Here is a 55,171-nt window from a genome sequence, read left to right as displayed (position 1 = left end):
TCATAAACGTTACGGTTGTACAAGTTAACCGGCGCAGCCTCGATGCCGAATGTCTCGACAATTTCTTTCGCCGCCAGAATACGTGACGCCTGGGAAGGCAGTGACGGACACTGGTTCACTACCGCGCGGATCTTCACAGTCTCGTTCACGTTGCGAACGTTGTCGATAATCGGGTCGATATCGCGCAGGGATTTCAAATCACGACGTTTAGGGCGCAGAGGGATAATGATGAAGTCTGCCAACAGCATCGCTTGTCGCTGAATTTCTGAGTCAAAACCACCCGCATCAATGACGACGTAATCGTAGCGTCCCTTCAGCGATTTGATGTGCTTGACGATGTCATCCTGAACGTAAGCGAATGGAATCAGCTCAAGATCTTCGTTCTGGCGACGGTCTTCGCACCAACTCGTAGTAGTGCGCTGAATATCAATGTCGGTGACTTGAATCTTCTTTTTCTTTTTAACTTTGAGGCATACCGCAATTTGCTGGGCAACAGTAGATTTGCCTGGGCCGCCTTTCGTGCCGCCAACCACAATGATCTTGGTCATTGGAGAGTTCCCTTTGCGTGAATTATTGTCGTATGAAACAACTTGTTTTCTTATATGCGATATAGCCTAAATGCCTACGGCAGCGGTGTAAAGATGAAATGTCAGGCACTTATAGGTAGTTAACAAATTAGCCGAATGTAAATTTGACTCGAAAAAATTCCCTGGATAGTATGACTACAGGTGGTGATGGTCACCTGGCGCCTGTCTCGCAAAGCAATAGCCCATCGTTAAACAACGTTTTATCTAAACTTGGCTCGCCAAAGTAGTTTTGACGCGTCCGGTTAGCAGGCTATCGGTAGCATTAATAAACTAACTTTTGGAGCTGACGCCATGTCTGACTACTCTTGCCTAAGCATTCTCAAGACCAAAGCTAAAAAGCTGGTTCGAATTCAAAAAATTAAGCAATCCGAGGCGCTAGAGATCGTTGCTAAAGAAGCGCAATTTTCTAGCTATCACGAGCTTAAAGAGGTCGCAAAGCGAGACCCTTTTGAGCCTCGACTGGTTCTGGCAGCAATGGGTGAATCTTCTCTGGAAGATGCTCTTTATACTGAAGAAGTCTTCTCCGCTATCGAGACTGAGGTTATGGAGCTGTTATCTGGTGAAACAGCCGATACGAATGCTTATGATTTCAACGTAGAAGACCTTGAAGCAACGAAGGTCAAGTACGACGAGAAGCGAGGCATTTTGACTGTGCTGGCGTCCTTTACGTATCAGGGAGAGCAAGACCCAGACCGTGCCTACTCAGGAACCTCATTTGAGGTTGTTGCAGAAATGCAACTAATTCTCCGTGAAAATGCCTGGAGTCTCGTTGAAGATAGTCTGGAATTGGCCTCGGTTGTATCGGATACCGATCGTGACTGGTATGACGATGTAGATGGTTAATACGAAGGCGCTCCATCTTATCGGTGGAGCGCCTTCGTACGGGCTTGTAATCAGGCATTTGGTAAATGACCGTATTGCCAGTTACACAATCGCTCTCCCATCGTGTTATGGAAGAGGATCTCGCGTTCCGTCTCTTCGGTCATAAAGTCGTCGTTACTGACATAAATAGGGTTTGCTGCATCGCAGAACAGCACGCCGGAAGTCTGTGTCTTAATCACGCAGCCATTTATCATGCAGCTCGCGATGAACAGCAGAAGCATCTTTCCGCCGCACCTCATTAAGTGTCTCATTTTTGACGTCCACTGTGCTTTGAAGCCTTTTCCTGTCCTCCTGTCTGGCCTTCTCTTCGATTGCTTGCCGGGCCGCACGACCTCCCATCGTATAAGCACCGACAAGCACGAAAAGAACGGCAGCCAGAGTCATCAGAGCAAACTTCAGCTTTGAAAATAGGCTGCCGGTCATATCAGACCATCCCGTTCTGGTGTTTTCGCACCTGTGACCAGGCGATAAAGCCGGCCACCACAATGGTCGCGATACCGAAGATGATCCGAACCGTATCACCACTGGTGATGTGTCCCTGCGCCTTGTCCATTGCCGCAGAGACCTGCGGCATGACGTCGGCCAGCTGTGCCAGACCAATTCCCGCCGTGACGGTCGCACCGGCAGTCTCTTTGGTTACAGGAACAGCCTTCACGGTTTTCACCGGCTTAACGACACCAGCGCGACGCAGACCTTCCTCAATAACTTCTGCCGCATACCAGGTGTTCGGCGTTTTGAGCGGGCCACGGCCATTTTCATGACGGATAATCGCCTCCACCAGCGGACGCAGGGTGTCGTAGTCGTGCAGATCGATGATCATGTCCGGGGTGACGCCCACGGCTTTAGATGCCTCGTTCACGTAAGCCACGGTGTTGTTTTCATGCGGAGGCGCCCAACGTTCGATGACTTCACGGATCGTATCGATGCTGGAGCCATCCTTCGCGCGGCGCTTGTCGTGGTAGGTAATGAGCGTCACTGCCAGCGCTCGAATACCCCATACAGGATCTTTGAACGTGCAGAAACGCGGTTCAGCAGGGTTGTCGATTAACCCCTGCCACGGCGAACCCTTATCGAGGTTGCCGGGGTTGTTATTACGAATGCCTCTCGGAGTTTTCATCCTTGATCTCCTGTTATTGCAGTCCATTCTTCACGCCATAAGCGGCCAGACCCAGCAGCAGCGCGGTAATCAGGAACGACGTTATCTTTGAGATAATGCCGCCAAAGAACCCACTGGAGATGGCGTCTAACCGATTAAGAAGTTTGTCCAGGTTGGAGTGCTGAATGCTGTGTTGCGCTGGTGTCATATCACCAAAGTAGGTTCTGAGCTGATCATTGACCTCCTGGCCAATTTCCTCACGTAGCTCCTTACCTAATTTGCCGACAACTTCGCGAGCAACAATAGCGGCGATACGCTCAACCTGCTGCGGCGTAACTCCAGCCATTTCATTCGACATTTTTTCCTCCATGAAAAGTAAAATCGAATGAGGAATTTATAGCATAAATGGTTAACATTTTATAGGTAATCACTTACCTATTAATTGGCGCGAAAACATCCGCGCCAATAACCCTATTCCCCTTTCAAAATGGCAGGAGACTTCACTAAAGACGCTACCAGAACCTTGAGATCCGTTAGTTCTGATTTGAGAGCTGTCACCTCGTCCTCAAGCGCCTCAATACGCTTACTCCGAACGTCTTCATCATCAATCATTTCATTGATTGCGTTAACCAGAAGCGCAGTAACACCACCATAGTTTACACCCAAGTAGTCCGTATTAGAGATTTTGTAAACGGCTTCGGGTAAAACCGTCTGCACGTCTTGAGCGATTACACCAGCTTCTTCAGAGTAGAAAGAATGTTCATCTTCTTCCAGGTTGTTCCGCTTAAAGTAAGTGTAGCCTCTTATGACCTTAACTTTATCTTTAGCGCTCGCGATCTCTTTTAGTCGTGTTTTAAGACGAATATCAGAAGTGCTAACCCATGAGGTACCAACTGCATTACCATTGCTACCAAAATTATAAGCAGCTCCGCCAACATAAAGATGTACTTCAGATCCACCTGCTGACCATTGGATCGTATCCATCCCTGAAGCCCAATTAACGCCCCATTTCACTGCCTTAAATATGTTTGCAGCACCATCAACACCAGGTAGATCTATAATCATCCCAGCCGCGCGGTCTCTCCATGAATCAAAACTACCAACCTGCATTGGGCCATAAACAAATGCCGCAGTGTTACCCACTTTTGTTGTTGATGATTGAACGGTTGGCTCTGAATCTGGCGCATTTGAGTATATTTTTTTATTTAAAGTTAATGATTGCTGTTCAATTCTTGCTATGACCTGATAATCAGACCAAAACTCATATTTACCATCGCTAACCCACTTAATGCCAGTGTCGCTATCACCTAAAGTTATTGAGTAATTGCCAAGACCGTTACCTAAAGCCGGATCCAATAGTCTAATAGAATAGTCAGAATTCGCTATTCTGTACCAATTCCCCCAATGACCATCATTACAGATAATACCCCATTTATTACCAGCCACTGAAGTCGCAACAACATTACCGTATTGAAGCGCTCCATATTGATTCCTTCCGTGAACGTGCAAATTAAACATCCACCATCCAGCCGATTCAGGTGGTAAATTCAACGCGTTTTCGCCAGATGAGTAATAACCGCTTTCCGCATTTTCAGCCATAAATCGAAGAACGCTATCACCATTTGGAACACCGATCGCCCTACCACCTACAGGAGTATTAAGGTTCTTCCTTGCCCCAACGTCTGTTACCGCACCAGTGCCTCCAAAATTAACTTTCAATGGGTGTACTTGTGCGCTGGCGCTCTCAATAAAACCCCAATCACCGCTATCGTAGATAAACAAGGAATAAAAGCCGCTCTTTGATTGCAAAAACGTACCGTTATCCTGCTGTTTTAGCCTGTCAACGTTTAGGTTTATTCTTGCTGAGTCAAGAGTTGTAGCCCCTGTGCCACCTTGCGCCATGCCAAGCGGAATCCACCCGCTAACGCCTGATTGTGTAACTCCCCATGTGCCGTCGCTTGTCAGGTTAAGACCGAATGTCCCGAACCTCATTACTGTTGAATTTGATGTTTGTACGAACCTTTCAAGTTCAAAGTTTTTTTTGGCGCGTGATACGTCTGTTGCCCCAGTACCGCCCGCACCAATGGATAGAGCCGATGTACTGTTATTGTCATTACGTGCAACGCGCCATTCGCCATTGTTTGCAATCCTCAACTCATAAGTGGATTGAGGGTTCGTAAATGAGTTGTAATCACCCTGAGTGCCGTTAATTTCCGGATCGCGACTAATAACCGCCTGAACCTGCAATGTCTTTCTTGCCGCACTCTTATCTGGCAGGTCAGCAAGGTTCTGATCTTTATGCAGCACGTTGTTTACATCTAACAGATCGGCAAATTGCTTCGCCTTTTCTGCTTCACTCTTCGCGGTATCTGCATGGGCGGCTGCATTGGTTTCACTTGCCGCCGCCGCCGCTTGGCTCGCCGCCGCCGCATCCTTGCTTGCTACGGCAGTATTTTTACTCTCAAGAGCAGAAGCCTGGCTTTCAGCAGCCGCATCTTGGCTGGCTTTCGCATTGTTGGAATAAGTGAGTGAGTCATTCGCATAGCGAGCGGCTTCCGCTTCGCTTGCCTTAGCAGCCTGCTCGCTATTAGCGGCAGCGGTTTGGCTCACGGAGGCTGCTTCTTTGCTCGCTAATGCGGAAGCCTCTGAATTAGCGGCGCTCTCTTCACTTTGGTGCGCTGCATTCTGCGAAGCGGCTGCAGCCTGCTCACTTTGTAATGCAGCTGTTTGTGATGCTGCGGCAGCCTCTTTGCTTGCCCGGGCGTTACTTTCACTGGTAGCCGCTGCCTGCTGAGAGGCAGCTGCAGCGTTTTCACTTGCCTTAGCATTAGCTTCGCTGCCCGCAGCTGCTTGTTTAGAATTTAACGCCTCTGCAGCCGCTGCTTCCGATCTGGCGGCTGCAGCCAGAGCCTTTGAGGACTCCGACTCAATGGTATCGACGTGATCTCGATACCACTGTTGGTTTTCGTTGTGCTCATTAACAATCTGTAAGAGCGACTTTACCTTTATCTCAGTGCCATCAGCAGCTTCTAGGGTGACTTCATCGAGAGCCGTCAACCAACTGCGCATCGCTTTTGAGTCAGCAGACATGCGAGTCATAAGCGCAGTAAAGCGAGCACTGAACTGTGTCAGATCGCCCTCATATGTTGTAATGATTACGCAAGGTACATCTGCCTGCGTCTCACCAGCATATGGTTCCGCCAGAACCATGCTGGTGTCACTATCGACGCGCTTAATCTCGTGTAGCTTATTGTCAGGCCCAATTACGATCATGCCTGGCAATACACCATTAGCCGTCACATTCCAGGCTGTACCTACGCCTGTTACTATGTTACTCCCCTGAGTGAATGAGATAGTACCTTCCCTGTACCACATGTTAACTCCTTAAAACGGACAAATCAGCTTCCTGCTGAACTCATATAATACACATACAAAATAGGTAATTACATACCTACTTATTTAGGCTTTAAATAATAAAACTGTTAATGTGCCAACGGCATTTGCATGATCTAATTGTCCACCATAAGACAGTGTGGTCGAGACATTTCGAGGCAGAAATAGATAGGCGCTACCGCCGCCATGCATTGCCGTCGAAGAGACGGATGCGATTCGACCACCGTAAGACGAATCAACCCACACAGTACCACCACCTTGTCCATACCCTCCGGAATATGTCCACCCATGCACACCGATATAAGGGATTACCAAATGTCTGTCATAGCTCGCCGCAGGTATGCCGATAGATGAGTTGAAACCTAACACGACCGCTTTGGCAACATCGCCCTCAATCTTTTCAGCATAAACAGTTCCGTTGAAGTAGCCTTCTTGTGCTTCAATTCTGCCTCTAAATACTCCCTGATTTGCATAGACAGTACCCCTTACCGTCACTTGGTTGAACTCAGCGTTACCGTTTTTGTTGATCGACCATCCTGCTGACGAACCAGCATAATTATCAGACTGAATTACTTGCCCAATCTTTGCGTTATCAATAGTCCCGTTTTTAATCCATGCCCCATTCATATAGGCAACGCCATTCTCAATTACAAATGGTGTTGTAATATGCCCATTAACAGAGTTAACCAATCCAAAGCGATCCGCCTGAACAAGAAATTGCGAAAGCCCTGTGCTATCGATACCAAGTGCAATACCGGCAACATACTTCTGGCCACCAGAGGTTGAGGTTTCCATCTTCAGAGTCCATGCGGTAGACACCTTCTCGTTCGTATCCGCAATCGCTTTTGCCTGCTCCTGAATGATCGCAGAGTTGCCATCAACCTCAGCCTTAATCGTATCTACTCTCTTACCAAGTGCGCCATCTGCATCTGCCCTAGCAGTAGCCTCGGATGTAATAGCTGCTTTAATGTCTTCCGATGTTTGAGCTGCCAGAGAGTTAATTTGAGAAGACAGGGCACTATCTGCATCCGTTCTGGCACTGCTCTCAGCGCCAATCGCTGCCTTAATGTCCTCCCCCGTTTGTGCCTTTAGTGTGGTTATCTGGCGAGCCAGGGACTCATCGGCGGTAGCTCTTGTCTCCTGTTCCGTCGCAATCGCAGCCTTAATATCGTCATCAAGCTGAGACTGAAGCGCAGTGATTCGCTTCGAGATAGCCTTATCCGCTTCCACACGAGCCGTCGTTTCCTCGGTAATTGACGCTTTAATTTCATCACCAATTTCAGCACGAATCTCTTCGACCTTAGTTGCCATTGCCGACATATCATCAGCGAAAGCCTTCTGCGTAGTGGCAATCTTCGCGTTGTTGATCATCTGCTTGTGCTGGTCTTCATCCTGACGGAGAGCAAGATCGATATTTGTCTTGGCAATAGCGTCGATATTTGTTGTGACCTCGGAGCTTGCGCGATCAATTTCGGCAACAGTCTTCTTCATTTCTTCAATTGCCGCAGCGCTATCATCAACGGATGACTTCATTGCCTCAATTTGCTTGGCATTAGCCTTATCGCCTTCGACACGGGCTTCACGCTCTTCAGCAATCAGCGCGGAGGCATTGTCGAGCGCAGCGTGTGCCGCTTCAACAGCGCCAGCGACGGCTTTACCCTGCTCAGAAACGGTCTCCTGCAACTCAACCAGAGCCGCATTAGAGTCCTCAACCTGTTGCAGCGCGTCGTTGACCTTGTCCAGCGTGCCTGAAACCTCATTCTTGAGATCGGTTTGAGACTGCTGGAGAGTTTCATCGGCTGCGGCCAGTTCCTTAAGGCTCTCTTCCATCTGCTTATGAAGATTGTCGACTGCATCCTGAGACGCCTTCGTATCGATTTCCTCAAGCAACTCCTGACCCAACTCGGACGAAGTAATTTTACCTGTCAGGAATGAAAGAACGTCTCTTGTCGTCGCTTCCGTACCCAAATTTGAGTTCGGCGGGCTTAACATGCCACGCTTGTTCGCCGCACGAACCCAATAGTACCAGGTCTCACTATCTCCCAAACCGGCATGGGTAAACGTTGTGCTGGCGGCCTCTGCAATCAACTTTGCTGTTTCCAAATCGTTGGTCTGGGAGGCGTACACGTTGATGTGATCGAGGTCGATTGAGTCCGGGTTGACCCAATTCAGAATCACGTTGCGGTAGTCGCCAACAGCCGTCAGAGAGGTAGGAGAGCCTGGCGGCGTCATCGTACCTTTTACTTGATAAACGGTGCTGATGATGTCCGTCTTCTTGCCGCTGAACGAAACCGCATAGAGCTGAATGTCGTATTGACCATTCTCGGCAATATTGAGGATCTCGAACTGCTCTTCGGTAACGCGTGCGGACTGCCAGTTAGAGACGTTGTTCTCATCGGAACGGCGCCAACTGATCCAATATTCCGCAGACTTACCCTCCCAGGTGGCAACGAGTTTGATTGAGAGGTTGCCCGGACTGGAGATATACGTCCCTTCCGTCACCTGCAGGTTAGTCGGCTTCGAATAAGTCGGATCGAGAACGGTGTTGTTCTCGGGGATCAGCGTCGCGCCGTTGTCGATGGCTTCGTACTTCGATGCGTTATTCTGGACAACCGTAACGTCAAACGTCCCCTGGGCATCCCCCTGAGCAACGTTGATAACGCGCACACGCATTGGCTCCAGATCTGGCTCTGTAATCGTCCAGACGCCATTCATTACCGGCATATCGCCGGAATTGAGCGCTTTGGAGAAGGTCACGTTGGTAATGTCTTCCCCGGTCTCAAGAATATCGCGCTCAACGATTTCACCTTCCTGATTCAAGATCCGGATGTAGCTACCGGCCTTATTCAGCGTAACCGGTGCGTCGAGAGTGATGCTGTTCTTTGTGAACGCCACAATGCGCCCAGAGTTGCGTTTACCAGCACGGTATTTGTTCTGAATCAGCACCGTTTCGCCCGGCATCAGGAAGGAAGCATCCAGCCCTGCCGTAAAGCTGATAACGTCCGATTCCATGCGTGCGGTATACAGCAACCACAGACCGACACGATGCGCCTGGCCACGGCTGGTACAGCCGAACGCAACCACTTCGGTTTTGCGCTCGCCATAACGACGCATCGCCTCCTGGTCTTCTACGTACTCGATGTTCTGTTTGTAGCCGTCTTCCTTGTTGTTGTAGGTCACAAGAGCCACAGACGGACGGTCTTTACGCGCAGATCCCTTGTAGCTGAACATGCCGTCTTTGACGTTCGCGTTGGTGAACATCATGACCGGATCTGACGGGCTATCCTGCATGACGTTCACCATGCCGCCAGCCCAGAAGACCATACCGCGGAAGGCTCCAGCGATATCCTGAATCAGTCGATACGCGTCCTGACGGCTGGTGATCTGGGTGTTGATAGCAAAGCGCTTCTCTTTGCCCCCGAATCCATTGTCAACTTCTTCGTCGCAGTAGCGCCCAATCTGGTAGATCTGCCCGAGGTCAATCATGGACTCAGAAACGAACTGCCCAAGGCCATAACGAGCGTTGGTAAGCACGTCGAAAAGAATCCAGGCTGGGTTTGAAGACGAAAGCAGCTTAAAGGTGCCATCCCATACGCCGATATAGGTATTTGTATTCTCATTGTAGTTGGACGGGACGCGGATCTTCAGGCCACGAACCAGATACGAACGAGACGGCATTGAGCTGCCGAACTGCTCTGAGTTAACCTTCAGGCCAACCAACGCTGAGTTCGGGTAGTTCATTGGTGTATCGACGATCTCACCGATAGAGTCCACCCACGTATCGTTAAAAATGTACTGAGTGTTGCTGTCTTCGGTAATACGAATCACGCGAATTTTGTAGGCACGACCTGGCTTGGGCAGTTTCAGTTCATAGCTGCGGTAGTAGACGCCTGTCTTTTTTGCCGTCAGCGTAACTTCGGAAGTGCTCTCCCCTTCTGCGATGGCGTCCTTGAAGGCATTGTCGCCATTGGCAATCTGGAATTTGTACTTCACGGTCGTACCGTTGGTATCACCGGTCTTTTTGTCGACGCTACGCAGTGACGGGAACTTCAGAATGACGCGGACACGGTCTGCCTCATCGTTATCAATGGCAATCGTGACGTCGTGAGTTCTTTTCAACTGGATGTTGACCGACTTCGGCGTTTCAACGAAATCGAACCCGGCCATCGGCGTCTGGTCTTGTGAACCATCACGGAAATCCCAGGTGATACCACTAAAGTTTGGTGACCCGTCTTCGTTGAGGATTGGCAGATCATCAATGAAGATCGATTTTGCGCCATCCACCAGCCCGCCAATGACACCTTCCCCGAGCAGGTCGAGGATTGACGCCATAGCACGCGAGTTTACGGTATCGTCAGCTTCAACCGGCGTGCGGCTGGAGCCACTGCTTTTCTTACCGCCAGCACCTGCAATCAGGAGAGGCAGTCTCTTCTTCTTGAACTGTTCCATGTTCAAAAATTCCCTTCTTACTAAAGCTGGTCGATGGTGATCGAAGAACTCACTACCTGTGAGCCGACCAGAATTTCCTCACCATAAATGAGCTGAACCGGGTTGCCCTGGTTAGTGGTGTTTTGTGGCCCGTCGAAATAAAACGAGTTCGAGTTATCTGCCTGCCTTACGCTGTCATTGGTCGCCTGGGGCGAAATTAGCTGAGAAATACCGCCCATCATCAGTGATAAGCCGAGCGGGGCCAGCGCAGGGAACCAGAATGAAGTAACCATGACGAGTGCCCCTACAACTGTCTGGAACCACCCAAAAGCCTTGCCGCCGCTACCGCGAGGAACCGGCGTGATGCGGATCTTCGCGATGTTGTCGGACTGCCCCATCATTTGAAACTCGCTCTCATCAACCGACCACTTATGCCCCTGCTTATTGGTGATCTGGATGTGATACTTGTCGTAGGTCTTCATGTTGCGCTTCATCCAGGCTTTTAAGCCCGGACGGTTGGCTTCGACCAAATCCAACGCCTGTTTGGTGTTGCGCACTTTTAAATGCCAGTGGCGGCCGAAATGTCTGGCCATCGGGCCACCAAGTTGCACATGAACTAACTCAGACACGTCTCATCTCCCTTGAGTAAGTCTCTGTGACGCAGGTGGTGCGTCGTGTGTTTCTGGTACATGCCACCGTAATAAGCGCGGCAGCTCAGGCGGTCGATCTGGTGGTGCAGGATCATTCCGTCTCCGATGTACACCGCGCAGTGGTCAGGCATCTTTCCGTACTGAATGAAGAAAACGTCACCACGCTGGGGTTCCGTCCCCGGCGCCAGACGAACAAGCCCTTCATTGCGGTAGTTCTGATCGAGAATGTCGGTATCGCCCGTGTACCACGATGGAATATGCAGGTGCGGGTTCGGATTCAGCTCGACGTTAAACTCACGCTTCAGATAGTCGCGGCACAGCATCCAGCAGTCGAAGACACCAAACACATAGGGTCGTCCCAGATAAGGCATCTCAAAGCCGTCTGGAGTGATCACATTCATCTCACTGAAGTGAAATGGTGCATCGCCATCGACATTCTTCCGAACCGCCAGAATCAGCCACGGAACTTCCGTTGCCTCGCATCCGGCACGGTCGGCGTCTGACGCATCAGCTGATTCGTCAGTGTGGGAGTGCCAGATGGCAACCACGTCTCCCGCATCTTCCGCTGCGATAATGTCGTCAGCGTGCATAACAAACGTGTTTTCCGGGTTTTCCGACACGTTCCGGGCTTCCATGAAGCGATATTTCTCGCCAGTTGTACGCACCAGAAAGCCACACGCTTCGTTCGGGTAGCGTTTGATGGCTATCAGATAGATTTGCTGCATAATGTCCGATCCAAGCTCAGGGAAAGCTCTATTACCCATAACGCGTTGCTCCAATGAACCCGCCAAAGTGGATTACGCCATTGGCAAAGTAGTTACGGCGTGCGTTGCATGAGTCGTAGCGTTTCGTGCAGTAATCCGCGCCTGACATGGTGGTTTGCTGGTTGTTTTTGTCGAAATATGGGCCTGTGTAGCCGCACTCTGGGCCGCGGTATTTCCACGGGCAGGTGTTTTTGATGATCTGGCGGTACGGCAGCTGCACGCCCATCAGATCGAACACACTCGACAGCTCAAACTCGACAACCTCATGGGTTTCAAGAGTCTTCTGCTCGACGAACCACATCTCATCCGGAAAATGCTGATTTGGATCTGCGGTTGGATTCCCGTCTTTGAAGTTGGCCGCATCGAGAAAACGCGCCAGCGTCATCTTGCGGATGATGCGACAACCAACCAGATCGTCGTTTGCCTGGACTTCAGCGGAGACAGTACCGGCAAAGTTGGAGACCTGGATTTTTGGACGCGGCAAAGTACCCTGACCAGTCTTATCAAAGCCTGACGCTTTGATTGGCCACGGTTCGTAGGACACACCTTGCCAAACGACTGGCTCCATCAGTTCGTTTGTACCGGCGTGGAAAAACAGCTTGCCCCCAGAGGTGGTGTTCGACATATCAAGTTCGAACAGCTCAATGTGCGCCGAAGGCGACAAGCTCTGAATATCAGCTTTAATACCCATCGTTTCTTCCTTGAAATAAAGAGGCGCCAACATCCTGTCAGCGCCTACAAATAATAATAAATAAGTGATTACTTATCTAGTGGGTTAAATTATCCTTCATAAATTTGTCGGAAGGTCGCAGTGAGAACGAGATAGCCCTGGTACCGCTTCACAGTATGGCTGTCGCAGACCACAACCATCTTTTTGCCACGAGGGTTCGTCCAGTAGAACGACTCAACGGCCGCGCGTGCCGTCAGAAAGTCATCGACGGCATTAATAACGTCGTAAGAGCGCGTAAATGTCAGGCTCCACTCTTCTTTAATACGATTAAGCCCTTTGGCCTGACGCTGTTCGTAATCGTCACCGAAGTTCAGAACCGTCACGTTAGGCTTCACGGTCTTTTCCGACTCGTAGTCGGGATACCAGTTAAAAGTCAGTCTTTCCATCTCACATCCTTGTGAGACTGCCCCTTACGGGGCAGCCGTGGTTAGTTACGTTGAGAGTTAGGGTTGAGCGAACCGCCTGGCCGCTTCTCCTGAGCGATGGTTTCAAGCGCGATCGCCTTCATGCGCTGAGCTGCCTGACTCCATGCGCCTTCGGAATTGCTGTTCTCCGAGACACTGCCGTCGCTGTTGACGTTGATCTCAATGCTGACAGGTGAGAAAACGCCGCCACCGCCGCCTTTAACACCCTCTGTGTTGAGCGTGACCGGGATGGAACGCCCATCCGGAAGCGGAACGTAGGCTTCGTTCATATCCCCTTCACCAAACAGCGCCAGCTGTGGAGAGTCAGCGATGCCACCTTTCTGGTACGCACGCAGCGGAACCACGCCGTCTTTCCCGAAAATGCCGCCTTTGGCGAACTTCGGAATTGCCGGGATGCCGCCAGTACCATCAGATGCCGATCCGGTGAGATTGTTGAACCCGGAGTTAGAGCCGGAGGAACCAGATCCGATGTTGTCGAAGCCACCACCAGCCCAGGCAGACACCAGCCCGGAGGCAATGGTTGCGCCGAAGCTCAACCACTTATTGCCAGAGCCGGACATGTTTGCGCCCAGCATGGCAAACGCCGCAGAAAGCGCACCAGTGACAGAGCTAAGGTTCTGCATGGAGAAGATGGATGTCTTCACCGCTTTGGTTTCCGCGTCTTTGGCTTCAGTACTGGTAAACAGTCCATTTACCCAGTTGCCGATCGCATTGGTTGCAGATCCAATCGCGCTGGTCGTCTGCTGAGTGGTCTGCCCCAGACCGGAGACTGAGCTGGAGGTCTCTTTCGTCGCCTCGCCCACGCTCTTATCGCCATTGTTCGCATTCATCCGGACGCCCTGGTTGGCAACCGCTGACGCGACACCAGAAAGCAGATTACCGCTCTGAGAGCTGCCCGCTGCCGTCGTTCCCATCCCCAGCATGTTCATGAGTGGCAGGGTGATCTGCGTCTTCACAACCATGTTGGTGATATCGCGGAGAATGGATTCTGCCAGGCTGGAGAAGTCCAATTTACCTTTCATGACGAAGTCGGTCAGCGTATCCGTCATGTTGCTGAACAGGTTGCTCCAGCTGTTTTCCAACTGATCGGCCAGATTCTCGTACTCAAGCGCCAGCTTCTGTGTCGCCGTACCCGTCTCTTTGATGAGAGCTGTGTTGCCTGCAGCCACCAGTTGGTTAATCTGCTTGGTGTAGAGCGCCACGATTTTCGGATCAGAAGCCTGGTCACGCAGATCCATCAACGCTTTCAGGTTACGGTTGTAGGTGTCGTTGAAATCAGCCACCTTCTCTTCACGAGACGGCTTGTAACCCGCGCTGATGATGGAATCGGATTCCGGCGCCCAGGTGGAGATCATCTGCTCGACGTTGCGGCGATTGAACATCTCGCGATAGTCGTCGCTCGCGTTCGCCAGGTCAGCCAGGCGTGACTTGGCTTTGTCGATCATCTCCTGAGTGATGAACTCATTCGGTACGGCGTTGGCCAGTTCGGTCAGCGATTTGGTGGTATCGCGAAGAGACTGATCAAACGACACGGTCGCTTTTGAGCTTTCACCCATCTGCCCCATAAGCTGATCGGCTTTATCCAGAGCTTTCTGGTAGCCGGCCGCCAGTTTACGCTGCGCGTTTTCTTCCTTCCTCGCTGCACGTTGAGAGGCATTGGCGGTGCGCTTCCCGGCTTTTTCCGCTGCTGCGGCATCCTGCTCACGCGCTTTGGTCAGCGCGGCGATCGCGGCAGCACGCTCCTCGTCGCTCATTTTCTCCAGAGAGCTGGCGCTGGAGGCTTTCTGCAGGTTCAATTGGGTTTTGAGCTGTTTCGGCCCGATGATCGGCTTGCCTTCGAAGTCCATCATAGGCGTACCGTCTGGCAGTGTGCGCTGGTAGGTCGCGGAGTCCATCTGGTTCCGCATATACTGTGCCAGTGCTTTTTGAGCTGCCTTATCGGTCGTCCCTAACCCCAGAACGGTTCCCTGGTTGGACATTACGCCCTTACCGGTTTTCGCCGCGCTATCACGCTCGAACTCCGCCTGAGTCAGCTCCTGAGCAACAGCTTCAAGATGCTCCTGATACCCGCGAATGCTGCCTTGCAGCTTATGAACCTGCTCTGTGTTCCCCTCTTTCTTCGCTTTCTCCAGCAGGTCGCTGAAATGGGCAATTTGCTTCTCGGTGGCGTTTTTACGAGAAGACAGGTCGTCGACCAGCTTCTGTGCAGGTTCCAGATAAGACTTGTTCACCTTCTCGCGAAGCGGCGCGAGCAACTTGTTCTTCTCGTCGTCCGAAAGTGATTTGTCGTCGTTGATTTTCTGGATCTTGTCCAGAGCCTCCTGACGGGCTTTCACAAACGTCGCAGAGAAGACCTGGTTATCTGCCCGGATTTTCTCAATCTGGGATTCAGCAGCCTCTTTTGCCAGGCGCTTGGCTACCGCGCCATCACCCAACGCCATCGTGCCGGTTGTTCTTTCGTACTCTTCCTGATTTTTCTTCAGGCGAGCCTCAACAACCTCTTTGGACTCCTTCACGGCGACAGGGCCAGCCACTGTGGAGTAGTAGTTCACGCTTTCGCCAGTTTTAAGCGCCTGCTGGTCTCGCTGGATCTGCTTTTCAAGCTCGGCTGCACGCGCTGCCATCTGCGCACGCTTGGCCGCCGTCATCGCCTCCGGGATTTTGCGGATCTCGTCCACGACTTTGGACGTTTCGCTGCGGAGCATGGTCATATACGTGATGAGACCGGCTACAGCCACGGTAGCTACGGTGAACGCTGCACCAATGGGGTTTGCTGCAATGAATGCAGTTAGCCCAGCAAATGCGCCCTGAAGCCCCGTAATCGCGCCACGGATAGCGAAGATCAGCGATGGGATTGGAGCCAGCCCCATACGAGCCGCACGATTAAAGCGGGTGACAGCTGTCGCGCCCAGATTGAACGGAGCCTGGAGAACGGTCGACATCTTGGTAAATGTGTTAACCATTTGCCCGGCAGTGCCAATCACGCCAGCAATCCCGGCGCGCATCAGCTTGAACGCCACCATTGCAGCAACGACTTTGCCCAAGCTGATAACCAGTTCCTGGTTTTTAGCCAGCCACTGCGCCAGCTCGCGTAAGCCGTCGATCGCCGTGGAGAGTCCGGAACCCAGCGAGTTAGCGAACGAAATGCCCTCTGCGCTGTTCATGATGGAGGCCAGCTCTTTCATCCCCTTTGAGAGAGAATCCAGATAGCCCGCCTGACCGACACGATCGGCAAATAGCGTAAAGGAGGTTTGCAGTTGCGCCAGCGCACCAGTGTAGGTTTGCATCATGTCTTTGGCGGCGTTTTCGTTCTCCGCACGCAGACCAACGAACATCAGCGATAGCGCCTGTTTCGCTTCCACAGTACCGGTGGAGACTGCTTTGGTCAGTTCCCCCATAGTGATACCGGCAGCGTCTGCCATCGCTTTCATCGCGTTAGGAACGGCTTCACCTAATTGCTGACGCAGTTCTTCCATCGACACGACGCCCTTACCGGACATCTGCTGGACAGCCACGGCAGCACGTTTAAGCAGCTCGCTATCGCCGCCGAAGCGTGCAACGGAGTCCACCAGTGCTTTCAGCGATCCGTCAGTAGGATCGAGACCTGCCGAGCGGAATTTAACGAAGGAATCGGTCAGCGCCTGCATCGCAAACGGGGCGTTTTGCGCCATATCCACGATGTACTGCATATCCTCTGCGGCTGCTTTGCCAGGGTTGGCCTTATCCTTGTTTAGCCCGCGCAACATGACGCGCATACGCTCCATTTCGGAGGCGGCTTCGACGATTGGCTTCTGCCAGCCGAACAGGATGTCGGTTACCGTTCTTGCCGCATCACCAATCTCGCCCAGCAGGAAAATATTGCCGCGCAGACCAGAGAACACGCCATTTTCAGCACCGCGCCCGCCGTGGCCATATGAACCGCTGTGTCGACCGCCACCGCCATTACCACCGCCCTCACCGTAGCCGCTGGTGCGCACACGTACCGGCTTGCTGATCAGTTGCTGGCGACCAATCACGGCATCCATCTGATCGCGGACTTTCTTCAGCCCCTCGGCAGCCTGGCTCGTTGTGACGCCCCAATTACTGAGACGCTTCGTCGTGGTGTTAAGGCGCGTATTCATGCCACTCACGGAGGAAGAGGCTTCTTTTACCTCCGTACCGAAGCGGCTGGCGCTCTTGCCAGCGAACGTTGCCCAATCGGAAAACTCATTGAGTTCAGACTGAACCTTGCGCAGCGATGTGGTGAGTTTATTAACGGATGAGGTGGTTGTGTCGACGCGCTCAATCAGGGTTTTGAGACCTGAGTTGAGGCTGGTAATGTTGCCTCGCGTCTTGCGCGAAACATCAGACACAAGCTCGAAGCCGGCAGCTACATCCTGTAGTTTGTCTGCCGTGGCATCGAGCTTGGACTCCAGAACGCCGATGATGCGGGAGACCGAACCCAACGAGCGTTCCAGATTGTTAATTTTCTGAGCGGGCTTTGTGGCCTGCTCCCCGAATCTGGTAAGTAGCTTACCCGCCCGGTCGATTGACGCTGTAAACTGCTTGTCTTCCAGCGACAGGATAAACTCTACGTTTTGTGACATTCCCTTGTCATCCTCTGCCAAAAATTTGCATCAGTTGCTCTTTGGCGTCAGGGTCTGCCTTATCCTTGCGTGGATCGTAGACTTTATCGGTTACGACTGGTCTTCCAATCCTGAGTTGCAAACCCTCCATGAACGCCTTCACGCCCTCGCCATCTGCCTGGGCAGCGCGAGCGACTTGCAGGTTGCGGACATCCTCTTCCGCGCGCAGACGGTCGATGTTGCGACTGAGCATCCAGAACATCGTTAGAGGGACGCCCAGCAGCTCTAATGGCGACACGGCGTAGTGAGCAACTACACGACTGAAATAGAATCCGAGATCTATCGATACGGTCTTTACCCCGGATTCATCGCGGGAAATTACTTTGCCCCTTCACCAGCCGCTTTTTCGTTCTCTTCATCAATCACTTCCATAGCGAAGGTGAAGATCTGCTGGAGCTGCGGAACAGTCAGTTTTTCCAGTACAGCGTCCGGCACGGATGGGATGACCTTGCGAACCAGGTCGGCGTAAGCAGTTACCTGCTCAACAGGCGACATGTTCTGGAGGTCTTTGCCTTCCATCTGCTTGATGGAGACGAACAGGCCAACAGTCATTTCAACGATTGGGTATTCCTGACCGCCGAACTTGATGCTTTTCTTCGGAGGCAGAATGGAGTCGAGATCGAGTAATTTGGTCATTGGTTAAAGTCCTTTTAAAAGAGAGGCTCTTCCTGAGCCTCTGCTTAGTTACGTCGCGATTATTCGGCAGAATTAACCGTTACTGCTTTGGTCGCTTTCTTGCCGCCGCTATTGCTGGTAAAGGAGATATTTGCCGAACCTTCAGCTACTCCGCGAACCAGACCAGTCTGGTCAACGGTGGCTTTCTCCTGATTGTCGGATTCCCACACACCGGTTTTGTCGCCGGCATCTGCAGGGGTGATCTGGGCAGTCAGCTGCACGGTCTCACCGGCTTTAACTTCCGGAGATTCCGGAGAGATAGAGACGGTTTTAACCGGCTTTGGGCCGCTCATTTTCCCCAGCACGCCGTCGTCATCCGGGTAAGCGGTGAACTGAACGGAGAACACGCGAACATCATCAGACTGGTAGGTCATGGTGAAGTTACCTGCGGTCGCAGCTTTCGGGATGGTCAGAACGTAGTCGGTGGTATCCTGCGGGGTCAGAACCAGCTCTTTGGCTACGTCGATCAGGTTGACGCCCTGTGCGGAAGTGATGGTCACAGCGTTATCTTCTTCGCTCAGGGTAGAACCCGGCATCAGATCGACCATATTCTGCAACACAGACTCGGCCAGCGGCGCAGTGATAGTGATGTTACGACCCTGCACCAGCTCGGAGATGGTGGTCTGCCCCAGCTGGTCTACGGTGACTTTCAGAGTTTCGGTCGCAACTTCAACCTGAACACCGCCTTTGGTGTAACCCAGATCAACGCCACCAAACGACACTTTGCAGGCGCCAAGTTTGATGTTTTTTACATGGGTATTGGACATTGTTGGAAAACTCCTTTTTCCGTTAAATCAGCACCTTCATGGCGCCAACAGTAAGTATATACCTACTTATTTTATTAATTCAACAAATAGCCCGCAAATTCAATCGGGATACCCGCTTCAATCAACGAACCTTCGTTTTTGGGATAAGTAATCGGCATCGACATTGGCCGAACCAACCGGAAGTAAACGCCCTCCGATACGGTTTCTTCGACCGGGAACATGTCCATGATCTTATTGGCTTTCGCCACCGCCTTTGTGATCGTCGCATTACGCACGATGACGGTGAAAGAGTCGTGATAGAAGCCTTTTAACTCATGGTCAATGGTGATCCCCGTATTGGGAGTAACCAACAGAACACCGGACTTCACATTGGCTGGCATGTAGTGACAGAAAATGTCAGTGCCGACTGTACCGATCTTCGCCTTCTGCATCAGGCTCGCAAATGCTTCAATAAACACATCAACCTCTCGTAAAACCTGCTTTCCTTGCCGCTTCTGCTATCGTCTGAGTGAACTGCTTCTCACTGATCTGCACGGCTCTCTCAAGGAACAAAGGCCCAACTCGTGGCTTCACACCAGCAACTGGCGGGTTGGTGACGCTTTTCATGCGGGAGAGATAGCCGAGACGATACTTGCCCAACTCCATGTACTCCGCATAATCGCCAACCTCAACACCCGGATGCTCTTCGCGTGGTTTGGCTCCAGATACCGATAACTCAATACGCAGCCCGGTATAGCCTTCTTTGACCACTCTCGCGAAGATCGCGCTTTCGAGTGAGCCAGTCTCCAGCGGGGCCATTGCCCGCGCCAGGCGCTCAACCAGACGCGCCAGCTTCTCCATGTCACGGATGAGATAACGCTTAAAGGCTTTCTGGCTGTTATTGAGCCTGTCGCCAGCACGCTTAAACTGATGCGCGTCGTACTTCAGACCCATATGTTTGCCCCTACTTCCAGATGCCCAGGGCGCCCACGCAGTCCCCAGCGACGATGCACGCTGGATACCTTCAGCTTTTGCCCCTCCAGAATGAGAACGTCATCAAGCTGCACTGCGGCCTCAAGTGGGATCACCAGAACAGCATCGAACAATTCCAGATTCGCTTTGCCTCGACTGCCGGAACTGTCCGCACGTACCGATGACTTCTCGTTACTTTGCTCAAACTTAACGACGCCGACGTTCGTCTTCCTGACGAACTGCAATTGCGCTTCACCGTAGACGTTCTTCGAACCCAGACGGTAAATCGCTATCTCTGCTTGCCATGAAATGTTCATGCACTCTCCCTGTGGTTGGCAGCCGCACTCATTACCAGGCGAAGGCGCGATTGCTCGTCTTGAGCCTTTCGACCAGAAGTAAATAATGCGACTGGCGTTACGCACGGCGAACAATCATGCGGTTATTGATGTAACTGACCAGCAGTCGCCAGGTACTGCGAGCCACATGCACATTTGCCGCTTTGCCGGTGCGGTACATATTGGTCGTTTCACCAATGGACTCAGACAGAATGCCGTCCTCGCGGGCTGCCGCTACGTCATTACCGTTAGCGATTTCGCAGGCTTCATTAACCACGGCCAGCATTAATGCCTGTTTGAAGTAGTCCGGGAACTCGTAGAATTTCTCAGGCGTCATCTGCTCCCAATCGATCAGATCGTGACGATATGCCCCGTCAGCGCCCCACGGAATGTCATAGACGTTCAGCATGTTTTGCGGGCGATCGTACCGGTCGAAGTCGATACGCAGGACTTTGCGGATTGAGAACGGCAGCGTTTTGACGCGTCTGGTGGCCTCAATGAGACGTTTGCGCATCAGCCCTTCGCCATCAGCTAACAGGGTGTCGCCGTTCAGCATATCGATAGCTTGCATCTGGGCGTCTGCGACCGTTGCGAATGACTGGCCTGGAATTGACAACTCGAAGCTATTCAGCAGAACGTACATCTTGCGCTCTTCATGCGCCAGCCCGGATGCCACCGCTTTGACAATGACGTGTCGCAGATCGCGCTCTTTATCTGAAAGCAGGTTGTGTTCGGCCGACACGACAACCGGAATGGACATCTGCCCCTCAGTAATATCGAGAGGTTCGTTATCGACGATGATCGCACCAGCGCCATCTCTGACGGTATACGTGGCCGACTCAATATCCAGAACGTTAAATGCAAACGACAGGGAAACTGCTTCCCCGCTACGGTACGTGTCGATCTGCGCCATTACTCACCGCCCTGTGCTTTCAGGATGCCTTCGATCATTTCAACGATACCTTTGGCTTTCACGCCAATCTGGTTGCCGATCTGACGCAGACCCGCAATACCTTCACAGTCCGCAATCGACTCCAGCTCTTCACGAGTAAAGCGCTGTACCGGTTTGGCTTCCACTTCAGCCGTACCACGTTTCATTGGCACAATATCCGGGGCCGCCGTCTCGACAATGTCGTCCGCAGTCAAATCATTGCGGCTGCTGTATGCGGCAGAAGGAGATACATTTTTGCCTTCAACGGTAGTGGCACGCATGGAGGCACAAATCCGCTGCTGATCGATGAATGGCAGTTCGGCAACCGAGATGCCGTCGACAAACTGGATACCGCAGAGAATGCCCGTGTACCCCAAAAATTGAGGCTCCAATAAACGAATTTTTGCTGGTTTCATTCTTCTTCTCACTTAATGGGCGGCATAGCCGCCCATGTGTTGGTTACGCAGCCGGTGCTGCGGTCACTTCAACGGTCGCAGTGGCTTTGTGGCTACCGTCTTCCGTGGTGACTTCGATAGTGGCAGTACCTGCGGCCACACCGGTCACAAGTCCAGTTGCGCTATCAACCGTCGCGAACTCGGCATTTTTTGACGCCCAGGTTACGCGCTTATTGGTTGCGCCAGCCGGTTCGATGTTCGCGGTCAGTTGTACCGTTTTGTTGGCTTCAACGCTGGTGGTGCTCGGATCGACAGAGACGCCAGTAACAGCAACGACAGGCTCAGTGACTTCCACCGTGGCAGTAGCTTTATGGCTGCCATCCTGCGAAACCACTTCAATGGTTGCCGTACCAACGGCTACGCCAGCTACGTTACCGTTCTGGTCAACGGTCGCTTTGTCGCTATTTTTGGAAGTCCAGGTGACTCTTTTATTGGTTGCGTTTGACGGTTGTACATCAACGCGCAACTTGACCGATTTCCCCTTCTCAACAGAGGTAGAGTCTGGCGTTACCGTAACGGACTCCACGCTGACAGGCTTAACGGTCACTTCGACTGACGCAGAAAGCTGAGTCTGCTTATCGGTGGCGGTGATCTTCACTTTGCCCGGAGTCACACCAGTAACCAGACCCGTACCGCTGACTGTGGCGACCTGGTCATTGGCCGACGTCCAGGTGAATGAATCTGCGCTTTTGCTCATGGTGATACCTGCACTAAGTTGAACGGTTTTGCCCACCAATACGGACGGCGCAGCCGGTGTAATGGTGAAAGACTGAGTGAACGGAATTGCCCGGAAGCAAGCCGCAAGATGGTTCTGCTGGCGCTCGCTCAAAGGCTCGTTGGAGATGGAATTGGTGAATCCGGCACGGCACATATGCCCCGTGAAATCCGCAAACGCCTCTTCCGTGATCTTCATCTTTTGTTCTGGCATTTCTCGCTCCTACAAAAAGGGTGGGCGTATAGCCCACCCTTAAACGGTAGATAATTACTTACCTACCATACTGATCAAATTTTTACGTTGGTCAGCGCGGCGATAGCCTTGTCGTGCTTGTTCGCCAGAGAGCAGTACCACTTAACGCGGGTACGGGTTGCGTCTTTGTTCTGAACAGTACCGATGTTCTCAACAACGATACCGGCGTTTTCACCGCCATACAGACCAGTCACACCGTTCTCTTCGGACAGGTGCAGGCAGTAGATGCTTGCTTTGCCCGCGTCAGTCGGGATGAAGTCGTTCACGATGAACGGTACACCGTTGTGGCACAGCATCGGACGGCCGAAGTTTTCCATCATGATTTCGGACGGGCCGAGGCTAACGGTACGCAGCAGAGCGCGATAAGCACGCAGGTGCTCGGAACGCATCATGATGCAGTCTGCGCCCAGATCTTTCACCGCGTCGACCAGCTCGTCGAACATGGAGAAGGTCATGGAAGCGCCTTCGATGTCGATCTTCTGATCGTCGTGCATCAGCTTCGGAATACCGTCGAACGCTTTGTTGTTGGTGCTGGAGTCGCCCAGAATCAGATTGCGACGGAATGCACGAGCCAGACCTTTCACCTTCTGACGAACCTGGATTGCCAGCTGGTTGTTGGTGTCGGACATAGTGGTCGCCAGGAATTTGTCGACGTCTACGTCGCCTGCCAGGATACGCAGCTTCGCAACATGTTCGGTGAAGGTTGCAGCGCCTTCGGTGATGGTGTCGTTCACATCAATGAAGGTTGCTTCGCTCAGGGTAGCTTCGCGGTTGTAGAGGTATGCCTTAGAGTTAATCTTCATGAAAGGCAGAACAGCGAACAGGTCATCGCGATCGATGATGGTCTCGATCACACCCTGCTCAAGTTCGTTGTTAGATAGCTTTTCAGCTTCATCACGCAGTAATGGCATCTTTCATTTCCCTATGATTTAAGATGTTACTTGAGTCCGATTTTCCCCAGACCGGAGGTCAACTTATCCATAGTCGACTTGCTCTTCGGCTGGTTTACTTTGTGGGTCGGTTTGCTATTGGAACCAGCACCCTGCTTGGCTTCGCTGCGCAACAGTGCGTCAGCTTCCGGATCTGCACGCAGAATGCGTTCAATCGCGGATTCGAACGGTAACGGTTTGCCTTCACCGTCAACCAGAACTGCACGCTCTTTCTGACCGGCTGGCTTATCAAAGCCCACAACACTACCGTCTTCACCCACTTCGAAATGAGAGCCGTAGATAACGCGAGCCTTAGCCGGAGTCATCAGAACTTTGTCACGCAGGAAGGCAGAGCCGCTGAAGGAAGCGCCAACAGTCATTTCGACCAGTTGAGTCTTCAGTGCGGCGTTCTCGCTCTCCAGAGCGGAGTAGCGTTCGTCGCGCTGTGCCAGTTCAGCCTGGTGCGCTTCGATCATCTGCTTTTTCACAGCATCGAACTCACCACGGCGTTCCAGTTCAGCCTGCTCCGCCTCCCGGCGTGCGGTTTCTGCGGCTTGTTCAGCTTCGAGAAGCTGGCGAGCACGCGCCGGGTCAATATCTCCGTACTGAGCCAGCTGATCGGCCAATGTGCGCTCTTTCTCTTTGCGCTTCATGTTCTCTTTCAGCAAGTCAGCACCGGCTTTCTTGGACTTACGCAGTTCTGCCAGCAACTCTTCCTGAGTCATACCGGCATACTCGTCGTCGTCACCCTTCGGTTGCTCTTTTTGCTCGCCCTGTTTGCCTGGGTCTTGATTGCCCTGCTCGTTGTCTCCAGCAGGAGCACCGCCACCAGCGCCTCCGCGCTCATGCGCTTCAGCTGCATCCATCAGGCCACGACGGGCCATAAGCATTTGCCACAGATTCATAGAAATTCCTTTTCGTTACTTATCACTCGGTCTCTTGAGTAGATGAGTCCCCATTCCCTCGGGGTTGATCTTGCCCGCTTTCTTGGGCTGTATCCCGATCATAAGTAAGTGCTGACTTATTTTCAAGGGTATTAAGATCATTTTTTGGAGGAAATTTCAAGAGATCTTTTTGAAATTCCTTTTGCATCGCCTCGGAAATGTTCGGGAAGACCTTCTCGATGAGCATTTCCATCTGATGACGACGAACAGAATCAGGCGCCTGGAGCAGAGACAGTTTCTCAGCAACGGCAAATTCGTCAGTCAGACCGCGAATGTCGAAACTTTCCGGGTACGCGATCAGAGAGTGGTCTTCATCCAGTTCGACACCCATCCATTTCGCTGCCAGCTGCATCATCTGGCGTTCTGCCCTTTCGAGGCGCTCTGCTTTTGTCACCAGCAGACTGTTAACGCGCTGGAAGTCGTACATCTTCGCTGCGCCCGAAGAGTTATCGATGCCCTGTGCGTTATCCTGCTTGGTTCGCTCACCTGCCACACCAACGGAATGGTAGATCTCGTTAATCACCGTCTTAATCGTGGTGATGATCATCTGAGCCTGTTTCGGGTCTGGAGACAGGTAGAATGGCTGATTACCGCTCTCAGAGTCGAAGGTGAAGACGCGTTTAGTCCCCATTTCGAGCACTTTGGTGTGGTTTTCATCGCCCGGCAGCAATGACTGAACCGGGATCGCCAGCTGGCTGAATGTCTGATCCTGAATAATCGCGTCAAGGTTCGACAGGTAGTTGGCCACGGCACGGTCAAGATAGGCGATATCGTCAATCAACGACGGGCTGAAATACGGAGACTCGCTTTCGCCAATGCAGTCCACCGGAAACACCGGCACCACGCCCAGATTGTGCTTGCCGCTATCCTCCAGAACGACTTTGGCCTGACGACGACCGCTATTTCCGGAACCTTTCTTCACTTCTTCACGGAACAGATACCACTCGTTTTGCGTCCACAGACGGTAACGCTGGTATTCCTGCCCGGTTGACGTGAACGGATCTTCGTCGTCGCGCGCGATTTCAACAATCAGCGCCCACAACATATTGCCGTCTTCATCCCAGGCAACATCAAGCAGCTGCTGCGGCGAAATCCAGTAAGCGTAGGCACGCGCATCATTTTTCTTCTCGTCTGCAACAGACTCAACATTGACATTCATGGTGCTGTCCACAACAACCCAGATACGGCCATAAATGGATGATTGCAGATCGATAGCCGCCATAAACGCGTCGATGGAGGCGTTCTGGCGCGTGGCTCGCTTCCAGAAATTGCGGATCTGCTCCGGTGCTTCATCAGTGTTGCGGTGAATGACCTCTTTGAAGAGGTATTTGTTGATGAGGTTTACCACTTCACGAGTGTGATTGAAGCGATAAGCGCGTTCAAGGCGCTCTTTGAACTCCTGATCGCCCTCTTTGAAGTAACGGAAGATATTGTCGTTGAACCAGGCACGCCCGCCAGCGTAGGTGCTGGCGAGGAAGTCCCAATGTTCTTTTTTCTTCTCATATTCAGGGTGGCGTCGTGCCACAAGGTCTTTGATTTGCTTGTCAGTCAATTCCATTTGCTTTTCCTTTCCGTTTAGGTAAGTGCTTACCTATCTAGAGCCACCAAGAATAACACGATTTTTCACCGGATACCTACGATGAACCGGATAACCCAACGCATCCGCACTGTGTTCGATGCCGCCAGTCTTATCCATATCGCGTGAGCCTGGCTTGTAGATCACCTTCTCCAGCGAGTCGATGAGGTGTTTGCACTTCGGATCGATGTACAACCGGGTTTCGCCCGAGGCACTCATCAACATGCGGTTCACTGCGTTAACACGGTCTGCGATCGGCGGGTGCTTCTTCGGATAATCGACTCGAAGGAAACCTTTTTCCTTGAAGATATCGACGTCCGATTCACCGCGAGCGTGCTGGCGATACGCACCTGCCGGGTCAGGGAAGATAGTGACCTGAGACTTCCAGCGCCAGAAACGACGCTCCAGCTCATCACACACTTCAGCCGTGTTGGAAGAGAACAACACCACCTCGTCCACAGCCCACAACTCACCATTTGGCTGCGGCTGCAGGATGACCGATGACATAGGGTCGATGTTGAAGTCCTGACCAACCCAGATCGGAAGTTTCGGATTGAACTGGAGTGGCTTCACATGCACATTGCGGTCGAACGGGTAGTAAACGCGTCCGGACATGTTTTCGAAGCTGGCCAGGTATTCCTGTGCGAACGATTTAGGGTCCATATCGTTCTTCGCCGCTTCGATTTCCGCACTCGGTACGAAAGGAGAATCAGCCGTAACGAACTGCCAGCTCTTCCACTGCCCTTTGCGTTGCAAATCTTTGTTCTGACCGATAGTCCACAGCTTGTGGAACTCGGAGAAGCCTTTTGGCGTACCGATGATCAGCGCACCACCACGGGTAGAGGACAGTGTCGGACGCAGTACCTTGTACCAGGTGTCCGGCTTCATATCCTGAAATTCATCGAGCACCACAAAGTGCAGTGCCACACCACGAAGCGTATCGGGCTTATCCGCACCTTTCAGCGCGATTTCAGAGCCGTTCTTCAGCACGATGGTCATCGTGGTGTCGTTTTTCTTACGAACCCATTTACGCGGCAGAACTTCCTGCAGGTCATCCCACAAGATCTGGCGAGCCATCTGGTACGTCGGCGCGACGTACCAGACACGTTGCTTCTTCTCTTTGGCTGCCGCGCGAATGATGGTGGAAATCGACAACCGGGATTTACCCCAGCGTCGACCCGCACACACCACTTTGAAACGATGTGGCGACTGGAAGACTTGCATCTGCCCAGAATGCAGCTGTACGAGACTCAGAGACGACGGGATGGCCATAGTTAGACGCTCCCATCACTTTCATCACCAGACGCGTCAGAATCGCTCTCAGCTTCGCTCAGTGCTTCCTCTTCGAGTGACTCAAGCAGATCGTCATCAATCAGATCCGGCTCATCATCTTCCTTACGCAGCTGCGCCACCTGGGAAGGCGTAAGTTCGCCAAATACCAGGTTCGGAATTTCGTCGTCTTCGTTCTCTGCGCGATCCATACCGAGCGCTTTCGAGGATATTTCGAAGCACTTAGCGAGTGTGCCGCTGGCACGCTGGAGACTCTTCAGGTCATCTTCAATGGTTGCGAGTGGCTTGCCGTCCTTCTTGGCTGTGGCCACCTCATGCATCACCATACGACCGAGTGCGAACGCCCAATCGTCGTAACGAGTCCGGCGCTCTTCGATTTTCTCTGCACGCGCCTTCGCACGCAGCTCTGCGTCGGATTTGAGCGACTCGCGCACCATCTTCCCAACGGAGTCCGCGCCTTTCTCTAATCCACGCTTTTTGAAATGTCTGGAGAGCGTTTCACGACGAATGCCGTACTCTTCCTCCAGCTTGGAGAGTGTGTATTCGCCGGAAGTCCACTTCGCTTCGGCTTCTGCCCACTCAGCTGGCGTCAGGCGAGTTTTGCTCTCGTCTTTTTCTACAGTCATAGATCCCTCTAAAACACTCAGAGCGCATCCTTGCGCTCCTAAACAACTTGTTTAATTCTGTGCCTAACCAATTTGTTTTCTGGGTGTTTAAAACCGGGCTGGGGAGTATTAAGAACCTGCTACCGTATATATTTAATAAGTCACTTAGTATTTATATATACGGAAGCAGGCTCTCAAACTGGCTCCCAGACCGACTTACATCACCAGTAATTTGGCTCTGGCACGACCTAACGTGGTCAGTCCCAGCGTGCGACGGTGGTAGCCGGAATCACCGCGCTGGCGGCACATTCCTTTCTCCACCAGCCCCTTTTTCACCAGTGCTCGGATAGAGAACTGCATACTCTGTTTGGTCGTTTTGTACGGCAGCACTTCAAGCAGCTCGTCCAGATCGAGCAGATGCCCACGCTCATGGCCTAAATTGATGGTTTTGATGATGTCTTTTTGTTTGTCGGTCAACGTCATGGCAAATCCTTATGCCGGTAATGCAATTTCAAGAGGTTTATTCAAAGGCTGTTTGTCGAATGCCAGCAGTGGCAGCGTGTCAGGCAGCTGACGGCCAAAGTCCGGGTTTCGGTACACGCCATACAGCGGAGACGTAAAGCTCAGGTTGTGAATGTCCTTGAGCAGCTTCACGATGCTGGCCTCGTCCACCAGACTGTCGGCAATGTCCTGAATCGTCGTGCCACGATTACGCCCGGCTTTGGCCAGGGAACTGTTCTTGTGGTAGTCAGCGACCAGATCACGCAGCGCACGACGACGGCGAGACTCACTCATGGCGAACAGCTCTTTGACGATCGCTTCGTTGTCGCCAGGGTCTGAACGGAAATGACGCTGGAAGACGCGCAACGCACTCTCATAGCTCTTCGGACGCTCCGGACGGATGAACTGGAACCCTGCTTTCATGGCGAACGGGTTGTATTTGCTCATCGACGACTGGATCTCGATGATTGGCCGGTCGTGCATCCTGCTAACCAGGTTAATCATTCGATAGGAGACGCCGACGCCGCGGTACTGAGTGTCCACAACGGAACGGCTGATCACCGCAAAGTTGTTGTTCACGTACCGACCCCAATACTGGTTGGCCACGGTGGTATTGGTGGTTGGCTTCAGCTTAGGAAACATGCGATGGCGAGGCGCCAGCAGCAGTTTCGGGTAAGCCATAACCACGACGCCCACCAGCCGGTCGTCCAGTTCGCAGCGATAATACGTTGGCGCGAACGGCTTACCATCCGTCTTGTAGTGCAGCGACTTCAGCGCGTGCCAGTCTTCAACCGTGCCTTTGGTAACGGTCATACGCTCCAGAAAGTCCAGATGACGCGGGAACTCTTCCGGGCGGTAGCGTTTGATGATGATGTCTGTCATGTCGATCACCTGCGCTCAATATTGGCATTGATGAAGTCCAGGCGAAGCGATTCCATCGCCCCAACCATGACGTATGGACGCCCACCGTTATGCCAGCAATCCAGAACACTACCGTCGTTGTTGATCATCAGCAGCGCCAGGCTCTGGCTTTTGCCTTCTCTGGCGTACTGGAGTGCTTCTTCCAGCAGGCGGATGACTTCAACGTTGTTGTTGTCAGCCTCTTTCGATGGCTTCAGCTCTACGATCTTCAAATCAGGCATATTCCACCTTCACGCGTTCTTTGTAGTGCTTGGTGATCTGCATATCCGGGCGCAGCGCGTTCTTCAGGTCTTCGTGGGTCGTCGCCACCATTACCGTCGCACCAACCTTTCGTGCGGCACGCTGGAGGTTCGACGCCACAACCTGAGCGGTTACACGGTCGAGAACAGCGCCAAATTCGTCGGCTGCCCAAACTTTGGCGCCTGACTCGATCAGCTTGGCGATCTTGAGACGGTATTTCTGACCGTCAGACATCTCGGATGGCTTACGCACAAAGAGATAGGCGTCATTCAATCCGGCCATAGACAGCAGCCCCAGCGCTTCGCTGGTGGTTTTGCCCAACTGGTCGATGACGTTAACTTCATTGTCGAAGGTAAAATCATCGATGGAGGCTACAGAAAGCCCTTCATCCTTCATCTGGCGTTGCAGCTCGCGCAGAACAACGGATTTACCGGAACCGGATTGGCCGGTGATGTACACCACATCGCCCTGCTTCACTTCCAGCTCCAGATTGTCGTAAAGCGTCCACTCTTTTTCGTCCAGGCCAAGACCGAACGATTCGGCAATCTCCAGCGTGCGCGTGGTTTTGTTCACGCGGGTCTGAAACGATACGTTGATGGTGTATTTGCTCATGCAGCCAGCTCCCCAGAAGAAACTTTCTCCGCATACGCCACGAAAGCGTCTACCCCGCTTTCTCCCGTGATTTCTTCCATGTGGGCAAGCAAATCCCCAACCACAATGGCAGAGCCAGCAGGGAGCGTTTTAAAGCCCAATACGTCGATGACGCGGACTTCTTCAGAGGCCACTTCACGACTGATCTCGGTGTGCTCTTCTTTCTGGCGTTCCGTCTCTTCGCCCAGATCGAGCACCAGAGAGCCGGTTTCCATCTCATCGGTCATGCTGCCGACAAGCACGTTCAGCTCGCGCTCTTCAAAACCGAAGACCTCGACCTCGCCCAGCACCAGGGATTCCAGTTCCTGCTGCAATTTGATGGCGTCGTAGTCGATGCTGGCCAGGCGGTTGTCTTCCAGACGCTTCGCCTTCACCTCTTCTTCGCTCAGATCGTCGCGGACGATGACCGGCACACGCTCCAGACCAGCCAGAAGAGCCGCCTCGCGACGACCGTGGCCAGTAATAATGACGTCATGCTTGTCGACCGTGATCGGCTGGTCAAAACCGCGCTTTTTGATGGCGGCCGCCAGGTCGCGGATCTGCTGTTCGTCATGTTTTTTGGCGTTCATCTCATACGGGATGAGTTCTGCCGGGTTTCGATAGACGATTTCAAAGTTTTTGGTCATTACATACGCTCCTTGTAGTAGTCGACCAGCCACACCAGGGCTTCCCCGGCGTTCTCCATTTCGTTACCGGTATTGATTCCCTGCTCTTTAATGATGGTTTTGATGGTGTCGGCGACGCGATCTGACGCATCAAACGTCACCTTGAAGCGCATCGTCTGGTGTTCAGCGCCGACTCGCTCGGTTTTCTCGCGTTTGTCCTCATCGACCGGCTCGTCATCGCCACGGGAGAGCGCTTCCAGCGCTTCAAGATCGATAACGGACGCTTTGGCGAGTGTTGCTGCCATTTCGTCGTCATACGGGGCGATATCGGACAACCGGTAGTCGATTTCAGACTGGATTTCTTCGATTAAGCGCTGCAAAGCGACCTGATCGTCTTCGCCGTAGCGTTCGTTATCGACGAGAGACATCTGTTTGGCCACCAGGTCGTTAATTTTGCCCACGGAGATGACGGGAACCGTTGAAATGCCCTGCTCCATCGCGGCACGCCAGCGGTGTTCGCCACCGAGGATCTCAAAAATGCCCCCGTCCAGCTCCCGCGCCAGAATTGGCTTAAAAAAGCCCAATTTTTCGATAGAGCCTTTCAGTTTTTCGAAGTTTTGCGCCCCAACGGAGTTGGTATTCCAGGGATTCGGACGCAGGTTCGCGACTTCCACCTGCAGAATCGTAATTTTCACATCCATAATTCTGATACAATCCATTGTATAAGTACTTACTTACTATAATAGCCAATTACCATACAAAAGGCACGAAGGAAAGAGGTTTATGACAGTTCGGATTGTATCGAATGCAGTCAATGCGCTGATTTCTGGCGCTGATGACAACGTGAAGCGACTCGTTCAGGAGATGTTGAGCTATGAAGTGGAGGCTGGGGACTGGAAAGGAACCAGCACGATGTTCAACTGGAGCAAAAACGCGTTCCCGGCTGGGTTTGCGAAGCCAGTTTCAGCCAACCTTCTGAAAGCTGGCATCAAATGCGTGCATGTGCGCAAGGAAAAAGCCCCCGCGCTGGGCAAGCCGAACCCGGTAGTTAACCCATTCCCGTATAACCCGGACTATGCGTATCAGGATCAGACAGTGGAAACACTGGTGCGCGAAGGGATGATGATTGCCCAGATTGCGACGGGTGGCGGTAAATCGAACGTAGCGTGTAAGGCAGCTGCTCGCATTGGTCGTATGACGCTGTTTTTAACCACGCGCTCGGTTCTGATGTTCCAGATGGCAGAGAACTTCCAGAAATCCATCGACTACCGCGCTGAGAATGGCGAGCCGTGGCTGAAAGGTCAGAAAGTTGGGGTGATTGGATCTGGCGAGTTTCAGGTCTCGCGCCATATCAACGTTGCCACGGTGCAGACCCTAGCCAGTTTTCTCGAAGAGCCGCCGCGCGACGCATCACCGGAGAAAAAACAGTACCACCTGAAGCGCCGGAAACTGGTTAAGCGCTTTCTGTCCAGCGTTTCTCTGCTGATTCTGGAAGAGGCACACGAATCATCAGGTTCAAACTTCTACGATATCGCCCGATTGTGCATCAATGCCGATTACCGTCTAGCGCTGACGGCTACGCCGTTCATGAAGGACTCGACCGAAGCAAATATGCGTCTCATGGCCGTGGCAGGTCGCATTGAAATAAAGGTCACAGAGAAATATTTGATCGACCGAGGTATTTTAGCGAAACCCTACTTTCTATATCATAAAATCGCGTACACTCCAGACGAGGTGCGGATTAGGGCCGAACTTGCTTCGAAACACCTGAACTTTCGGGTTGGAATGAGTACGGCTTACCAGAAAGCCTATCAGTTAGGCATCGTTTACAATCTGGGCCGCAACGAGGCTATTGTGCGCGAAGCGTTAATGTACAAAAGTCACGGTCTGAACTGTATGACGCTGGTTCGTTTGAAGCGTCATGGTCAGATCTTGATGGAAATGATGAAAGAAAGCGGCCTCAAGGTCGATTTCATCTACGGAGAATCAAACCAGACTACCCGACAAGCAAAGCTCAACAGTCTGGCGGCAGGCAAGATAGATGTTCTGATTGGTTCAACCATTCTGGATGTTGGCGTCGACGTTCCAAGCGTAGGTGCGGTGATTCTGGGTGGTGGCGGCAAAGCCGAAGTTGAGATGCGCCAACGTGTTGGCCGCGGTCTTCGAGCCAAAAAGAATCAGGCTAACGTGTGCTTTATTACCGACTTCATCGACGTGAGCAACAAATACCTCATGTCGCATTCATATGAGCGGAAGCACATTATCGACACTACGCCTGGGTTTGCCGAGGGAGTATTGCCGGTGGGTAGCACATTCGATTTCACTGTTTTGAATAGAGAGTAAGCATGAGCGAGAAACGCGCTATACACTGCCAGGTTCAGTTAACCGAAAAAGCAAACGACAAGCTGGAAACCTTTCAGAATCGACTGCGTGAACGCAACATTAAGCTGTCAAAGGCAGACATCATCAATCTGGTGCTGTCCAACATGACGATGGCTGATTTTGATAAAGCAGCTACGTCATTAGAGGCTTCTGCAAAGGCTCGTGAAAAGGTCATGAAGATTTACGAATCCTCTGGCATGACCAAAGAAGATCTGGCCGATATTCTCAAACGTCTCGATTAAGCATTAAGGGCGTCGCAAGACGCCTTGTTCGTTGAAGTGATAAGGATTTAGTTCAAACCATGAAACACGTTCTACTTCCACTGATTACCATCCCCGTTTTACTCCTGAGTGCATGTTCATCCCGCCCTGTGTCTGTAACTGATGCAAAACCGGCTCCGCAGGCCAGAGTTTTCAAATACCAGACGTCTGCGCCAACCACGCTGGTGGTTATGAGGGACAAAGGTATGATAGGTGCGGGCTGCGACGCGTCCATCTTCATCAACGGTGAGACGGTTGCGAAACTTGAGACCGGTGAGAAAGCGACGTTCCATCTTGATGCCGGGCAATGGATTGTTGGCGCTTCTCTGGAGGGCGCCGGGCTGTGCGCACTGAACCCTGCTCGTCAGGAACGCGAGACCATCACCAAAGCTGGCGAGACGAAAGTCTTCCGGGTGTTCACCAGCAACGCAGGTGACATCGATATCCTACCAACGACACTGTGACGATATGACGAATATTACTGACATCACCTACGGGATTCCTGCAGAAGTCTGGCCGCGCGATTACACCAACGTGGAGAAGGCGCTGATGTTCTGGCGTAAGTCTCTCATTCCTGTAAGGGTCACGATGGAAGATGGTCAGGTGTTCTGCATGTACGTTCAGGGTCTCATGTCGTCGCGCAACAAAGTCGACCTTTGCCCTGCCCCGTTCGACAAAGAAAATCGTATAAGGCTCCCACTTGAGAGAATCAGCACGATTGAATCAGGTGTGACAGAAGACATTGCGCACGACTTCACGGGTCGGACAACGGTACACCCAGACTATGTGGACAATCGGCCATCTCGCCGTGATTTCTTCAAAATTTGTCGCCAGGCTCATGAGATGCAGAAGTCCATAAGAGTCTACATGGCGGATGGCCGTGAACTTGAAGGTGTGTCTTCAGGCGTTGACGCTTGTCAGGTCACACTCAGCGTTGGCGATGGTCGGAAGATGGTCGTCATGTTCGATTGGGTTGAACGAATTTTACCGTTTTAAGTTATGAAAGCGATTTTACTATCCTCAATTCTTCTCGCATCGTCCACGGCAGCCTCAGCTATGGACTATAAACCAGTTATTCAGTCACTCATGAACGACGTCTGTTCGTCATCGGACAATGTGTCGGTTTGCATGTACCAGTTCGCAGCCGCTGTCAAAGCGGGAAAGACAATTGGAGAGAGTGTCCAAAACTGTAAGGGGCGTTCGGCTGACCAAAGGGAGATGTTGGGGTGTGATGTCAGCGAGTCATCGGCACACTTCGTCGATGCACTCTTTGACACTAACCGAAAAATTGTCGAGTCTGCTCAATAAATCTATAAGGGTAATAACCGGCTAAGTCCGGTTATTATTTTACGTGTCACTTCCTGTTATATTTATTTCACCCACCACGATTCCAGTTTAAATATATAAGGGTGATTGACCGAATAGGGAATTTATTTAGGCAACACCTTCGAGAAAACGCGCTTTATTTCTAAGACTTTGATTTTTATTGAAGAAAATTTTTTTCGTTCCCGCGTAAAAAACTCTTGATTTTAATTTCTGTATATCGATAATTACTCACATCGAAAGCAAACACGCTAACGATAAACAAATAACAAATTAAGTTATCAATATTACATAAGGATTAATATCATGTCTAACGTTGCTATCTCTAAAAAATCCATCATCGACGCTGCTGTAGTTATCGCTAATGAATTGCAAGTTGCAGCCAACAATGCCACTCAGACTTATAACAATCATTATCAGAATGGTACGCACACGAAAGCAGATAAAGCTAACATGCTTGCAGCGTCTACCAAACTAGCATACTTCACCAACAACGTTTTAAACGCTGTTAATGATGAGAAATTAGCTGGTGTCTTTTACTACGCGATTAAAGCAAGCAAACAAGCGCCAGAAGTGTTTTTCCGCGAAGCTATGACCAATAGCTATTCACTCGAAAAATTGGTTTATCTGGTTAAGTCTATCAAGTCTGGTAAATGCGTTTATTCAGTCGCTGATATGTCCGGATCTCGCGTATTCGCATTAATCGAAATGATTAATGATGAATTAGAAACATTCACAAATGGCGCTGTTTTCGATTTGATGAATGAAGCGAAAAAAGCCAACGAAATTAAATTGGACGCTGGCTACACTCAAGCCAACCAGCTGATCAATCTTTGCGAGCGTCTCGGACTGGTCGAGAAGATCAAAGGAATGGGCGCAGCGAAAAACGGATCGCAACAATATCGCTTTATCAAGAATGATTTTTATAACTATCTGGCTGATGCTTTCAAAGCGTAATTAGATGGATATAGCGCCCACTATGGGCGCTAGTTTTAAGGATAAAAATCATGATTAGTTATGACCTGATCCGCGCGGAATATCTCGCAAAATATCGCGCTTATAAACTTGAATTAATCGACGACTTAAAAGCGCAACGTGACAAATTAAATTTTACGTTTTCTGATTTGCTTAACAGCAAAAGAGACTGTAAACGCAAACGTGAATATTTGCGCTTGTCTGAAATGATCGGAAAACTGCAAAACAGCATTTAAGCAATAGCGCCCACTATGGGCGCTTTTTTCGTTTCAAGATCCGCACACCATAACGCGCCATTGTTGGCGCGTTTTTTATTGTCTGAAGTCAGCCAAAACAGATCAAAAATAAGCGCCATAAACGCGCCAATTTAACGCGTTTTTATGTTGGTGGTACATACCCATTACCCACAATAAAAAACACGTTATAGCGCGTTTTACAGCGTTTTAGCGCGTGGATTATTTTGTCGTGTCGTGGGCGTGATCGTCTGGCGATAGCTGGCGACGTGATCCGCGCTATCCTTCGGGACGTGTCGGCAATGTTGGCGCTATCCGTGGGCGCTCGCGTATCATTGGCACGTTGGCGCGACGTGTACGCGCTTGCAGTGGTTTACCCACGGATTCACATAATCACATAGCGAAAGCTATCTGAATGGGTCAGGGGCTGTAACCCCACCAGCGCTACCCCAGCGCCCCCGCGATATTTTCTGGCAGGATTCTGGGCTTCTCCCGCTCAGTTTTCTACATAAAGGTAAACCCAGCCGTTTCCCGAAAATTCTCTGGCCGTTTCCCTTCGGTTCCCCGGACAGCTCTCTGACCGTTTCTGAAATTCCCTGCGGCAGCTGGTGGACGAAAAGAAAGGGGCGTTTCCAGCCCCTCCCCTCTTACTTGCCAGCCAGGATGTGAATGCGGTTCTTTCCGTACACCTCTTTCACGTATTCCCCGCACGAGACACTCCACGAGTCGATTCCTGCTTCGTAGGTGACGTTTTTGCACTTGATGGAATTGTTGGCGATACGCATCCCCTCCCCCACTGCTTCCTGTTCGCTGAAGTCGAACCCGGATTCTGTTTTAACCCATAGCGCGATCTGCGTGGCGAACTCGATGAGTTTTGACTGGCAGAAGCGACCGCTGCGCACCGGGAAGATGAATACGCCAAATCCGGAGGTGGAGACATACGCTTTCTCAAATACGCGTTTATGGCGACGGTTGCAGATAATGTCATTGGTGATCTGCTGTTTCTCTTTCCCGGACAGCTCGATGGTTACATTGTCACGCCAGGCGCCCAGCACGCTTTTCTCGTTATCAGAGAACGTCACAGAAATATGGCCATGCGCAGGGGTGTTAACAGTAGCGATAAAGTTCATGGTGATAATCCTTTAAACAACTTGTTTTCTAGTTGGTTTAATTATCGCTACGCGCATAAGGCGTCCAAGCGTTCTGTTCCGGCTGCTGGTGGCCGGCAGGGAGTCGGAGGGTTGTTCGGTAGCCTGGCGGTAAGAGGTGGGTGTTTTTAGCCTGCGGGAAACAGGATGGTCATTTAAGGCCACCAGCATGGGTGGCCTCGTTCTCTTAGTGGAGCAAACCGACGTCGATGGTATCGCCGGAGCCATCCACGCGGATCATCAGCATGGCGAAGGCATTTAATGGGTAGCCTGCGTGCCAATCCGGGAAGCGGTCATCGCGCATGAAGTCGGCAATGTCATAAACGCTGTCCTCAAAGCGGAAGAAGCGGGCATCACATTGTTCGTCCTGTTCAACGTGATCCATTTCCTGCTGTTCTTCCGGCGACAGGTCGAGCCAGGATTCCAGCCATACGTTTTCAGCTTTAGGGGAGATAGTGAAATCGGTCATGTGCATATCCTCCATGCGTAAACATCTTGTTTTCTTGTTGGTGTAATTATCGCAATGTGGATAAGGTATAAAACATTTTGTTATCGGGGATAAGAAAATGGCGCGGGATACGCGCCATTGCAGTGATTAAGCGAATACGCTTTCCGGGATGTGGTTTTCCAGGGGAATGTTAGATGCGATACGCAGACCGTATTGCCCAAGCCAGGTAGAATTCATGTTGAGACCTGAATCGAACACCTCCTCGGCCTGTACCATCATTTTTTCAAACATTTCTTTATTCCCTTCGCGGAAATAGGCAGCCAGTTTTAGCAAGACTGGATCTGACGCATTACTGACGCTCTGGTAGCCTACCGAGTAAACTGCTGTGTCCCCTTCGCCGGTGCGAATTAAGGTGCTGGTGTGTACATCACCTCCGATAGTCTCGCGCAGAACGACGGTTAATTTCGCGACTTTCTCGCCGGAGGCTTTCTCGGAAGCATAATGCAAATCCATCACAAGACTCTCACGTGAAACTGTCATTTTTATCTCCCTATAGTTGGTGGTTTTTATATTATTAAAATAGGTAGGTGCTTACAATACAAGCAAGCAAAAAAGCCCCGAAGGATGGACGGGGCTGTCGTAGGGTCGACTAATCGCTTTTGCACATGTCAGGCTGTCGCCAGGAAAGAGGCACGCTGGATTTCTTGCTGGGCGACTTTGTTCGCCTCCAGTAGCGCCTGTTCCAGCTCTCCTTCCGGCCAGATAATCTGTTTTGCCATCCACCCTTTCCCACTCTGGCGACGCACACTCATCACGTAACGCGCGCGGGAGCCATTGTCGAACGAGGCAATTGTCTCTTTAAACAGGCGAATGGCAGTACCGTTGGCGATGATATCGAGCAAAGTCAGTTGGCTCAGAACTGCTGGCTTCTCTTTACGTGGCTGTCCCGCGCTCAGTTTGGTAATCATCGCGTTTTTCATAACTATCTCCGTAAACAACTTGTTTTCTTGTTGGTGTAAATAATACAGAGCTGAAAACGGGATAGAACCAATCTATTCAGGGTGTACTCCATGAATAGGTGACTTCACTATCATTGGCGATACATGGAAATGGCACTTCAAAAACCCAGCCTTCTTCATCCAACTTTTTGTACATAAGGAGATCTTGCTTCATCAGGTATTCATTAAAGTGATAGTTGTCTCCGTCAGTCCCTTTCTTGTGCCAGACAATTTCGTCTCTCTTCAACTGAACAAGCGCAACGATATCTTCCTCAACCTCCGGCGCTGGCTGGCGGTCTTCCATATCGCGAATGACGAAACAGATTAAGAAACAGTCCCCGGTGTCAGGGTTGCTGGTGGTGTAGTAGTGCATTTGATTCTCCAGTTTTTAGTTTGGCCTCCAGTCTATTCGTTGTCGCATTTGGACAGGTCAAGTTTTTTTGGCCACCGTGCTGGTGGCCCCCACTCTTAATCTTCGTCGTCCGGGAACTCGATGTGTACCGCGTCCACCAGCTCCCGCTGTTCATCTTCACTGAGCAGATGCCAGATCTCCTTCCCTTTGGGTGATTCCCCTTCAGCCGGGACGAACGACCACAACTTGCGGTACAACTCCGGTCCCACAGCATCCAGACACTCAGCCAGGGAATCCACGCTCCACACCTCAACCATCACAGGCATCTTAATCATCTCTTCGCCCTCACTTCGTTTCTGACGTCGTGCAGTTCCACGCGACGGACATTGGGTTGTCCTCGATATGGAAATCAAACGTCCCTTCTCTATATCCTTCAGAGATGAGCGTCGCCACGCGACCAGCAACATCCTGGGAACGGATAACGTCATCGAGGGAGATCTCACACTCGGAGGACTCTTCCTCGCCACAGAGGGTGATGCTGATATTCAGATGCTTGTACATGTGTTTCTCCTTTGTCTAAACACGTTGTTTTCTTGTTGGTGTTATTATCGCAATAAGAAAACGGGGAAAAAGAATTCCTTAAAGGCTGATGTGCTTGTGCCGATTTATTGATATGTATGTATCTGGCTAACTCAGAGGGAATGTGATGAGCACTAAAGACTACACAGACGGGTACTTCAGCATCGACGCCGAGAGAGGCGAGTTGCTTCATGGCGGCATCACTGTCGGACGCGTCATTTTGGTTAACGGTCAGATTTACACAGAGCTGGACGATACCAGTTCAAACGCACCTGTCGTCTCCGGCCCCTTCGGGACAAGAGAAGAGGCGCTCGATGATTTGTGGGACAACAGGGACGATGCGAATCAGGGCAGTGAGATTTTCGAATAAACGTCCTCGGCGATTTCACCACCAAAACCCGTAACCCTTTACACTAGATCTGGCTTCCCGACATGAGCGTGCGAAGCTGATCTAGTCTCAATGCTCCACTGCGGGATTCACCAATTCCCGCACTATTCAGGTGAATGAGGAAAAGGCATACTCCCGCAGCCGTCCCTCGCTCTGAACCGGGATGTACCCGTTTCCCGACCGGCAGCCAGCCTTTCCCCGGTTCATATAGCGGGACTCCCACCGTTTCCCTGAAAACCTCCAGCCTTTCCCCTGCGGCGATGCCACCGTTCCTGAAAAGGGACATGACCTTTTCCCTGGATGGCCCGAAGGCTGACCGAAGGGGTGTATAGGGACGTTACGGGGAATGAAAACTATGGCTTGAATTTCTACGGAGAAAGTAGCGATACCCCTCTTTCCCTTCCCACTTATACCTCCAGTTAAATCTCTACGTATTTTCTCTCCTGTGGACGTGCAAGCCTTCCCCCTGATAACGCTCTATACGGCGAGTATTCCTTTGGGTGAAATGGGTGGTTTGTTCTCTCTACCGGCGTATGTGGTTTCGTTCTTCTTGAGGCGGTTCTTCTCTGTGTTTTCGTCTGGGTTGTTATCGTCGTTTTGGTGAGTGTTCTTCTCCGTGTATGGAGTAATGGCAGGTGCGCTTTTCTCTTCGTTTACGTGAAATGATGGAAGTGTGGGTAATGGCATTAGGGCGCTTTTATTGTTCTCCGCATATGAAGTAAAGGCGTTCCCTGCTATTCAGGAATTTGCGTTCTCTTCCGGGGTAATGGTGGGTAAGCGAGATTGTGACGGTTCCTGTTCTGGTCTGGGTTTGTCCGGGGTTTCGTTCTGGCTGCTCTTCTCCGTGTATTGGGTAATGGCGTGTAGAGGTTTGCGTGCGCGAGCTGCGTTCTCGGTTGCCTGGGGAGATTAGGTGGGTGGTCTGTAGCCTGAGGCAAAGAGGTGGGTATTTTCGGTAGCCTGACAGGAAGAGGTGGGTGTTTCCGGGATTTTGGGTAATGGCGTCGCTGGGTTTTTCTGTGGGTGTGGTTAACTTGTTTTCTTGTACCTGAAAACAACTTGTTTAGATGTCCAATATAACGCAACGGGAGCGCTTCTGAACGTGTCTGTTTTTTGGTGGTATCACGAGTCGTTTTTGACGTTTTGGTCGCAGGGAGATGGATTCTGGTGCGTAGGATTTTGGGTATAAGAGATGGCGTGCGTAAACGTCAACTTTTTAGACCAAATCAGGGGAAAACGTTGACTTTTCGTTGACGTGTTATTTATTTGTTTTCTTATGGGTGTAATTGGCTTAAATGCCTTGTCACGCCTGGGCTGGGGTAGGTTGGAGAGGTGGGGGAAGTGGCGATCAACGGACTCTTATAGAAATCCTCAATTTGTGACCGCCAATGTCAACGAGTTGCAGCCGTTAGTTGTTCAGATAGGCATCAGGAACGCGGACATAAAAGTTTCTGTCGCCGGTCAGTTCCAGAGTAACGTTAATGTCGTTGCCGTTATCCAGCGTAGCCGTCGCTTTATAGAACTTGTCTGTCACCTTGTCCTGAATTGTCACCTTCATACATTTCGGCGCAGTGGTTCCGTTATTCTCTTTCAGAATGGTCGTTACGAGAGGACAAGCCGCTTCTTCAAGAGCAACCTCTTCCTGGTGTGGGATACCGATGAAGATGTTACCAGCAAGCAACGCGACGATTACGATAAACGGAAGTCGACTGCCTTTTGTAACGGTGGCACGTTTCCAGAGATAGACCGGAAGGAGAAATACTCCCCACAGGATGGCCGGTGGTTCATACCCTGCATCAGACAATGCCATTCTGTCAGCCACCAGAAAGCCGAGTCCAGCGACTCCACCTATCACTATTGCATAATTCAAATACGCATCTGGCGGTGCTCCAAAGAAGAGAGGTAGTAAAGCTAGAAGCCACGCATAAGCATTATTCAGAGGTTTTGTTTGTTGGTTCTGGGTTTCCATCACATCCATTCCATCAGATTAAAAAAGCGGTCATATGTTACCATTTTTCCTCGCTTATATGACCTGATTACTCAACGGGTGGGCGATCACCAATACCATGCAGGCAGCCCATCCACCAGCTCGGCGTCGCAATCGAAGTGAACCGCGTCAAAGCCGGCAACCACTATGGTCTGTATGTTGGAGATCGTCTCTTCGGAAATGCCGTACTCACGCAACTCTTCTTTCCAGTCATTGCCTCGCATTCCAGCACGAACAATCCAGCCATACTGTGTACCGTGTACCCAATTCAACCCGCGATCAGAAAGTGGGTCGAAGCAGGCAATGGGTAGCCGTTCTGAATCCGCTGCCGTTACGTGGGCGGTGCTGATCACCGCCGTCTTATACGATTCGGTGATTTTCAGCATCATGCCTTCTCCTTCGGAAACAGAGTGTCGGCCGTGTCGGAGATGACGTCCCAATTCACGCCGACGTTGGCGTCATGGCACTCTTTGATTTTTCGCAAAACCTGAATGCACTGTTCGTCAGTCAGGTCTGGTCGCACTTCACCTACATCTTCCTTGTGCCACATCACCATCAGCAGCGGCTCGTCTTCTGGGTAGTTCTCCAGCTTTTCGATGATGTCTTTTGCGGTTCCGAGCATGATTAACCCCTTAAACAATTTGTTTTCCTGTTGGTGTTATTATCTCAAATAACAAAAGGCAGAAAACAAGATGTTTAAGGGATGATTAGGTGAGTTTGAAGTCGTCTATGTCATCAACAAACTCCATATACCTGGCTTCGACACTCGACAATCTGATCAGATACGCAAGCCCGTAACTAAGTGAAGTGGGTTGCTCCAGCACAAATTCGAACCCATCATCATGCGTTTTACCAAGCCAGAATCCCCCACCGTATTCTTTTTCACGTTGGAAGAAAACGAACTGTCCTGGTATCAGGTGTTTGAGTGCTTCGCCTCTATAGACGATCTCATATTTGGAATTTTTGCTGCCCATTTTTCCCGCCCCACAACACTGTATAAATAAACAGTAGTAATTATTGCAGTACCGGTCAACTTTGCTGGTTAAGGGAATAACAAGGTGGTGAAAACAATTTGTTTCGGCACTTGAGATTTTGCAAATCGCACATACATGGAAAACGGCAATTATTGAAACCTGATTTGCCCCATGTGAAAGGAGGAAACGATGAAGACCTATGATCGCAACCGTAACGCTATCACTACCGGCAGCCGAGTGATGGTGGCAACGAATGGTGCAACGGGAGTCATCAAGGAAATCTGCGGAGAGGGCAAATCAGAAGAACAATTACGCCGTTCTGACTGCGTATCTATCGAAGGTGTGGAGGGTCTGTTCTGCCCAATGGATTTGGTTCGCTTAGGGTTCCACTAATTTCACCAACCAGAAAACAAATTGTTTAAGGCCACAATAGTGGCCTTAAATTTACTTACGGCACAGCGGTAATCAGATCGCAAATGCCTGTTTTAGTTAAATCACTATTCAGCTTCTGAAAATTAGCATTCAAAAGCGCGGTATGTATACGATTCTCAAGCTCAAAGAAAAGGTCGATCTTGCCCTCTTTTGCAGCGTGCTTCTTCCAGACATTTACCTGGTCATCGGCCATACGACTGGCGCAGGTGAACAAGAACGAGCTACCTCGTGGAAGAGATGTTGTGCTGTAGTACTCACCATCAACTTCAATATACTTGGCCCGGAACGACTCCAGAGTTAGCTCATTACCGCTCTTGACCGGCTTTGTGTCTGTCTTTTCCCGAACTTCAGGCTGTTTCTGCACCTGCTTCGGTGTCTCATTGGCCAGCGATGTACTGGCCGAGCCACCCAACCCCTTGAGTCCATTAATTTGGATAAGATAAGCCAGCTCAAGAGCCTTATCATCAGTGAGTTTTCCACGCATATTTATCCACTGACGTTGAACCGTCTTTAGGGTGTCTGCATCCCCCGGGTTCGCTTTGAGAGCAATAGAATAGGTAGAGCTAAGTTGTTCATCTAATTTTGACAGGCGTTCGTTATCGCAGATTTTGTGTTCGATTTCTGTCGAAGCCTTTTGGCAGTCGAAGCTGGCTGCAAATGCAGCTGGCGATGCCACCAACAATGATGCCAGTAGGATATTTTTCATATTCACTCCATAAATATAAAAGCGCCTGACTATAACACTTAACCGACTGCTTCTCTCGCTTGATCGTCAAGCGCTTTCAGCCCATCACGTACCGCGTTCACGATACGTTCCAGGTATTGGTATCTGGGGTTTGGCACCGTTGGCCAACCGGCATACCACGGATCGTCACCAAACAGACTCAGCAGTTCGTTGCCGACACCGAAACAGCAGCAACTTTCTTTTACGTCATCAGCGTTTTCTGCCTCGTCCCACATATTGCGGGCCTGTTCTGCGTCGATTTCTCTCTCCCTGCGCAACTTTATGATTTCGGACTTTACGAAAAGCAGGTTTGCGTCGTTGTTATCGTCGACCGTACTCAGCAATTGAGGGTCGAGGCAACCAATCAAATAATCGTTGCTCACTCTCTTAATAAACGTCTGCACGTCATCCCCGCCCATCGCGAACCAGGCAGCAGTCCATGCTTTCCCATAGCAGGTAATGGTGACTCTTCCCTTGCCCGGCTCGTAGTTTTCAATCATTACGCGTACCGGGTCGAGACGCTCCAGATCCGTCAGCACAAAGGAAAGAACATCTATTTTTTCGACCTTCATGCAGCCTCCCACGCGTTCCAGATCAGCGCTTTGTGTTTTTCATAACGTTTGGTGTGTACCGGTTGCAGACTGGCAATGCCTTTCGTCACCATCGCCCGGGCGTTTATCAGCAACGAATGCTCTATGCCTTTTTTCTCCAGGTACTCGACAACACCGGCATCGGCACCAATCTCCTTGCCGTCAAAGAGTACGGCCAGCATCAGCTCTTTCTCTGCGAGGTAGATGGCTGAAAACTCAGGGTCGCGACTCACGATAGAAGAGGTATTGTCCAGCAGGTCAGCCAGCTTGATCATGCGCGTCTGCATGTCGAGGCTTTGCTCCAGCTCCCGGACGTTGATGATGAAGCGCTGTATTCGATTGCCGTCTTCTGGTCTGGCAATGTTGGTCAGAGCCAGAACCATTTCGGCTACGTGCTCACCGAAGTGCTCACGAACCATCTCTATGGTGACATGGGTGTCTTCGACCACATCATGCAGCAGCGCCGCGATCTGCATCTCCACGGTTCCACCATGCCAGGCAACAATCTCGCGGACAGCAACCGGGTGGTTGATGTAGTCTTCACCGGTATATTTTCTTTTCTGGCCAACGCCGCCATGAGCGCCAGCGGCAAACATATGGGCTTTGGAAATACGGGACATTCTTAACTCCGTTGTTTTCTGGATGTGGTTATTTTCACAGATAAGAAAAGGTAGAAAACAAATTATTAAAGGCCACAATAGTGGCCTTCATTTACTCAGCGATAAGCGATCCAATCATCGCCTGTAGCTCTCGTTCTTTTTCTTTGGCTACGCGGAGTAATTCGGCATTTACATGACGTTGCAGCTTATCCATTACACGGAACGACGGACGGCGCATGACGCTCTCGTCGATGGCTTTGGTATTCAAGCTAATAAGATGCCCGAAGTGGTTGAAGCCAGCCCCGACGAACACTTCATATAGCTGGGCGTCGCGCTCAAACAGAGCTATCCCATTTCGCACCTCAAGCAGCGTTCCTTCCTCAATAAGCTTATCCAGCGCCTTATCCCAGACCGGACAAAAGCGATAATTGAAACCTTCCAGTAATGCTGTAAAAAACAGCGAAACGGCATTACCCAACTTCATAGTTACTCTTCCTTACTCCTTGCTCTGTTAGCCTGCACTTCCTTAGCCAGCTCGTAGGTAATTTTGCACGGCACAATCATCGCCCAGCCTTTTTCGTGGCTGTTAATCACCTGCTGAACATGGCCGTCTGTAATGGGCAGATCCGGCAACTGTTTAAAAACTTCCATCTGCTCATGGATATGCAGAAACCACCTTGCCAGCTCCATCTGCTCACCGCGGGTGAGGGGATTATCCAGCGGGGACTTAACAAAAGCAGAGACGCGCTCGACAAGCAGATCATTCATGCCGAGCACCTCTCTGCTTTCTCTTGCAATTCGCGGACATACTCGACCAAAGAGCCGCCTGGTGGGATCTGGCATTCCTCAACTAACTGGAAGTAGATGTCTGCGGCCGCGCGTGTGTTCGAGCCTTTGTTTAGCTGCTCTTCGCGCAGCGCATCACGTTCGTTGATCAAACGAACACACTCGCCGTTACGCTGATAAACAACGGCCTCAAGTTCAGCGATACGTTCGCCTGGCGTCTTGCCTTCTTTGCGCTGGATGGTGACGGTAAACTCGCCCATTTCAGGAACGTTGTACCCCAGCTCCAGGTAGCTTCTAGCGCCGCTGCGGACGAACTCACCTGCGAACATGGTGGCAAACATCGCAGAGGCCATTTCTCCTTTGAAAAGCGACTCCAGATCTAACGGAGTGCCGGCAGACAGAGCCTCTTTTGCTGTGTCCATTGCGTCCATGAACCGGTCGAACTCATTGGCGCGTTTCTCAAGGTCTCTCCACTGCTGGCTCCAACGGCGTGCCAGATGTTCGATAAAAACCTGCGCCGATTCATCAAAGTTACCTTCGAACGTCACAAGCTCCTTGTCGATTTTGATGGTTCCGGCAGGCGTTCCTTCGTTCCCCTGTAGCACTAAATTAAATGGCAGCTTCGCCTGATTAACGCTGGCGAATGTAATTCTCGATTTTTCGCTCATGTGTTTACCTCTGATAAAGTGGCTCTATTCTTACACAAATTAGGTAAGTATTTACCTATCATTTTGCACGCTTGAAAACGTATACGCTGACAGTGATTCCGGTGTCTTCAAACTCGTCAGTAAACGACTTCCCTTTGGCATAAACGTAATTATCCAGCGACATCCAGTTCAGAACTGGCGCATCACCCGGCAGTACAGCCACCAGTCGCCCGCCGACTTTAAGATGCTCCAGCGCGGCCAGCGTATGCTCTCTGTGACGGCCAAGAGAGTAGGGCGGGTTCATGACGATTTTGTCGAACTGATAGCCTGCGTTGTCCTCAGACCACTTCATGAAGTCACAGCAGACCGTATTTGTGTACCCCTTGCCAAGCAGGATATCAGCGAAGAGAGGTGCGACTTCTATGCAGGTAACGTCTTCCGGATTGGCGTCGATGCAGGCCAACAGATCTCCGCGCCCGGCTTCAGGCTCCAGCAGCTTCTCACCTGGCTTCAGCTCGATGGCTCTGGCAACGTACTCCGCTATCAAACGTGGGGTAGGGTAGAACTGGTGTGATTTTGTATCCGGTATTAAGCCGGTGGCCACAATCGTATTGAGCGTATGGCCGATCTCATACGGGAACTGCCAGTGCTTTTTCTCCTGCACGCCGCCAATGAAGTTCATTGTGCGCTCAAGCTCTTCCACCTGTGACTTCTGTAGGTTGGAATCAGAGAAGTACCAGACGCCTTTGTCTTTGCTGAATCGCCCGTCGCGCAGCGCGGTACGAACCGGCTCGGAGATCGTCTTCTGGATTAACCCGAACTCTTTTGGTGCCCGTGTTTTGGGTGCAGTACGGCATGGCGCCGGGATTGCTGCAGGCATACTGTAAGCCAGCACCTCATTCAGCTTCCAGGCCACGTCAGGATGTATTTCAAAGTGAACGTTGCCGTTCTTGAACATCTTCACGCGCATCAGGTTTCCGTCGACATTCATCCAGTCACCGGTCTGGCAGTCGTTTGCCCGGTACGCAGCAGATAGCATCTCAGTTGTGCGGTTGATGGTGATGAACTCTTTGTGCGCGAAGAAATGAAGCATGACGCGCAGGTCGTCGATGTAGTCCTCTTTTCGGTAGTTCACGCTGACGCTGTCCCGCCAGAACTCGGAAATGCAGTTGGCGATGATCAGACGCTCGCTAAAGCCGTTCGTCTTATTGGTCTTGTGGGCAGGACTCAGCGCTTTAAACAAGCCATACACGCGCTCAGAGAGATATTTGTGCCTGTCATTCAGCAGATTGAGCATCGTGGGGATGACCGTTTCTGCTTTGAACTCCGGCACACCAACGAACTCCTTAACCTTCATCTGGTAGCCGGTTCTGTCAGTCCTGATGGTCTCCTGCTTGCCCTCGATGAACTGCTCCCGCCACTCGTCGCGGCGGGAAGCTGGCATGATCAGCAGAACGTTTGTCATATCCGTGACCTTCTTCCAGTACTCGGCCCAGATATTCTGTTTCACCCATTCAAGGTCGACCTTATCCAGCCAGGCTCTGTTAAAGCGTGTGCGCTCGTCATCCGGCCGGTGGTTGAGTCGCAGCAGGCGGTTAATCATGTTGTGGCGTTCGTCGCCATAAACGAAGTCGTGAACCTGATGCATGAATGCGATCTCTTTCTCGCACTCGGCCACAATTTCGTGGATGACGTTCATTTCCTGCCGGTAGTCGATATCAGTGTTTGGGGTGATAGCGTCAATGATGGAAAGGGCTGTATTCATGATTGCACCATTAAATAAATTGTTTTCTTGTTGGTGTTATTTTCCCAAAGTTGAAAAGGCGTAAAAGCAGCATTCACAGGCGTTGCAGCTGATTTAAGGCGTAAAAAAGGGGGCTTTCGCCCCCTGTCGGCAGGTGAGATATTAGTGGTGTACGTGCTGCGTTTTGTGCGGCTGTTTGTTCAGGTCGTGGCGATGGGTCAGCTCGCGCATCATGTCTTCAAGACGGCTCTTGGTGTCGTCAAGCTGGTCGGCCATTGCCCCCAGCATCTGGCGAACGGCCATCGGATCGTCGCTGTTCAGCTCAGGCATTTTGAACCCAGCCTGGGAAGACATCAGTTTGAAGGCGGCCAGCAACATCGCCAGAGAAGACTTCAGCCCGGCGATTTCACGATCTTTGCTGGCGTTGGTTTCATCTGCCTTGACTGAATCCGGTGAGCACTTCGGCTTGCTTACCATTTCCAGCGTTGCCTGAAGTTTGTCGGCGCGTTCTTTCTCTTCCAGATACGCTTCGCCGAAATGACGCGCCAGCATCACAATTTCAATCGGATCATCAATCATGCTTGAGAACTTGAGAACGCTGAAAAGGCGGTCGATAGGGGAGGCGTCGTCTTCGTGACCAACCACAAGACCCATGATCTCAACCAGTTCGGCCGCACCAACTTTTTTAATCACGCTTTCAACTTTGGCATTAGTTTTTTTGCATTTTTCGCACATGTGTTTTTTCCTTATGTTTTTAAACAAGTTGTTTTCTCGATTGCGTTATTGTGGCGTGACTGAAAAGGTGGGCAAACGCTACGTAAAGGCGGACGCCCACACTGACGGTTAATGAAGACGTTTGGATTCCTTCATTTCACGTTCGACATGCTCACGACACGGCTCATACTCAATGGCGCTGGCGGTAATTTTCCCGGCAGCAATTAGCTTCACGGCAGCAAAGCAAAGTCCTTTAAAGGTGAACTTGGCCTGGTTGCGTCCGTTTCCGATGACAACGTTTTTGCCATATCCGCGGTCAATGAAGATCTTGAGGAACTGGCGGTTAACAGTGATGTATTTGCGCTTAACGTACACATCACCCAGCGAGTCCATCAGCGCACCCAGAACAGCCCCGGACGTTCCGAGAATGCGACCAGCTTCATTCAGCCCATAAAGCTCATCAGCAGTGCCGCAAATGGTGTCCATGAGAATGGCTTTTGGTTTTGCGTTAGATAGTGCAACGCCTAACGCCTCGTTCTCTTTCTCCAGACGCTCGTTTTCCTCGACCTGGTGTAACAAATGAACCAGAGCTTCTTTATAGGTACGTGGAATAGCAGGCGTTCCGCGGTCGGCAAACATGGACTCAAGCTCTCTCCACCGATCAACAAGGCGTGCGGTAAATTCAGGAGAAAGCTGCGCCACGACAACGATGCTGTCGCGTTTACCCTGTTCGGCTTCGAACAAGTAAAACGTAGCCGGACGCCCGGCAGTGGGCTTTTCCACCATTGGTGGAAAAGTAATAACGCCGGATTTAGCGAGTCTTTTAATGGTGCGTTTTACGCTGTCATGGCGACTGCCGACCATTTCGGCGATCTCCTGACTGGTCATCGATGGTTTGGCGTGTAAGCCTGTAGTGGTGGGAGTGTGTGCGGTTGCCTCAAACATACATTCTCCATTCAGTGTAAAAAGGGCCGTCAGTGGCCCTTGTTGTTAACTCTCATTGGTTAATTGGCTAAACAATTTGTTTTAACAGTGCCGAAAAGGGATTCAGCATCAAAAGAACCCGAGAATGCTGCCCACCGGAACAACGAAAATGCCCACGACACGCGCAAGCGTCATTCCGGCATCAAACTGAAGATCGCCACCGTTCACGAGTTTCACCAGATTCATGATCCAGCCACCAAGCAGAAAAATGGTGAGGCCAACAATCATCGCGGTGACTTTCTGGAAGCTCCATTTCATGCAATAGCCTCAGTCACAGCAGAAGGAAGATCCGGAGTTGCAGGTCGAGCTGGAATCGTGTCCAGCAGCATCCCATCCAGAGAGACAGGAGGTCGTTCTGGCAGGGGTGTCGTCTGCAAGGTTGTGGTGGAAGTAGTTGTGTCCGGTATCAACAGACTCTGACCGGCTGGCACGGCTACCGCTGCCAGGGTTGCTAAAATTACTCCATAGGCCATTGGCTTCAGTCGATTTCGTTGAAAATTTTCCATGAGAACTGTCCTTGTGTGCCTTGGATTCACGCAACACACGAGAGGCGACGGAATCACGCACCTTCTCCATGCCTACTGTCGCGCCCAGATTTGCTATGGCGGTAGCTTGCGCATCAATGCGCTTCTCCAGCTCAAACACTCGTTCTTCCAGTTCCGCAAGGCGTGCAGAAACACGACCGCTAAACAGCTCGGCCAGAACCAGGCGAATTGAACGGGGACGTTTATTGAAAGAAGTGAAAGGCGTTTGACGTGCCATTTGGATTCCATTCAGTGTCAGAAAGAGTTGCGGCTGGCCAAGCCAGCCGCCTTTTGGCGTTCCATCCTGGAACAGTACCTAACCGGTACTTCGTCATCCTGACGAACGGTAAGATACCTGATTTAAAATGATAGGTAAATACTTACCTATCATTTTGTGACAAAAATCCAATGTCACGCTTGTGAGGCATATCGGCTGCGGAGTAGGCGGCGATCAGAGCAGGCCGTTTAATAGATCTGCTTTGAGAGAGGATTGGACCAAGCCCTAGATAACGAGAGAGCACGGTGCTAATACCCAAGACGACAACAGACGAGTTCATGGCAACATTTTGGAAGGTATCTTCGTATCATGATGTGGTTAAATAGACACAATTTAACCCAATGGAATTTTAGCCATGCTAACCTTCTGGCACGAATATTCAGATCTCATCTCCGCATTTTTAGCGGCTCTTTTAGGTGGCTGTTTCACGATGAAAGGAGTGACAGCTCAGGTGAAACAGCAGGCAAAACAGCAGGCAACAGCGGCCAGAGAGAAGCGTATAACAACGCTCTTGGGTGTCAGAGAGGAAATAGACTCACTGATTAAGTTGTATAAGGCCAGAATGGAAGAGGAAATCGAAAAATACGACCGGAACTCACCGTTCGATAACATTTTCCCCATTACTCAAAACTACTTCACTTTCTATGAAGCTAACTCGGCATCTCTACCTGAAGTTCATAGAGAAACACTATCAAAAATTGTGGCTTTTTATACAAGCGCAAGAAGCCTAATTGATTCCTATCGCGGCAATAATGCCCTTATCGAAAGGCTGGACTCCACGCAGGTTGCCAGTGACATTACTGGCAACAAAGAGCATCTTGCACACCTGAAAAGATACACAATCCTAGCCACAGAGTACGGCCGCGGATTAATGATGATTCATGAAGAGGTCATGCTGCGCTATAAACAGGTTATAGAAGCCATCGATGGTGAAATCTCGCAGCTACAATGCAGTTAGTACTACAGCCTGTCCGCTTATGGCGCGTAGCGGACTAGCTCATTGGGCAGAAGGTCCGCTCTGAGCGTGAAGCGGAAGTTCGTAATTGTTATCACTGCAGATGTGTTACTAACATAACCTTTGTTAATCAACGCTCAGACACTCAAAGCGGCCATTCAGAGTTGAGAAAGATGCGTTAAAACTCGTGAAAATGATCTAAAGTGGCTACCTTTCAGGCTACCCGATAGACCAGAATTTTAAACCCATTGAGTTACTGGAGTTTGGATAAGCTTTATCTATCCGAAAAATAATAATTGATATACAGTGATTTTTTGCATTATGCTGGTCTGACTACTAGTAACTTTTTACTTCGCTCTTTTTAGCCGTTAGTACCTACTTCACAAAAATAAAATGAGAAGCTCGGTACATAAGGTAGTTAATGTACCTTGTTCTCACTCACAGGGGGTGCGCCATAATTAACATACTCTTCAGACTGCTGCTAACATTCAATGCTACATCTTTGTTAGTTATAGTTTTTCTCGTTCAGAAAAAGTACACTCTGGGATATTTCCTGCAATTCTACCCACAGTTTAGCTTTTTAAGTGATTGGCATCCATTCAATTCATATTTCCTGTATCTGCTGATTCCTGTACTGCTCACCGGTTTAAGTATCTTACTCAGTCGTGGTCTAAGCGCGGATGATTTTAAAGAAGGCGACGCAGTAAACATTGAACATGCAAATAATAGTTTCTTACCCAGTTATTTGGGGTATTTTTTTGTAGCACTAAGCATTTCAAGTTGGAGTGCTTTGTTTTTTGTTTATGGCGTTTTGTTTATTTTTACCTTTTTGTCACAAGCTCTATACTTCAACCCATTGTTTCTAGTCTTCCGTTACGAGTTTTATAGTATACAAACTAAAGGTGGCGCCTCTATCTTTCTTATAAGCAAATGCAAATATAAAACACCTAAAGAGATTGTCATCTCCAAGGCATTCAGAATCAATGACTACACATTTATCGAAAGGAAATAGTAATGAACAATGTGTTTGCGAAAATAAAAAGATTACGAAAAAACCCTTATTTCAAATTACTATCAGATTGTACTCTTTATTCACCAGTCGTTGTTACTAATGGAAATTGTGTAGTTTATAATCCTGACCATAATTTGGATGAAGAGGTATGGTTCAAGATTGACAGTTTTAGCGAGCAAGACTATTGTTTGCCGATACTGAAAATTGACTTTGACTCTAAGGAGTTTCTGAGTTTGACAAAATCTCAGTTCTCCAATATTTCTTACATCATGGCTGAACAGGATGGTGATTTTTATTTTCAAAAGGTTACCCCTTCGCAAATGATAAGAAAAAAAACCATTTCATTTGGTGATGCAGCAGTTGTTGAAAATGATGAAAATCGCCTTGTAATTAATGAATTTCCTGACGCAGTGTTCTTTAAAGAAACTAATAGGTTGATTTTCAAAGACTTAGCCACAATAAGCAGTATATTCAAAGGGATTGATATACTATTTAAAGAGGCTACGGAAGAAGAGGTAACTCAATTCCTTTCCGAATCCTTCATCAATCTTTCCGAAGAGTATAACGTAAACAAAGTATCCAAGCCAAATAGGAAGCGAGTTGCTCTTGCAATGGATACGCTAGCGACATTGACTCCTGCAGATAAGGCCGGAATGCTTCTATATATTAATAATTACTGTCAGGCGAATGTGATTTTTAATCCACTATCTGGAACTTTTTCTATAAATAGTGATGATGAATTGAAGTTGCTTCTTTACGGTATTGAACAACGTTTTTATACAACACCATTTGGACAAGAAAAGCGTCTTGCTAATTCTGTTCAACCCATTTAAATAATGTCAAATCCATATATAGAAACTGCAGGAAACGAAAAAACATCAGGTTTTCCACCCCTGAATATACGGAATATCAATACCCTTCGTGATTTGTATCATCGTTACTCAACGATGATACAAATCATTTATTGGTTAGTTTAACTGTGACAGCCTGTTTTTAGCATATCCTTGCATAATTATTAAACGTCCGCTCCTGGCACATTGAAGACATTACGATGGGCGATTTTTCCCCTCGCGCGTGTGCGCACGCGTGCGTGTAAATATTAAAATTTTTTTAGAAAAGAGAAACTTACTTCCCAGAACAGGTTTAATAAAACCTGAACTGAACGAACGAAGTGAGTGAAGTTCACCTCGAACGAAGTGAGAGGTTGTCTTTTCAGGTAATACTCTCCCAGGGAGGTGAGTACAAAATTTCCTCACCAACCTGGTCGTTACATAACCTGAAAAGTTATGACCTAAGTCTACTGCCAGCTTAGGCTTGGGAAGTTATGGATGACAGCACCCCAGAACCGAGATCTTCCCACACTTTATGAAGGGGAGTTCTGGATTCAACCTCTCGAAACACTCCAGACTCGACAATCATAAAGTGACCCTTCTCTCTGCCCACTTTGGTTCCCCCTTCCCCAACCCCTAAACGGTGCCGGTTCTACGCTGGTAGTAAGCTTTTTTAAACCTGACGCCAGTGACGCTATCCCCCACCCATCAGGTCGAGCTGCCGGAACCAATCCGGAAAGCGGGTAGATTTTATCACTGGCGATCTGCGTTTTAAATGGTAAGTACTTACCTATTATTCCGATTGATTATTTTCTCGACCATGAAGCTGGACGTTCAGGGCAAACACCTCATTGATGAGTTCCCCTAACAGCTGCTCCACCAGCTCTTTGTGCTCGCCTGAATGAAGACATTTGAGCGACCATTCGTAGAGACTGAAAGCCTTATCGCGATCTTTCATCATGTCGCGCACTTTGGTCAGAAAATCGCTCTCAACGAGCGCTACGACGTTCGTCGGGTATACCATGATAGTTTTCCTTACTGTGGTTCATAAAATCGATTCTAGAGCGTCTGAAGAGGGGGTTCCAGTGGGTTCTGGAGGTGTAAAACGGTCTGGGAGTTGTTTGGAAATCACGTCTTAAAAAGCCTGCGTCTGTATATATTAATAATTAGTACTTAGTTATTTATATATACGGAAGCAGGTTCTCAAACTAACTCCCAGGCTGGTGTTTACGCTGCCTTTTTACGTGGTCTCTTCTTCCTGACAACATTGGCAGGATCATAACCACCCAGCTTTTTCATCACCGCCAGCGGTATCTTGCTGATGGTGTGCCCAGCTTCCTGACAGTAGCCACGGAAGATAAGCAACATGCTGCCACCAGGGTT

At 50.5% G+C, this 55,171-nt stretch carries 67 protein-coding genes and 1 pseudogene (2 of these 68 running past the window's edge); 12 read left to right on the top strand and 56 right to left on the bottom strand.

Going from position 1 to position 55,171, the window contains the following annotated elements; translation table 11 throughout:
* Window positions 1–548: the 5' portion of an AAA family ATPase gene (locus tag APU02_RS11500; protein WP_023180946.1), read on the bottom strand. It extends 118 nt beyond the left edge of the window; the window shows 548 of its 666 coding nt (coding positions 1–548); the start codon lies at window positions 546–548; its stop codon lies off the left edge, out of view.
* Between the two features lie 330 nt (window positions 549–878).
* On the opposite strand from APU02_RS11500, the gene APU02_RS11495 reads away from it, so the two are divergent.
* Window positions 879–1,430 (top strand): hypothetical protein, encoded by a 552-nt coding sequence (locus tag APU02_RS11495; protein WP_001287064.1) that lies wholly within the window; start codon window positions 879–881, stop codon window positions 1,428–1,430.
* 50 nt (window positions 1,431–1,480) lie between these two features.
* Here the strand turns inward: APU02_RS11495 and APU02_RS26685 are convergent, their stop codons facing one another.
* The 31 genes and pseudogenes from APU02_RS26685 to APU02_RS11345 all read right to left on the bottom strand — a co-directional run bounded on the left by APU02_RS26685 (window position 1,481) and on the right by APU02_RS11345 (window position 31,647).
* On the bottom strand, window positions 1,481–1,648 hold the full coding sequence (locus APU02_RS26685) for a hypothetical protein (protein WP_162269441.1): 168 nt from the start codon (window positions 1,646–1,648) through the stop codon (window positions 1,481–1,483).
* Window positions 1,641–1,892 carry a hypothetical protein gene (locus APU02_RS26680; RefSeq protein WP_000147960.1) on the bottom strand — a complete coding sequence of 84 codons (252 nt, stop codon included), beginning with the start codon at window positions 1,890–1,892 and terminating at the stop codon, window positions 1,641–1,643. Before APU02_RS26680 ends, APU02_RS26685 begins: the two co-directional genes overlap by 8 nt.
* Before the next feature lies 1 nt (window position 1,893).
* Window positions 1,894–2,586: a membrane protein gene (locus APU02_RS11485; RefSeq protein ID WP_047722203.1), complete on the bottom strand. Its 693-nt coding sequence runs from the start codon at window positions 2,584–2,586 to the stop codon at window positions 1,894–1,896.
* Window positions 2,587–2,599: 13 nt separating this feature from the next.
* Entirely contained in the window at window positions 2,600–2,923 is a 324-nt protein-coding gene (locus APU02_RS11480; RefSeq protein WP_000064174.1) for a hypothetical protein, read from the bottom strand.
* Between the two features lie 113 nt (window positions 2,924–3,036).
* Window positions 3,037–5,775 carry a tail fiber domain-containing protein gene (locus tag APU02_RS11475; RefSeq protein WP_239692864.1) on the bottom strand — a complete coding sequence of 913 codons (2,739 nt, stop codon included), beginning with the start codon at window positions 5,773–5,775 and terminating at the stop codon, window positions 3,037–3,039.
* A gap of 249 nt (window positions 5,776–6,024) precedes the next feature.
* A complete protein-coding gene (locus tag APU02_RS11470) occupies window positions 6,025–10,407 on the bottom strand; it encodes a phage tail protein (RefSeq protein ID WP_047722202.1) in 4,383 nt (1,460 codons plus the stop codon).
* Between the two features lie 20 nt (window positions 10,408–10,427).
* Entirely contained in the window at window positions 10,428–11,015 is a 588-nt protein-coding gene (locus tag APU02_RS11465) for a tail assembly protein (protein ID WP_001293197.1), read from the bottom strand.
* Window positions 11,003–11,800 carry a C40 family peptidase gene (locus tag APU02_RS11460; protein ID WP_047722201.1) on the bottom strand — a complete coding sequence of 266 codons (798 nt, stop codon included), beginning with the start codon at window positions 11,798–11,800 and terminating at the stop codon, window positions 11,003–11,005. Before APU02_RS11460 ends, APU02_RS11465 begins: the two co-directional genes overlap by 13 nt.
* Entirely contained in the window at window positions 11,793–12,491 is a 699-nt protein-coding gene (locus APU02_RS11455) for a phage minor tail protein L (RefSeq protein ID WP_044790581.1), read from the bottom strand. The genes APU02_RS11460 and APU02_RS11455 overlap by 8 nt, the downstream gene beginning before the upstream one ends.
* Before the next feature lie 89 nt (window positions 12,492–12,580).
* The gene (locus APU02_RS11450) at window positions 12,581–12,916 is read right to left on the bottom strand and encodes a phage tail protein (protein ID WP_000440566.1); all 336 of its coding nucleotides are present in this window, start codon (window positions 12,914–12,916) and stop codon (window positions 12,581–12,583) included.
* A 41-nt stretch (window positions 12,917–12,957) separates the two neighbouring features.
* Window positions 12,958–17,541, bottom strand: coding sequence for a tape measure protein (locus APU02_RS11445; protein WP_060570072.1), 4,584 nt, complete (start codon window positions 17,539–17,541; stop codon window positions 12,958–12,960).
* 7 nt (window positions 17,542–17,548) lie between these two features.
* The gene (locus APU02_RS11440) at window positions 17,549–17,773 is read right to left on the bottom strand and encodes a hypothetical protein (protein WP_000952684.1); all 225 of its coding nucleotides are present in this window, start codon (window positions 17,771–17,773) and stop codon (window positions 17,549–17,551) included.
* A 125-nt stretch (window positions 17,774–17,898) separates the two neighbouring features.
* Entirely contained in the window at window positions 17,899–18,216 is a 318-nt protein-coding gene (locus APU02_RS11435) for a hypothetical protein (RefSeq protein WP_000163862.1), read from the bottom strand.
* Window positions 18,217–18,275: 59 nt separating this feature from the next.
* Window positions 18,276–19,022, bottom strand: coding sequence for an Ig domain-containing protein (locus APU02_RS11430; RefSeq protein ID WP_006812510.1), 747 nt, complete (start codon window positions 19,020–19,022; stop codon window positions 18,276–18,278).
* Between the two features lie 74 nt (window positions 19,023–19,096).
* Complete coding sequence (locus tag APU02_RS11425; RefSeq protein ID WP_000469441.1) at window positions 19,097–19,480, bottom strand: minor capsid protein; 384 nt, start codon at window positions 19,478–19,480, stop codon at window positions 19,097–19,099.
* A 1-nt stretch (window position 19,481) separates the two neighbouring features.
* On the bottom strand, window positions 19,482–19,955 hold the full coding sequence (locus tag APU02_RS11420) for a hypothetical protein (RefSeq protein ID WP_060570071.1): 474 nt from the start codon (window positions 19,953–19,955) through the stop codon (window positions 19,482–19,484).
* Window positions 19,946–20,290, bottom strand: a complete 345-nt coding sequence (locus tag APU02_RS11415) for a hypothetical protein (RefSeq protein ID WP_001027662.1) — start codon at window positions 20,288–20,290, stop codon at window positions 19,946–19,948. Before APU02_RS11415 ends, APU02_RS11420 begins: the two co-directional genes overlap by 10 nt.
* Window positions 20,291–20,387: 97 nt before the next feature.
* Window positions 20,388–21,221, bottom strand: coding sequence for a hypothetical protein (locus tag APU02_RS11410; protein WP_060570070.1), 834 nt, complete (start codon window positions 21,219–21,221; stop codon window positions 20,388–20,390).
* Window positions 21,221–21,655 (bottom strand): hypothetical protein, encoded by a 435-nt coding sequence (locus tag APU02_RS11405; RefSeq protein ID WP_000801184.1) that lies wholly within the window; start codon window positions 21,653–21,655, stop codon window positions 21,221–21,223. Before APU02_RS11405 ends, APU02_RS11410 begins: the two co-directional genes overlap by 1 nt.
* Window positions 21,656–21,698: 43 nt before the next feature.
* Window positions 21,699–22,622, bottom strand: a complete 924-nt coding sequence (locus tag APU02_RS11400) for an Ig domain-containing protein (protein ID WP_060570069.1) — start codon at window positions 22,620–22,622, stop codon at window positions 21,699–21,701.
* A gap of 74 nt (window positions 22,623–22,696) precedes the next feature.
* A complete protein-coding gene (locus APU02_RS11395; RefSeq protein WP_040110313.1) occupies window positions 22,697–23,572 on the bottom strand; it encodes a major capsid protein in 876 nt (291 codons plus the stop codon).
* 26 nt (window positions 23,573–23,598) lie between these two features.
* Window positions 23,599–24,495 carry a DUF6651 domain-containing protein gene (locus APU02_RS11390; protein WP_047722195.1) on the bottom strand — a complete coding sequence of 299 codons (897 nt, stop codon included), beginning with the start codon at window positions 24,493–24,495 and terminating at the stop codon, window positions 23,599–23,601.
* Window positions 24,496–24,517: 22 nt separating this feature from the next.
* Complete coding sequence (locus APU02_RS11385) at window positions 24,518–26,092, bottom strand: hypothetical protein (protein WP_047722193.1); 1,575 nt, start codon at window positions 26,090–26,092, stop codon at window positions 24,518–24,520.
* 33 nt (window positions 26,093–26,125) lie between these two features.
* Complete coding sequence (locus APU02_RS11380; protein ID WP_002211787.1) at window positions 26,126–27,382, bottom strand: phage terminase large subunit; 1,257 nt, start codon at window positions 27,380–27,382, stop codon at window positions 26,126–26,128.
* 2 nt (window positions 27,383–27,384) lie between these two features.
* A complete protein-coding gene (locus tag APU02_RS11375) occupies window positions 27,385–28,026 on the bottom strand; it encodes a hypothetical protein (RefSeq protein ID WP_047722192.1) in 642 nt (213 codons plus the stop codon).
* A gap of 195 nt (window positions 28,027–28,221) precedes the next feature.
* Entirely contained in the window at window positions 28,222–28,488 is a 267-nt protein-coding gene (locus APU02_RS11370; RefSeq protein WP_000176291.1) for a hypothetical protein, read from the bottom strand.
* 9 nt (window positions 28,489–28,497) lie between these two features.
* Window positions 28,498–29,388: a hypothetical protein gene (locus tag APU02_RS11365; RefSeq protein WP_002211789.1), complete on the bottom strand. Its 891-nt coding sequence runs from the start codon at window positions 29,386–29,388 to the stop codon at window positions 28,498–28,500.
* A 5-nt stretch (window positions 29,389–29,393) separates the two neighbouring features.
* Window positions 29,394–29,648, bottom strand: coding sequence for a hypothetical protein (locus tag APU02_RS11360; protein ID WP_001113021.1), 255 nt, complete (start codon window positions 29,646–29,648; stop codon window positions 29,394–29,396).
* Window positions 29,641–30,279, bottom strand: a complete 639-nt coding sequence (locus APU02_RS11355; protein WP_006812519.1) for an ATP-binding cassette domain-containing protein — start codon at window positions 30,277–30,279, stop codon at window positions 29,641–29,643. Before APU02_RS11355 ends, APU02_RS11360 begins: the two co-directional genes overlap by 8 nt.
* On the bottom strand, window positions 30,276–30,944 hold the full coding sequence (locus APU02_RS11350) for a ParB/Srx family N-terminal domain-containing protein (protein WP_047722190.1): 669 nt from the start codon (window positions 30,942–30,944) through the stop codon (window positions 30,276–30,278). The genes APU02_RS11355 and APU02_RS11350 overlap by 4 nt, the downstream gene beginning before the upstream one ends.
* Window positions 30,944–31,647: pseudogene (locus APU02_RS11345) on the bottom strand (ParB N-terminal domain-containing protein). The gene APU02_RS11350 and the pseudogene APU02_RS11345 overlap by 1 nt, the downstream one beginning before the upstream one ends.
* 59 nt (window positions 31,648–31,706) lie before the next feature.
* On the opposite strand from APU02_RS11345, the gene APU02_RS11340 reads away from it, so the two are divergent.
* From APU02_RS11340 to APU02_RS11310, 6 genes are all read left to right on the top strand, one after another.
* Entirely contained in the window at window positions 31,707–33,266 is a 1,560-nt protein-coding gene (locus tag APU02_RS11340; protein ID WP_047722188.1) for a DEAD/DEAH box helicase, read from the top strand.
* A gap of 2 nt (window positions 33,267–33,268) precedes the next feature.
* Entirely contained in the window at window positions 33,269–33,547 is a 279-nt protein-coding gene (locus tag APU02_RS11335; protein WP_001291547.1) for a hypothetical protein, read from the top strand.
* A gap of 128 nt (window positions 33,548–33,675) precedes the next feature.
* Window positions 33,676–34,029 carry a hypothetical protein gene (locus APU02_RS11330; RefSeq protein ID WP_239692863.1) on the top strand — a complete coding sequence of 118 codons (354 nt, stop codon included), beginning with the start codon at window positions 33,676–33,678 and terminating at the stop codon, window positions 34,027–34,029.
* 4 nt (window positions 34,030–34,033) lie between these two features.
* Window positions 34,034–34,561 (top strand): transcriptional regulator, encoded by a 528-nt coding sequence (locus tag APU02_RS11325; protein WP_047722187.1) that lies wholly within the window; start codon window positions 34,034–34,036, stop codon window positions 34,559–34,561.
* Between the two features lie 633 nt (window positions 34,562–35,194).
* Window positions 35,195–35,845: a hypothetical protein gene (locus tag APU02_RS11315; RefSeq protein WP_023180883.1), complete on the top strand. Its 651-nt coding sequence runs from the start codon at window positions 35,195–35,197 to the stop codon at window positions 35,843–35,845.
* A 50-nt stretch (window positions 35,846–35,895) separates the two neighbouring features.
* Window positions 35,896–36,099 carry a hypothetical protein gene (locus APU02_RS11310; protein ID WP_047722185.1) on the top strand — a complete coding sequence of 68 codons (204 nt, stop codon included), beginning with the start codon at window positions 35,896–35,898 and terminating at the stop codon, window positions 36,097–36,099.
* A gap of 644 nt (window positions 36,100–36,743) precedes the next feature.
* Here the strand turns inward: APU02_RS11310 and APU02_RS11305 are convergent.
* The 7 genes from APU02_RS11305 to APU02_RS11275 form a co-directional block, all read right to left on the bottom strand.
* A complete protein-coding gene (locus tag APU02_RS11305; protein ID WP_047722184.1) occupies window positions 36,744–37,226 on the bottom strand; it encodes a hypothetical protein in 483 nt (160 codons plus the stop codon).
* 205 nt (window positions 37,227–37,431) lie between these two features.
* On the bottom strand, window positions 37,432–37,713 hold the full coding sequence (locus APU02_RS11300) for a hypothetical protein (RefSeq protein WP_023180884.1): 282 nt from the start codon (window positions 37,711–37,713) through the stop codon (window positions 37,432–37,434).
* Between the two features lie 126 nt (window positions 37,714–37,839).
* On the bottom strand, window positions 37,840–38,232 hold the full coding sequence (locus APU02_RS11295) for a hypothetical protein (RefSeq protein ID WP_000218787.1): 393 nt from the start codon (window positions 38,230–38,232) through the stop codon (window positions 37,840–37,842).
* A 128-nt stretch (window positions 38,233–38,360) separates the two neighbouring features.
* On the bottom strand, window positions 38,361–38,672 hold the full coding sequence (locus tag APU02_RS11290) for a hypothetical protein (RefSeq protein ID WP_047722183.1): 312 nt from the start codon (window positions 38,670–38,672) through the stop codon (window positions 38,361–38,363).
* A 76-nt stretch (window positions 38,673–38,748) separates the two neighbouring features.
* Window positions 38,749–39,063 carry a hypothetical protein gene (locus APU02_RS11285; protein WP_047722182.1) on the bottom strand — a complete coding sequence of 105 codons (315 nt, stop codon included), beginning with the start codon at window positions 39,061–39,063 and terminating at the stop codon, window positions 38,749–38,751.
* 95 nt (window positions 39,064–39,158) lie between these two features.
* Complete coding sequence (locus APU02_RS11280; protein WP_164708971.1) at window positions 39,159–39,374, bottom strand: hypothetical protein; 216 nt, start codon at window positions 39,372–39,374, stop codon at window positions 39,159–39,161.
* A gap of 13 nt (window positions 39,375–39,387) precedes the next feature.
* A complete protein-coding gene (locus APU02_RS11275) occupies window positions 39,388–39,603 on the bottom strand; it encodes a hypothetical protein (protein WP_023180886.1) in 216 nt (71 codons plus the stop codon).
* A 145-nt stretch (window positions 39,604–39,748) separates the two neighbouring features.
* Here APU02_RS11275 and APU02_RS11270 point away from each other — a divergent pair, with 145 nt between their 5' ends.
* Complete coding sequence (locus APU02_RS11270) at window positions 39,749–39,991, top strand: hypothetical protein (protein WP_047722181.1); 243 nt, start codon at window positions 39,749–39,751, stop codon at window positions 39,989–39,991.
* A 1,426-nt stretch (window positions 39,992–41,417) separates the two neighbouring features.
* Here the strand turns inward: APU02_RS11270 and APU02_RS11260 are convergent.
* From APU02_RS11260 to APU02_RS11245, 4 genes are all read right to left on the bottom strand, one after another.
* Window positions 41,418–41,978 carry a hypothetical protein gene (locus APU02_RS11260; protein WP_047722268.1) on the bottom strand — a complete coding sequence of 187 codons (561 nt, stop codon included), beginning with the start codon at window positions 41,976–41,978 and terminating at the stop codon, window positions 41,418–41,420.
* Window positions 41,979–42,064: 86 nt separating this feature from the next.
* Window positions 42,065–42,385: a hypothetical protein gene (locus tag APU02_RS11255; protein WP_047722267.1), complete on the bottom strand. Its 321-nt coding sequence runs from the start codon at window positions 42,383–42,385 to the stop codon at window positions 42,065–42,067.
* Window positions 42,382–42,618: a hypothetical protein gene (locus APU02_RS11250; RefSeq protein ID WP_047722266.1), complete on the bottom strand. Its 237-nt coding sequence runs from the start codon at window positions 42,616–42,618 to the stop codon at window positions 42,382–42,384. Before APU02_RS11250 ends, APU02_RS11255 begins: the two co-directional genes overlap by 4 nt.
* A gap of 85 nt (window positions 42,619–42,703) precedes the next feature.
* Window positions 42,704–42,970, bottom strand: coding sequence for a hypothetical protein (locus tag APU02_RS11245; RefSeq protein WP_047722265.1), 267 nt, complete (start codon window positions 42,968–42,970; stop codon window positions 42,704–42,706).
* A gap of 189 nt (window positions 42,971–43,159) precedes the next feature.
* Between APU02_RS11245 and ydfZ the strand changes: the two genes are divergently transcribed.
* A complete protein-coding gene (gene ydfZ, locus APU02_RS11240; RefSeq protein ID WP_006812537.1) occupies window positions 43,160–43,363 on the top strand; it encodes a putative selenium delivery protein YdfZ in 204 nt (67 codons plus the stop codon).
* Between the two features lie 55 nt (window positions 43,364–43,418).
* Here the strand turns inward: ydfZ and APU02_RS11235 are convergent, their stop codons facing one another.
* The 11 genes from APU02_RS11235 to APU02_RS25135 all read right to left on the bottom strand — a co-directional run bounded on the left by APU02_RS11235 (window position 43,419) and on the right by APU02_RS25135 (window position 50,952).
* Window positions 43,419–44,108, bottom strand: a complete 690-nt coding sequence (locus APU02_RS11235; RefSeq protein ID WP_047722264.1) for a lysozyme inhibitor LprI family protein — start codon at window positions 44,106–44,108, stop codon at window positions 43,419–43,421.
* 38 nt (window positions 44,109–44,146) lie between these two features.
* The gene (locus tag APU02_RS11230) at window positions 44,147–44,698 is read right to left on the bottom strand and encodes a hypothetical protein (protein WP_047722263.1); all 552 of its coding nucleotides are present in this window, start codon (window positions 44,696–44,698) and stop codon (window positions 44,147–44,149) included.
* Window positions 44,695–45,336 carry an HD domain-containing protein gene (locus tag APU02_RS11225; protein ID WP_000086990.1) on the bottom strand — a complete coding sequence of 214 codons (642 nt, stop codon included), beginning with the start codon at window positions 45,334–45,336 and terminating at the stop codon, window positions 44,695–44,697. The genes APU02_RS11230 and APU02_RS11225 overlap by 4 nt, the downstream gene beginning before the upstream one ends.
* 91 nt (window positions 45,337–45,427) lie before the next feature.
* Window positions 45,428–45,799: a hypothetical protein gene (locus APU02_RS11220; RefSeq protein ID WP_047722262.1), complete on the bottom strand. Its 372-nt coding sequence runs from the start codon at window positions 45,797–45,799 to the stop codon at window positions 45,428–45,430.
* A 2-nt stretch (window positions 45,800–45,801) separates the two neighbouring features.
* A complete protein-coding gene (locus APU02_RS11215) occupies window positions 45,802–46,083 on the bottom strand; it encodes a hypothetical protein (protein WP_006812541.1) in 282 nt (93 codons plus the stop codon).
* Window positions 46,080–46,769: a hypothetical protein gene (locus tag APU02_RS11210; protein ID WP_047722261.1), complete on the bottom strand. Its 690-nt coding sequence runs from the start codon at window positions 46,767–46,769 to the stop codon at window positions 46,080–46,082. Before APU02_RS11210 ends, APU02_RS11215 begins: the two co-directional genes overlap by 4 nt.
* Before the next feature lie 58 nt (window positions 46,770–46,827).
* Window positions 46,828–48,513 carry a DUF4942 domain-containing protein gene (locus APU02_RS11205; protein ID WP_047722260.1) on the bottom strand — a complete coding sequence of 562 codons (1,686 nt, stop codon included), beginning with the start codon at window positions 48,511–48,513 and terminating at the stop codon, window positions 46,828–46,830.
* 141 nt (window positions 48,514–48,654) lie between these two features.
* Window positions 48,655–49,227 carry a hypothetical protein gene (locus APU02_RS11200; protein WP_047722259.1) on the bottom strand — a complete coding sequence of 191 codons (573 nt, stop codon included), beginning with the start codon at window positions 49,225–49,227 and terminating at the stop codon, window positions 48,655–48,657.
* A gap of 108 nt (window positions 49,228–49,335) precedes the next feature.
* Entirely contained in the window at window positions 49,336–50,151 is an 816-nt protein-coding gene (locus tag APU02_RS11195) for a Rha family transcriptional regulator (protein ID WP_060570067.1), read from the bottom strand.
* A gap of 108 nt (window positions 50,152–50,259) precedes the next feature.
* Window positions 50,260–50,448, bottom strand: a complete 189-nt coding sequence (locus tag APU02_RS11190) for a hypothetical protein (RefSeq protein ID WP_047722256.1) — start codon at window positions 50,446–50,448, stop codon at window positions 50,260–50,262.
* A gap of 9 nt (window positions 50,449–50,457) precedes the next feature.
* A complete protein-coding gene (locus tag APU02_RS25135) occupies window positions 50,458–50,952 on the bottom strand; it encodes a hypothetical protein (protein ID WP_072197110.1) in 495 nt (164 codons plus the stop codon).
* A 394-nt stretch (window positions 50,953–51,346) separates the two neighbouring features.
* Between APU02_RS25135 and APU02_RS11185 the strand changes: the two genes are divergently transcribed.
* The 3 genes from APU02_RS11185 (at window position 51,347) to APU02_RS11175 (ending at window position 53,791) form a co-directional block, all read left to right on the top strand.
* Window positions 51,347–51,949, top strand: coding sequence for a hypothetical protein (locus tag APU02_RS11185; protein ID WP_052941155.1), 603 nt, complete (start codon window positions 51,347–51,349; stop codon window positions 51,947–51,949).
* Between the two features lie 418 nt (window positions 51,950–52,367).
* Window positions 52,368–52,958: a hypothetical protein gene (locus APU02_RS26945; protein WP_060570066.1), complete on the top strand. Its 591-nt coding sequence runs from the start codon at window positions 52,368–52,370 to the stop codon at window positions 52,956–52,958.
* 2 nt (window positions 52,959–52,960) lie between these two features.
* Window positions 52,961–53,791: a hypothetical protein gene (locus APU02_RS11175; RefSeq protein WP_060570065.1), complete on the top strand. Its 831-nt coding sequence runs from the start codon at window positions 52,961–52,963 to the stop codon at window positions 53,789–53,791.
* A 790-nt stretch (window positions 53,792–54,581) separates the two neighbouring features.
* On the opposite strand, the gene APU02_RS11170 is transcribed toward APU02_RS11175, so the two are convergent.
* Together APU02_RS11170 and APU02_RS11165 are read right to left on the bottom strand one after the other, a co-directional pair.
* Window positions 54,582–54,812: a hypothetical protein gene (locus tag APU02_RS11170; protein WP_047722253.1), complete on the bottom strand. Its 231-nt coding sequence runs from the start codon at window positions 54,810–54,812 to the stop codon at window positions 54,582–54,584.
* 203 nt (window positions 54,813–55,015) lie between these two features.
* Window positions 55,016–55,171, bottom strand: partial view of a phage N-6-adenine-methyltransferase gene (locus APU02_RS11165; protein ID WP_047722252.1) — the 3' portion only. The gene runs 438 nt beyond the window's last position; only the last 156 of its 594 coding nucleotides appear in the window; its start codon lies off the right edge, out of view — the gene reads right to left on this strand; its stop codon occupies window positions 55,016–55,018.

Source organism: Citrobacter sp. 50677481 (assembly GCF_001463265.1).
In the GTDB taxonomy this organism is placed as follows: domain Bacteria; phylum Pseudomonadota; class Gammaproteobacteria; order Enterobacterales; family Enterobacteriaceae; genus Citrobacter_A; species Citrobacter_A sedlakii.
The sequence above is the reverse complement of the archived record's forward strand: the minus strand, read 5'-3'. Positions and strand labels throughout refer to the sequence as shown.

Excerpts from the sequence above, each read along its gene's own strand:
- APU02_RS11435 (WP_000163862.1), bottom strand. The coding sequence starts at position 18,216 with ATGACCAAATTACTCGATCTCGACTCCATTCTGCCTCCGAAGAAAAGC.
- APU02_RS11480 (WP_000064174.1), bottom strand. The coding sequence starts at position 2,923 with ATGTCGAATGAAATGGCTGGAGTTACGCCGCAGCAGGTTGAGCGTATC.
- APU02_RS11275 (WP_023180886.1), bottom strand. The coding sequence starts at position 39,603 with ATGTACAAGCATCTGAATATCAGCATCACCCTCTGTGGCGAGGAAGAG.
- APU02_RS11390 (WP_047722195.1), bottom strand. The coding sequence starts at position 24,495 with ATGAATCTGTGGCAAATGCTTATGGCCCGTCGTGGCCTGATGGATGCA.
- APU02_RS11185 (WP_052941155.1), top strand. The coding sequence starts at position 51,347 with ATGCTAACCTTCTGGCACGAATATTCAGATCTCATCTCCGCATTTTTA.
- APU02_RS11410 (WP_060570070.1), bottom strand. The coding sequence starts at position 21,221 with ATGGCGCAGATCGACACGTACCGTAGCGGGGAAGCAGTTTCCCTGTCG.
- APU02_RS11470 (WP_047722202.1), bottom strand. The coding sequence starts at position 10,407 with ATGGAACAGTTCAAGAAGAAGAGACTGCCTCTCCTGATTGCAGGTGCT.
- APU02_RS11430 (WP_006812510.1), bottom strand. The coding sequence starts at position 19,022 with ATGTCCAATACCCATGTAAAAAACATCAAACTTGGCGCCTGCAAAGTG.
- APU02_RS11360 (WP_001113021.1), bottom strand. The coding sequence starts at position 29,648 with ATGCCTGATTTGAAGATCGTAGAGCTGAAGCCATCGAAAGAGGCTGAC.
- APU02_RS11380 (WP_002211787.1), bottom strand. The coding sequence starts at position 27,382 with ATGGCCATCCCGTCGTCTCTGAGTCTCGTACAGCTGCATTCTGGGCAG.
- APU02_RS11220 (WP_047722262.1), bottom strand. The coding sequence starts at position 45,799 with ATGAAGTTGGGTAATGCCGTTTCGCTGTTTTTTACAGCATTACTGGAA.
- APU02_RS11285 (WP_047722182.1), bottom strand. The coding sequence starts at position 39,063 with ATGCACTACTACACCACCAGCAACCCTGACACCGGGGACTGTTTCTTA.
- APU02_RS11230 (WP_047722263.1), bottom strand. The coding sequence starts at position 44,698 with ATGAAGGTCGAAAAAATAGATGTTCTTTCCTTTGTGCTGACGGATCTG.
- APU02_RS11460 (WP_047722201.1), bottom strand. The coding sequence starts at position 11,800 with ATGGGTAATAGAGCTTTCCCTGAGCTTGGATCGGACATTATGCAGCAA.
- APU02_RS11440 (WP_000952684.1), bottom strand. The coding sequence starts at position 17,773 with ATGCTCAGTCGCAACATCGACCGTCTGCGCGCGGAAGAGGATGTCCGC.
- APU02_RS11260 (WP_047722268.1), bottom strand. The coding sequence starts at position 41,978 with ATGGAAACCCAGAACCAACAAACAAAACCTCTGAATAATGCTTATGCG.
- APU02_RS11455 (WP_044790581.1), bottom strand. The coding sequence starts at position 12,491 with ATGGGTATTAAAGCTGATATTCAGAGCTTGTCGCCTTCGGCGCACATT.
- APU02_RS25135 (WP_072197110.1), bottom strand. The coding sequence starts at position 50,952 with ATGGCACGTCAAACGCCTTTCACTTCTTTCAATAAACGTCCCCGTTCA.
- APU02_RS11420 (WP_060570071.1), bottom strand. The coding sequence starts at position 19,955 with ATGGGTCTGAAGTACGACGCGCATCAGTTTAAGCGTGCTGGCGACAGG.
- APU02_RS11395 (WP_040110313.1), bottom strand. The coding sequence starts at position 23,572 with ATGCCATTACTGCGTGATGAAGCTGAAAAGCTATCTAACAACGAACTT.
- APU02_RS11450 (WP_000440566.1), bottom strand. The coding sequence starts at position 12,916 with ATGGAAAGACTGACTTTTAACTGGTATCCCGACTACGAGTCGGAAAAG.
- APU02_RS11415 (WP_001027662.1), bottom strand. The coding sequence starts at position 20,290 with ATGAACATTTCATGGCAAGCAGAGATAGCGATTTACCGTCTGGGTTCG.
- APU02_RS11235 (WP_047722264.1), bottom strand. The coding sequence starts at position 44,108 with ATGAAAAATATCCTACTGGCATCATTGTTGGTGGCATCGCCAGCTGCA.
- APU02_RS11200 (WP_047722259.1), bottom strand. The coding sequence starts at position 49,227 with ATGTGCGAAAAATGCAAAAAAACTAATGCCAAAGTTGAAAGCGTGATT.
- APU02_RS11270 (WP_047722181.1), top strand. The coding sequence starts at position 39,749 with ATGAGCACTAAAGACTACACAGACGGGTACTTCAGCATCGACGCCGAG.
- APU02_RS11405 (WP_000801184.1), bottom strand. The coding sequence starts at position 21,655 with ATGAAACCAGCAAAAATTCGTTTATTGGAGCCTCAATTTTTGGGGTAC.
- APU02_RS11255 (WP_047722267.1), bottom strand. The coding sequence starts at position 42,385 with ATGATGCTGAAAATCACCGAATCGTATAAGACGGCGGTGATCAGCACC.
- APU02_RS11210 (WP_047722261.1), bottom strand. The coding sequence starts at position 46,769 with ATGAGCGAAAAATCGAGAATTACATTCGCCAGCGTTAATCAGGCGAAG.
- APU02_RS11475 (WP_239692864.1), bottom strand. The coding sequence starts at position 5,775 with ATGGTTCTGGCGGAACCATATGCTGGTGAGACGCAGGCAGATGTACCT.
- APU02_RS11350 (WP_047722190.1), bottom strand. The coding sequence starts at position 30,944 with ATGACCAAAAACTTTGAAATCGTCTATCGAAACCCGGCAGAACTCATC.
- APU02_RS26680 (WP_000147960.1), bottom strand. The coding sequence starts at position 1,892 with ATGACCGGCAGCCTATTTTCAAAGCTGAAGTTTGCTCTGATGACTCTG.
- APU02_RS11485 (WP_047722203.1), bottom strand. The coding sequence starts at position 2,586 with ATGAAAACTCCGAGAGGCATTCGTAATAACAACCCCGGCAACCTCGAT.
- APU02_RS11325 (WP_047722187.1), top strand. The coding sequence starts at position 34,034 with ATGACGAATATTACTGACATCACCTACGGGATTCCTGCAGAAGTCTGG.
- APU02_RS11290 (WP_047722183.1), bottom strand. The coding sequence starts at position 38,672 with ATGAAAAACGCGATGATTACCAAACTGAGCGCGGGACAGCCACGTAAA.
- APU02_RS11215 (WP_006812541.1), bottom strand. The coding sequence starts at position 46,083 with ATGAATGATCTGCTTGTCGAGCGCGTCTCTGCTTTTGTTAAGTCCCCG.
- APU02_RS11175 (WP_060570065.1), top strand. The coding sequence starts at position 52,961 with ATGAACAATGTGTTTGCGAAAATAAAAAGATTACGAAAAAACCCTTAT.
- APU02_RS11245 (WP_047722265.1), bottom strand. The coding sequence starts at position 42,970 with ATGGGCAGCAAAAATTCCAAATATGAGATCGTCTATAGAGGCGAAGCA.
- ydfZ (WP_006812537.1), top strand. The coding sequence starts at position 43,160 with ATGAAGACCTATGATCGCAACCGTAACGCTATCACTACCGGCAGCCGA.
- APU02_RS11195 (WP_060570067.1), bottom strand. The coding sequence starts at position 50,151 with ATGTTTGAGGCAACCGCACACACTCCCACCACTACAGGCTTACACGCC.
- APU02_RS11315 (WP_023180883.1), top strand. The coding sequence starts at position 35,195 with ATGTCTAACGTTGCTATCTCTAAAAAATCCATCATCGACGCTGCTGTA.
- APU02_RS11495 (WP_001287064.1), top strand. The coding sequence starts at position 879 with ATGTCTGACTACTCTTGCCTAAGCATTCTCAAGACCAAAGCTAAAAAG.
- APU02_RS11225 (WP_000086990.1), bottom strand. The coding sequence starts at position 45,336 with ATGTCCCGTATTTCCAAAGCCCATATGTTTGCCGCTGGCGCTCATGGC.
- APU02_RS11170 (WP_047722253.1), bottom strand. The coding sequence starts at position 54,812 with ATGGTATACCCGACGAACGTCGTAGCGCTCGTTGAGAGCGATTTTCTG.
- APU02_RS26945 (WP_060570066.1), top strand. The coding sequence starts at position 52,368 with ATGTACCTTGTTCTCACTCACAGGGGGTGCGCCATAATTAACATACTC.
- APU02_RS11385 (WP_047722193.1), bottom strand. The coding sequence starts at position 26,092 with ATGGAATTGACTGACAAGCAAATCAAAGACCTTGTGGCACGACGCCAC.
- APU02_RS11375 (WP_047722192.1), bottom strand. The coding sequence starts at position 28,026 with ATGACTGTAGAAAAAGACGAGAGCAAAACTCGCCTGACGCCAGCTGAG.
- APU02_RS11355 (WP_006812519.1), bottom strand. The coding sequence starts at position 30,279 with ATGAGCAAATACACCATCAACGTATCGTTTCAGACCCGCGTGAACAAA.
- APU02_RS11295 (WP_000218787.1), bottom strand. The coding sequence starts at position 38,232 with ATGACAGTTTCACGTGAGAGTCTTGTGATGGATTTGCATTATGCTTCC.
- APU02_RS11445 (WP_060570072.1), bottom strand. The coding sequence starts at position 17,541 with ATGTCACAAAACGTAGAGTTTATCCTGTCGCTGGAAGACAAGCAGTTT.
- APU02_RS11205 (WP_047722260.1), bottom strand. The coding sequence starts at position 48,513 with ATGAATACAGCCCTTTCCATCATTGACGCTATCACCCCAAACACTGAT.
- APU02_RS11400 (WP_060570069.1), bottom strand. The coding sequence starts at position 22,622 with ATGCCAGAACAAAAGATGAAGATCACGGAAGAGGCGTTTGCGGATTTC.
- APU02_RS11365 (WP_002211789.1), bottom strand. The coding sequence starts at position 29,388 with ATGACAGACATCATCATCAAACGCTACCGCCCGGAAGAGTTCCCGCGT.
- APU02_RS11250 (WP_047722266.1), bottom strand. The coding sequence starts at position 42,618 with ATGCTCGGAACCGCAAAAGACATCATCGAAAAGCTGGAGAACTACCCA.
- APU02_RS11300 (WP_023180884.1), bottom strand. The coding sequence starts at position 37,713 with ATGACCGATTTCACTATCTCCCCTAAAGCTGAAAACGTATGGCTGGAA.
- APU02_RS11335 (WP_001291547.1), top strand. The coding sequence starts at position 33,269 with ATGAGCGAGAAACGCGCTATACACTGCCAGGTTCAGTTAACCGAAAAA.
- APU02_RS11310 (WP_047722185.1), top strand. The coding sequence starts at position 35,896 with ATGATTAGTTATGACCTGATCCGCGCGGAATATCTCGCAAAATATCGC.
- APU02_RS11190 (WP_047722256.1), bottom strand. The coding sequence starts at position 50,448 with ATGAAATGGAGCTTCCAGAAAGTCACCGCGATGATTGTTGGCCTCACC.
- APU02_RS11305 (WP_047722184.1), bottom strand. The coding sequence starts at position 37,226 with ATGAACTTTATCGCTACTGTTAACACCCCTGCGCATGGCCATATTTCT.
- APU02_RS11370 (WP_000176291.1), bottom strand. The coding sequence starts at position 28,488 with ATGACGTTGACCGACAAACAAAAAGACATCATCAAAACCATCAATTTA.
- APU02_RS11340 (WP_047722188.1), top strand. The coding sequence starts at position 31,707 with ATGACAGTTCGGATTGTATCGAATGCAGTCAATGCGCTGATTTCTGGC.